52 protein-coding genes, 3 pseudogenes and 1 riboswitch (1 of these 56 running past the window's edge) are annotated in these 55,250 nt (G+C 67.9%); of the genes and pseudogenes, 33 read left to right on the top strand and 22 right to left on the bottom strand.

All coding sequences use genetic code 11. From position 1 onward, the window contains the following. A protein-coding gene (gene pstS / locus POR01S_RS16000; protein WP_027600129.1) for a phosphate ABC transporter substrate-binding protein PstS crosses the window boundary here: on the bottom strand, positions 1-564 show its 5' portion. Its footprint begins 450 nt before the window's first position; only the first 564 of its 1,014 coding nucleotides appear in the window; the start codon lies at positions 562-564; its stop codon lies off the left edge, out of view. Positions 565-958: 394 nt separating this feature from the next. Further along, a riboswitch (yybP-ykoY riboswitch) is annotated at positions 959-1,121 on the top strand. Between the two features lie 9 nt (positions 1,122-1,130). Here pstS and mntP point away from each other — a divergent pair. Together mntP and POR01S_RS15990 are read left to right on the top strand one after the other, a co-directional pair. Beyond that, positions 1,131-1,703 (top strand): manganese efflux pump MntP, encoded by a 573-nt coding sequence (gene mntP / locus POR01S_RS15995; protein WP_007160734.1) that lies wholly within the window; start codon positions 1,131-1,133, stop codon positions 1,701-1,703. Next, a complete protein-coding gene (locus POR01S_RS15990) occupies positions 1,703-2,539 on the top strand; it encodes an SMP-30/gluconolactonase/LRE family protein (RefSeq protein ID WP_042137022.1) in 837 nt (278 codons plus the stop codon). Before mntP ends, POR01S_RS15990 begins: the two co-directional genes overlap by 1 nt. Here the strand turns inward: POR01S_RS15990 and POR01S_RS15985 are convergent. Together POR01S_RS15985 and POR01S_RS15980 are read right to left on the bottom strand one after the other, a co-directional pair. Continuing rightward, entirely contained in the window at positions 2,536-3,078 is a 543-nt protein-coding gene (locus POR01S_RS15985) for a cytochrome b (protein ID WP_042137020.1), read from the bottom strand. The two genes, POR01S_RS15990 and POR01S_RS15985, sit on opposite strands and share 4 nt — an antisense overlap. A 79-nt stretch (positions 3,079-3,157) precedes the next feature. Beyond that, positions 3,158-4,831: a phosphoethanolamine transferase gene (locus POR01S_RS15980; protein ID WP_042137018.1), complete on the bottom strand. Its 1,674-nt coding sequence runs from the start codon at positions 4,829-4,831 to the stop codon at positions 3,158-3,160. Positions 4,832-5,075: 244 nt separating this feature from the next. Between POR01S_RS15980 and POR01S_RS15975 the strand changes: the two genes are divergently transcribed. Continuing rightward, a complete protein-coding gene (locus tag POR01S_RS15975; RefSeq protein WP_042137017.1) occupies positions 5,076-6,050 on the top strand; it encodes a cation diffusion facilitator family transporter in 975 nt (324 codons plus the stop codon). Here the strand turns inward: POR01S_RS15975 and POR01S_RS15970 are convergent. Together POR01S_RS15970 and POR01S_RS15965 are read right to left on the bottom strand one after the other, a co-directional pair. Then, positions 6,047-6,595, bottom strand: a complete 549-nt coding sequence (locus POR01S_RS15970) for a cytochrome b/b6 domain-containing protein (protein WP_027600897.1) — start codon at positions 6,593-6,595, stop codon at positions 6,047-6,049. The genes POR01S_RS15975 and POR01S_RS15970 overlap by 4 nt on opposite strands. Next, positions 6,595-6,861: a PepSY domain-containing protein gene (locus POR01S_RS15965; protein ID WP_042137015.1), complete on the bottom strand. Its 267-nt coding sequence runs from the start codon at positions 6,859-6,861 to the stop codon at positions 6,595-6,597. Before POR01S_RS15965 ends, POR01S_RS15970 begins: the two co-directional genes overlap by 1 nt. A 153-nt stretch (positions 6,862-7,014) precedes the next feature. Here POR01S_RS15965 and POR01S_RS15960 point away from each other — a divergent pair, with 153 nt between their 5' ends. Both POR01S_RS15960 and POR01S_RS15955 read left to right on the top strand, forming a co-directional pair. Beyond that, on the top strand, positions 7,015-7,680 hold the full coding sequence (locus POR01S_RS15960) for a response regulator (protein ID WP_042137013.1): 666 nt from the start codon (positions 7,015-7,017) through the stop codon (positions 7,678-7,680). Further along, a complete protein-coding gene (locus POR01S_RS15955; RefSeq protein ID WP_042137011.1) occupies positions 7,677-9,038 on the top strand; it encodes an ATP-binding protein in 1,362 nt (453 codons plus the stop codon). Before POR01S_RS15960 ends, POR01S_RS15955 begins: the two co-directional genes overlap by 4 nt. A 10-nt stretch (positions 9,039-9,048) precedes the next feature. Here the strand turns inward: POR01S_RS15955 and POR01S_RS15950 are convergent, their stop codons facing one another. Beyond that, positions 9,049-10,263 (bottom strand): MFS transporter, encoded by a 1,215-nt coding sequence (locus POR01S_RS15950; RefSeq protein WP_255211834.1) that lies wholly within the window; start codon positions 10,261-10,263, stop codon positions 9,049-9,051. A gap of 79 nt (positions 10,264-10,342) precedes the next feature. On the opposite strand from POR01S_RS15950, the gene POR01S_RS15945 reads away from it, so the two are divergent. Both POR01S_RS15945 and POR01S_RS15940 read left to right on the top strand, forming a co-directional pair. Further along, positions 10,343-10,837, top strand: coding sequence for a MarR family winged helix-turn-helix transcriptional regulator (locus tag POR01S_RS15945; protein WP_042137007.1), 495 nt, complete (start codon positions 10,343-10,345; stop codon positions 10,835-10,837). Between the two features lie 5 nt (positions 10,838-10,842). Continuing rightward, positions 10,843-11,649: an AraC family transcriptional regulator gene (locus POR01S_RS15940; protein WP_042137254.1), complete on the top strand. Its 807-nt coding sequence runs from the start codon at positions 10,843-10,845 to the stop codon at positions 11,647-11,649. Here POR01S_RS15940 and POR01S_RS15935 read toward each other — a convergent pair. Together POR01S_RS15935 and POR01S_RS15930 are read right to left on the bottom strand one after the other, a co-directional pair. Beyond that, on the bottom strand, positions 11,612-12,676 hold the full coding sequence (locus POR01S_RS15935) for a 2-isopropylmalate synthase (protein WP_042137006.1): 1,065 nt from the start codon (positions 12,674-12,676) through the stop codon (positions 11,612-11,614). The two genes, POR01S_RS15940 and POR01S_RS15935, sit on opposite strands and share 38 nt — an antisense overlap. A gap of 151 nt (positions 12,677-12,827) precedes the next feature. Next, positions 12,828-14,189: an MFS transporter gene (locus POR01S_RS15930; RefSeq protein ID WP_081875226.1), complete on the bottom strand. Its 1,362-nt coding sequence runs from the start codon at positions 14,187-14,189 to the stop codon at positions 12,828-12,830. Between the two features lie 318 nt (positions 14,190-14,507). Here POR01S_RS15930 and POR01S_RS15925 point away from each other — a divergent pair, with 318 nt between their 5' ends. From POR01S_RS15925 to POR01S_RS15920, 3 genes are all read left to right on the top strand, one after another. Then, positions 14,508-16,595, top strand: coding sequence for a PAS domain-containing protein (locus tag POR01S_RS15925; protein WP_042137004.1), 2,088 nt, complete (start codon positions 14,508-14,510; stop codon positions 16,593-16,595). Positions 16,596-16,621: 26 nt separating this feature from the next. After that, positions 16,622-16,756, top strand: a complete 135-nt coding sequence (locus POR01S_RS24025; RefSeq protein ID WP_255211833.1) for a hypothetical protein — start codon at positions 16,622-16,624, stop codon at positions 16,754-16,756. Positions 16,757-16,969: 213 nt separating this feature from the next. Then, on the top strand, positions 16,970-17,251 hold the full coding sequence (locus POR01S_RS15920) for a hypothetical protein (RefSeq protein ID WP_042137002.1): 282 nt from the start codon (positions 16,970-16,972) through the stop codon (positions 17,249-17,251). Positions 17,252-17,260: 9 nt separating this feature from the next. Here the strand turns inward: POR01S_RS15920 and POR01S_RS15915 are convergent, their stop codons facing one another. After that, positions 17,261-18,043 (bottom strand): aldolase, encoded by a 783-nt coding sequence (locus POR01S_RS15915; RefSeq protein ID WP_042137000.1) that lies wholly within the window; start codon positions 18,041-18,043, stop codon positions 17,261-17,263. 132 nt (positions 18,044-18,175) lie between these two features. Between POR01S_RS15915 and POR01S_RS15910 the strand changes: the two genes are divergently transcribed. Then, positions 18,176-19,993 (top strand): alkaline phosphatase family protein, encoded by a 1,818-nt coding sequence (locus POR01S_RS15910; protein ID WP_027600114.1) that lies wholly within the window; start codon positions 18,176-18,178, stop codon positions 19,991-19,993. Positions 19,994-20,000: 7 nt separating this feature from the next. On the opposite strand, the gene POR01S_RS15905 is transcribed toward POR01S_RS15910, so the two are convergent. Both POR01S_RS15905 and POR01S_RS15900 read right to left on the bottom strand, forming a co-directional pair. Then, entirely contained in the window at positions 20,001-20,831 is an 831-nt protein-coding gene (locus POR01S_RS15905; protein WP_042136997.1) for a PhzF family phenazine biosynthesis protein, read from the bottom strand. A gap of 674 nt (positions 20,832-21,505) precedes the next feature. Continuing rightward, entirely contained in the window at positions 21,506-22,270 is a 765-nt protein-coding gene (locus tag POR01S_RS15900; protein WP_042136995.1) for a FadR/GntR family transcriptional regulator, read from the bottom strand. A 152-nt stretch (positions 22,271-22,422) separates the two neighbouring features. Here POR01S_RS15900 and POR01S_RS15895 point away from each other — a divergent pair, with 152 nt between their 5' ends. The 5 genes from POR01S_RS15895 to POR01S_RS15875 all read left to right on the top strand — a co-directional run bounded on the left by POR01S_RS15895 (position 22,423) and on the right by POR01S_RS15875 (position 27,084). Then, positions 22,423-23,163 carry an SDR family oxidoreductase gene (locus tag POR01S_RS15895; RefSeq protein WP_007160714.1) on the top strand — a complete coding sequence of 247 codons (741 nt, stop codon included), beginning with the start codon at positions 22,423-22,425 and terminating at the stop codon, positions 23,161-23,163. 43 nt (positions 23,164-23,206) lie between these two features. Further along, complete coding sequence (locus tag POR01S_RS15890; RefSeq protein WP_042136993.1) at positions 23,207-24,055, top strand: ureidoglycolate lyase; 849 nt, start codon at positions 23,207-23,209, stop codon at positions 24,053-24,055. 106 nt (positions 24,056-24,161) lie between these two features. Then, entirely contained in the window at positions 24,162-25,454 is a 1,293-nt protein-coding gene (locus POR01S_RS15885) for an L-fuconate dehydratase (RefSeq protein ID WP_042136990.1), read from the top strand. Next, complete coding sequence (locus POR01S_RS15880) at positions 25,451-26,311, top strand: amidohydrolase family protein (protein ID WP_042136988.1); 861 nt, start codon at positions 25,451-25,453, stop codon at positions 26,309-26,311. The genes POR01S_RS15885 and POR01S_RS15880 overlap by 4 nt, the downstream gene beginning before the upstream one ends. Further along, positions 26,308-27,084 carry an L-fucose dehydrogenase gene (locus POR01S_RS15875; RefSeq protein WP_042136986.1) on the top strand — a complete coding sequence of 259 codons (777 nt, stop codon included), beginning with the start codon at positions 26,308-26,310 and terminating at the stop codon, positions 27,082-27,084. Before POR01S_RS15880 ends, POR01S_RS15875 begins: the two co-directional genes overlap by 4 nt. 220 nt (positions 27,085-27,304) lie before the next feature. Here POR01S_RS15875 and POR01S_RS23855 read toward each other — a convergent pair whose 3' ends face one another. After that, positions 27,305-27,442: a hypothetical protein gene (locus tag POR01S_RS23855; RefSeq protein WP_169742428.1), complete on the bottom strand. Its 138-nt coding sequence runs from the start codon at positions 27,440-27,442 to the stop codon at positions 27,305-27,307. A 60-nt stretch (positions 27,443-27,502) separates the two neighbouring features. Beyond that, positions 27,503-28,066, bottom strand: a complete 564-nt coding sequence (locus POR01S_RS15870) for a TetR/AcrR family transcriptional regulator (protein ID WP_027600910.1) — start codon at positions 28,064-28,066, stop codon at positions 27,503-27,505. A 73-nt stretch (positions 28,067-28,139) separates the two neighbouring features. Between POR01S_RS15870 and POR01S_RS15865 the strand changes: the two genes are divergently transcribed. The 5 genes and pseudogenes from POR01S_RS15865 to POR01S_RS15845 all read left to right on the top strand — a co-directional run bounded on the left by POR01S_RS15865 (position 28,140) and on the right by POR01S_RS15845 (position 32,291). Then, positions 28,140-29,012, top strand: a complete 873-nt coding sequence (locus POR01S_RS15865) for an alpha/beta hydrolase family protein (RefSeq protein ID WP_042136984.1) — start codon at positions 28,140-28,142, stop codon at positions 29,010-29,012. 63 nt (positions 29,013-29,075) lie between these two features. Then, a pseudogene (locus POR01S_RS23440) lies at positions 29,076-29,436 on the top strand (NAD(P)(+) transhydrogenase (Re/Si-specific) subunit beta); the annotation flags it as partial. A gap of 258 nt (positions 29,437-29,694) precedes the next feature. Beyond that, a complete protein-coding gene (locus tag POR01S_RS15855; RefSeq protein WP_042136979.1) occupies positions 29,695-30,816 on the top strand; it encodes a PPE repeat-containing protein in 1,122 nt (373 codons plus the stop codon). Positions 30,817-30,929: 113 nt separating this feature from the next. After that, positions 30,930-31,412, top strand: coding sequence for a hypothetical protein (locus POR01S_RS15850; RefSeq protein ID WP_042136978.1), 483 nt, complete (start codon positions 30,930-30,932; stop codon positions 31,410-31,412). Between the two features lie 69 nt (positions 31,413-31,481). Next, the gene (locus tag POR01S_RS15845) at positions 31,482-32,291 is read left to right on the top strand and encodes a glucose 1-dehydrogenase (RefSeq protein WP_042136975.1); all 810 of its coding nucleotides are present in this window, start codon (positions 31,482-31,484) and stop codon (positions 32,289-32,291) included. A 2-nt stretch (positions 32,292-32,293) separates the two neighbouring features. Here POR01S_RS15845 and POR01S_RS15840 read toward each other — a convergent pair whose 3' ends face one another. The 4 genes from POR01S_RS15840 to POR01S_RS15825 form a co-directional block, all read right to left on the bottom strand. Continuing rightward, positions 32,294-33,454: a sensor histidine kinase gene (locus POR01S_RS15840; RefSeq protein ID WP_042136973.1), complete on the bottom strand. Its 1,161-nt coding sequence runs from the start codon at positions 33,452-33,454 to the stop codon at positions 32,294-32,296. 78 nt (positions 33,455-33,532) lie between these two features. Continuing rightward, complete coding sequence (locus POR01S_RS15835) at positions 33,533-33,784, bottom strand: hypothetical protein (RefSeq protein ID WP_042136971.1); 252 nt, start codon at positions 33,782-33,784, stop codon at positions 33,533-33,535. A 102-nt stretch (positions 33,785-33,886) separates the two neighbouring features. After that, positions 33,887-34,387 carry a GNAT family N-acetyltransferase gene (locus tag POR01S_RS15830; protein ID WP_027600915.1) on the bottom strand — a complete coding sequence of 167 codons (501 nt, stop codon included), beginning with the start codon at positions 34,385-34,387 and terminating at the stop codon, positions 33,887-33,889. Between the two features lie 108 nt (positions 34,388-34,495). Then, positions 34,496-35,665 carry an MFS transporter gene (locus POR01S_RS15825; RefSeq protein WP_027600916.1) on the bottom strand — a complete coding sequence of 390 codons (1,170 nt, stop codon included), beginning with the start codon at positions 35,663-35,665 and terminating at the stop codon, positions 34,496-34,498. Between the two features lie 96 nt (positions 35,666-35,761). On the opposite strand from POR01S_RS15825, the gene POR01S_RS15820 reads away from it, so the two are divergent. Further along, entirely contained in the window at positions 35,762-36,655 is an 894-nt protein-coding gene (locus POR01S_RS15820; RefSeq protein WP_081875225.1) for a LysR family transcriptional regulator, read from the top strand. Between the two features lie 5 nt (positions 36,656-36,660). Here POR01S_RS15820 and pip read toward each other — a convergent pair whose 3' ends face one another. Further along, a complete protein-coding gene (pip, locus tag POR01S_RS15815; protein WP_042136967.1) occupies positions 36,661-37,641 on the bottom strand; it encodes a prolyl aminopeptidase in 981 nt (326 codons plus the stop codon). Between the two features lie 369 nt (positions 37,642-38,010). Between pip and POR01S_RS15805 the strand changes: the two genes are divergently transcribed. The 3 genes and pseudogenes from POR01S_RS15805 to POR01S_RS24330 all read left to right on the top strand — a co-directional run bounded on the left by POR01S_RS15805 (position 38,011) and on the right by POR01S_RS24330 (position 41,521). After that, positions 38,011-39,423, top strand: coding sequence for a sugar porter family MFS transporter (locus tag POR01S_RS15805; RefSeq protein ID WP_042136962.1), 1,413 nt, complete (start codon positions 38,011-38,013; stop codon positions 39,421-39,423). Between the two features lie 154 nt (positions 39,424-39,577). Further along, positions 39,578-40,666: pseudogene (locus tag POR01S_RS24335) on the top strand (cache domain-containing protein); the annotation flags it as partial. Positions 40,667-40,753: 87 nt separating this feature from the next. Beyond that, a complete protein-coding gene (locus POR01S_RS24330; RefSeq protein WP_371099676.1) occupies positions 40,754-41,521 on the top strand; it encodes a methyl-accepting chemotaxis protein in 768 nt (255 codons plus the stop codon). Positions 41,522-42,025: 504 nt separating this feature from the next. Here POR01S_RS24330 and POR01S_RS15795 read toward each other — a convergent pair. Next, positions 42,026-43,462, bottom strand: coding sequence for a dihydrolipoyl dehydrogenase (locus POR01S_RS15795; RefSeq protein ID WP_042136958.1), 1,437 nt, complete (start codon positions 43,460-43,462; stop codon positions 42,026-42,028). Between the two features lie 233 nt (positions 43,463-43,695). Here POR01S_RS15795 and POR01S_RS15790 point away from each other — a divergent pair, with 233 nt between their 5' ends. Both POR01S_RS15790 and POR01S_RS15785 read left to right on the top strand, forming a co-directional pair. Then, positions 43,696-44,217: a hypothetical protein gene (locus POR01S_RS15790; protein ID WP_042136956.1), complete on the top strand. Its 522-nt coding sequence runs from the start codon at positions 43,696-43,698 to the stop codon at positions 44,215-44,217. A gap of 351 nt (positions 44,218-44,568) precedes the next feature. Further along, a complete protein-coding gene (locus POR01S_RS15785; RefSeq protein WP_027600083.1) occupies positions 44,569-45,612 on the top strand; it encodes an acyltransferase family protein in 1,044 nt (347 codons plus the stop codon). Between the two features lie 19 nt (positions 45,613-45,631). On the opposite strand, the gene crcB is transcribed toward POR01S_RS15785, so the two are convergent. Together crcB and nhaA are read right to left on the bottom strand one after the other, a co-directional pair. Further along, positions 45,632-46,009 carry a fluoride efflux transporter CrcB gene (gene crcB, locus POR01S_RS15780; RefSeq protein WP_027600082.1) on the bottom strand — a complete coding sequence of 126 codons (378 nt, stop codon included), beginning with the start codon at positions 46,007-46,009 and terminating at the stop codon, positions 45,632-45,634. 12 nt (positions 46,010-46,021) lie between these two features. Beyond that, positions 46,022-47,191, bottom strand: coding sequence for a Na+/H+ antiporter NhaA (gene nhaA / locus POR01S_RS15775; RefSeq protein WP_042136954.1), 1,170 nt, complete (start codon positions 47,189-47,191; stop codon positions 46,022-46,024). 258 nt (positions 47,192-47,449) lie between these two features. On the opposite strand from nhaA, the gene POR01S_RS15770 reads away from it, so the two are divergent. The 5 genes and pseudogenes from POR01S_RS15770 to POR01S_RS15750 all read left to right on the top strand — a co-directional run bounded on the left by POR01S_RS15770 (position 47,450) and on the right by POR01S_RS15750 (position 51,160). After that, the gene (locus tag POR01S_RS15770) at positions 47,450-48,619 is read left to right on the top strand and encodes an HPP family protein (RefSeq protein ID WP_037006749.1); all 1,170 of its coding nucleotides are present in this window, start codon (positions 47,450-47,452) and stop codon (positions 48,617-48,619) included. Between the two features lie 106 nt (positions 48,620-48,725). Next, the gene (locus POR01S_RS15765; RefSeq protein ID WP_042136951.1) at positions 48,726-49,157 is read left to right on the top strand and encodes a DUF4398 domain-containing protein; all 432 of its coding nucleotides are present in this window, start codon (positions 48,726-48,728) and stop codon (positions 49,155-49,157) included. A gap of 29 nt (positions 49,158-49,186) precedes the next feature. Continuing rightward, positions 49,187-49,570: pseudogene (locus POR01S_RS15760) on the top strand (DUF4398 domain-containing protein); the annotation flags it as partial. 106 nt (positions 49,571-49,676) lie between these two features. Further along, positions 49,677-50,684: a zinc-dependent alcohol dehydrogenase family protein gene (locus POR01S_RS15755; RefSeq protein ID WP_042136949.1), complete on the top strand. Its 1,008-nt coding sequence runs from the start codon at positions 49,677-49,679 to the stop codon at positions 50,682-50,684. Positions 50,685-50,767: 83 nt separating this feature from the next. After that, entirely contained in the window at positions 50,768-51,160 is a 393-nt protein-coding gene (locus tag POR01S_RS15750; protein ID WP_042136947.1) for a response regulator, read from the top strand. Here the strand turns inward: POR01S_RS15750 and POR01S_RS15745 are convergent. Beyond that, complete coding sequence (locus tag POR01S_RS15745; protein WP_007160682.1) at positions 51,157-51,540, bottom strand: response regulator; 384 nt, start codon at positions 51,538-51,540, stop codon at positions 51,157-51,159. The two genes, POR01S_RS15750 and POR01S_RS15745, sit on opposite strands and share 4 nt — an antisense overlap. A 244-nt stretch (positions 51,541-51,784) precedes the next feature. On the opposite strand from POR01S_RS15745, the gene POR01S_RS24020 reads away from it, so the two are divergent. Then, a complete protein-coding gene (locus POR01S_RS24020; protein WP_042136945.1) occupies positions 51,785-55,126 on the top strand; it encodes a PAS domain S-box protein in 3,342 nt (1,113 codons plus the stop codon). Positions 55,127-55,250: the final 124 nt, after the last annotated feature.

Genomic DNA, 55,250 nt, shown 5'->3' with positions numbered 1-55,250 from the left:
GTTGACGGTGGTGCCGAAGTTGTACTTCTCCTTCCACTCCGGGCTGACCTTGGCCAGGTAGTTGGTGAAGTTGTAGGAGGTGCCCGAGCCGTCGGAACGACGCACCACGGTGATGGCGCCCTCGGGCAGCTTCATGCCGGGGTTCAGCGCGGCGATGGCCGGGTCGTTCCAGGTCTTGATCTCGCCCATGAAGATCTTGGCCATGGTCGGACCGTCGAGCTTCAGCTTGCCGGGCTCGATGCCATCCACGTTGATCACCGGCACGATGCCGCCGATGATGGTCGGGAACTGGCCCAGACCGCCCTTCTGCAGGTCGTCGGTGCTCATGGGGGCGTCGGTGGCGCCGAAGTCCACGGTGCCGGCCTTGATCTGGGCGATGCCGCCGCCGGAGCCGATGGACTGGTAGTTGATACGGTTGCCAGTCTTCTCGCTGAAGCCTTGCGACCACTTCGACAGAACGGGGAAGACGAAGCTCGAGCCGGCGCCCGTGACATCCACGGCGTGAGCGGCGGTGCTCAGGCAAAAGGCCGACAACAACAGAGAGAGGCTGAACGTGCGTTTCATGGTGGCTCCATTACCTAGTGAGGGCTGGCGCTAGGCTATTGCCGAAATGTGACAATTAAGTGTCAGCGGCATGACGAAACGGGGACGGCAGAGCGCCATCATGGGCGACGGGCTGGCGCTCGGCCTCGCGACCAGTGAGGGCACGCTTCCCGCCCTGCTCGGCGGGAGCAAGCGACCTCCGGGCATCCCTGGGCGACGTCCGCGCAGGGCACCGGTAGCCGACAGCCGTCTCCCACAGCATCCTGTGCCGAGCCCCCAATCCAGTAAGAGCGCGCCCTGCAGAGGATTCATCGGCGCTTTTGGAGGACTCGACGGCAGAAGATTTAGCCAAGGCTATATATATTAGAACTATCTACAAGATAGACTTTCTCTATCCGGATGGGTAAGGTGGCGGCCTCTTTGGGGAGTAGCCTGCTTCCACCGCGGTGGAAAGCGTCCTGATCAACATACTCGGCAACCGCCGTGGTCAGGACAGCCAGTCAGGGTTGGCGAGACCAGAGGCATCACCGCGCCAAGCCGGGCGTGCGGGGATGTCTTGTGGATCGAGCCCGGCCGGCGCTGTCACGATGAACCCCGCTTCCCTGATGTTTCTGGCCTTCGCCATGTCCACCGATGCCTTCGCCGCCGCGGTCGGCAAGGGCGCCAGCCTGCACAAGCCCTGCCTGCGCGAAGCCCTGCGCACCGGCGCCATCTTTGGCGTCATCGAAGCCATCACCCCGGTAATCGGCTGGGCCGTCGGCCTCACCGCCGCCCAGTACGTCCAGCCCTGGGATCACTGGATCGCCTTCACCCTGCTCACCGTGCTCGGCCTGCGCATGATCTGGGCCGGCTTCGGTGCGCCCGAGGCCGAGGAAGAAAAGCCCCGCCAGCATTCCTTCATGCTGCTGGCCCTGACCGCCGTGGCCACCAGCATCGATGCCCTCGCCGTGGGCGTGGGCCTGGCCTTCATCGACGTCAACATCATCACCGCCGCCCTGGCCATCGGCCTCGCCACCATGATCATGGTCACCACCGGGGTGATGCTGGGCCGGGTGATGGGCAATCTGGTCGGCAAGCGCGCGGAAATGCTCGGTGGCGTGGTGCTGATCGTGATCGGCGCGGCCATCCTGCATGAACACCTGGCCGCCGTTGCCAGCTGATGGCTCGCCTCTGGCGTAGCGCCCTCCTCGTCCTGGCCGCTCTGCTGCTGGCCGCCTTGGGCTTTCTCGCCTGGCAGCGCTTCTGGCCGGCCCAGGCCGCTCCCGGCTGGCGCTACGAAGTGGCCCATGCCGACATCGCCAAGGCCAGCGCCCTGGCCTGGCAGGGCGATGCCCTGCTCACCGCGGAAGAACTCAAGGATGGCAAGGGCCGGCTGCTGCGCATCGATGCCCAGGGCCGGCGCAGCGTGCTCAGCGAGGGGCTGTACAAGCCCGACGGCCTGGTGCCCTACCAGGACGGCTTCGTCTACAGCCAGGAAGGCGGCACCCATCCCATCCGCTGGTTCGACGCCGCCGGCAGTCGCGATCTCTTCACCGGTATCAACGCCCAGGGGCTCTGGGCCGAAGGCAAGCGGCTCTATGCCGTGGAAGACCGCAAGGGGGCCGGCCGCCTGCTGCGCTACGACGCCGCCGATGGCAGCCTGACCGTACTGCGCGACCACCTGGACGAGGCGGAGTCCTTTACCCGCTGCCCGGACGGCAGTGCCTTCTATACCGAGAAATCCCGCGGCCTGGTGCGCCAGCTGAGCGACGATGGCCGGGATCCGCCGGCGCTGCGCGATCTGCGCGAGCCGAGCTTTCTGCTCTGCGACCGCCGCGGCCTGTGGATCAGCGAAGACTCCACCCACCGCGCCCGTCTGCTGCTCTGGGATCGCCAGTCGGCCCCGCGCGCCATCCTGACCTTCCTGCGCGCGCCCCAGGCCTTGCTGCCGCGGGGCGACGGCTATCTGCTGGCCGAAGGCGGTCGCGACCGCATCATCGCCCTCTACCCGCGTTAAAGCATGCGCTTCAGGGTGTCGTCCTTGCGCACCAGGTGATGCCAGAGCGCGGCCAGCAGGTGCAGGCCGATCACCCAGTAGAAGGCCTTGCCGAGCCAGAGGTGCACGCCCTTGAGCGTCTTCGCCAGTGCCGGGTCCACCGGGAAGGGCGAAGGCAGCGCCCAGGTGCTGGACGGGATCTTGACCGCGCCGATGGTCAGCCAGACGGTGAACAGCCCGAGCAGCGGCTGGGCCAGCAGAAAGGCATAGAGCGCGTAGTGGGTCAGTCGGCCGACGGCCTCCAGACTTCGCGTCAGCGGCGGCGTGATCGGCGGTACCGGATGGCGGTGGCGCACCAGCAGCCGCGGCAAGACCAGCGCCAGGACCAGCAGGCCCACCCAGAAATGGCTGAGCGTCACCCACTGGCGCTCCAGCGAGCCCCGCTCGAACTGCCCGCGGTTGAGGATCAGCACATAGGCCAGCAATACCAGCAGGGCCATGAGCCAGTGCAGCAGCCGGGCGCTGTGCACATAGCGGGAAACAGAGGAAGCGGAAGGCATGACGGGATCCTGCGACTGAGATGAAGAGGCGCCGGCAGTGTAGCGGCGCCCCGAGGCCAAGGGTAAGACGGCCGCGGCCCTAACCGCAGGGCGCCACCGAGGTATCCAGCAGCAGGGTGCTCAGCTGCTGCGGCGGCTGGTGCACCAGGCCGGTGGGCGATTCGCAGACACGCTGCACGAAATTGTCGCTGAACAGCAGCTTGCCATGGACGAAGTACTCGTCGGGGCGGCGATTGGGATTGTCGATGCGGGTCCCCAGCCGCTCTGCCAGCCAGCTGCCGGCCTCGTAGTGGCTGATCCAGCGCTCGCCCTGCAGCTCGGCCAGGGGTTGGGGCGGTGCGTCCCGCGCCACCACGATCACCGGCACGTCGCTGACCTCGGGCACCAGGTCGTTGTGCCCCCAGTGACCGCCCTCCCCCAGTCGCTGGCCATGGTCGCCGGTGATGATCAGATAGCGCTCGCCGTCCAGGCGGTCGAAGTCGGCGAGGATCTCGGCGAGCAGGCCGTCGAGATAGTGCAGGGAATTGTCATAGGCATTGGCCTGGCCCTCGGCCCCGCTATCCGGCCAGGGCGGCGGGGTGTCCTCGTGGCGATAATTCTGCGCATAGGGCAGGTGCGCGGTGCGCAGGTTGAGCACCACGAAGTTGCGCGGCGCCCACCGCTGTTCGTCGAGGATTTCCAGCAGGGCACGGTCCTGGCGCTGCAGGAAGCGCAGCGGATGGTCCTCGCGGGTGATGGCGACGTCCAGATGGCGACTGCCCAGGTGCGCCAGCAACTTGGACTCCTGGGACGACAGCCAGTGGGTGCGAAAGCCGGCGGCCTGGGCGAAGCGAAACAGGTTGATCTCGCCGCTGCGCAGGCGCCCGTCCTGGCCCGGTTCGCGGATCGGATTGAGCAGGTAGGGCAGGCTCACATCGGTGGCCACCCCTGCCGCCACGCCGGGGCGGATCAGCGTCTGGGGATTGGCCGCCAGATAGGCCGACAGCTGTGGCGTGGTATCGCGCGCATAGCCAAAGGCGCCCAGGCGATCGCTGCGCAGGGAATCGGCCACCACCAGCCAGACGTGCCGCGCGCTGCTGGGCACCGGGGCCAGTCCATAGGGCGCATAGGCGGTGGGCGGCAGGACGACGTCGTCACGCCCGGCCAGGCGCACCGCCCAGGCGGAAAAGGCGTTGAGGCTGTTGTGCAGCCCGCTGCGCGCGGGGCTGGGCACGAAGGCATCGAGGTTGCGATAGGTGGCGCGATAGGGTTTGGACAGCAGCACCGCGGCGATCAGGATCAGCGCCCAGCGACTGGCCGGCAGCGGCACCCGGCCGGGCAGCTGGAGATGCAGGGCGATCAGCAGTCCATAGGGCAGCCCCACGCACAGCAGCACCGGCCAGTGTTCGGGCAGACTGAGCCACAGCGTCTGGCGCACCTCCGCGGTGTCGCCCAGCAGGGCCTGGATGTCGATGGCGCTGAGCGGCTCGCCGAAGAAACTCAGGTTGCCCAGCTGCAGCAGCTGCATCAGGGCGAACCCCAGCAGGATGAACGCCGCTAGGCGCGGCAGATTGCTCAGCCAGAGCGCCAGGCTGAACACCCAGAGCGCGGCCACATAGCCCGCTTCCAACTCGGCGCGGTTGTTTGGCGTGAAGCTTTGCTGCAGGAAGTCGTCGGCCAGCAACAGCAGGCAACTCAGACTGCTCAGTAGCAGCAGATTGCGCCAGGGTCGCCAGCCCGAAGCGCGGGGGCGGGAGAAGGCAGCGAGCAGCATCAGGGCGCCCGGCGCCTGCGCGAAGGGAGACTGGGGAAGGCGATCATGAGCGGGCTCCGGCGACAGGGAGCCGCTACCCTGAGGGGCGAACCTTAATGAAGTCTTAGCAACTCATGCCCGGTAACAGATGACCAAGGGGTCAGCTGACTGCCCGATCCGCTTGACCCTGAAGTCACTTCAGGCTTCAGGATCGTCAGCGAAGGGCCCGTGCCCACTGCCTCCTCAATGCTCCGGAGACCTGTAGATGAGTGGCTGCACCTCTCACCACGATCATGACCACGACCACGACCACGACCACGACCACGATCATCAGCATGGCCACGACCATGGCCATGGTCATTCCCACGCCCCGCGGGTGACCGCCGACAACGAGCGCAAGCTCAAGCTGGTCTTCGCCCTCACCTTTGGCTACGCCATCGTCCAGGCCGTGGGCGGCTGGTGGTCCGGCTCCCTGGCGCTGATCGCCGATTCCGGTCACATGGTCTCGGATGCCGCGGCCCTGCTGCTGGCGCTGGTGGCCTACCGGGTGGCGGCCAAGGCGGCCAATGCGCGCTTCACCTATGGCTTCCACCGGGTGCGCATCCTCGCCGCCCTGACCAATGGCGTCGCTCTGCTGCTCTTGGTCCTGTGGATCGGCTGGGAAGCCATCATGCGGCTGCGCGAGCCCACCGAGGTGCTGTCCGGCCCCATGCTGGCGGTGGCGGTGATCGGCCTGGTGGTCAATATCGTCGGCTTCGTGGTGCTCAACGGCGGGCACAAGGACGATAGCAACCTGCGCGGCGCCCTGCTCCATGTGGCCGGCGACCTGCTGGGTTCGGTGGGCGCCATCGTCGCCGCCCTGGGCATCCTCTGGACCGGCTGGACCTGGCTGGATCCGGCGCTGTCGATCCTGGTCGCCCTGCTGATCGTCAAATCGGCCTGGACCCTGGTGCGCGATGCCGGCGCGGTGCTCCTGCAGGCGGCGCCGCGGGAATTCGACACGGCCGGTGCCACGGCGGCAGTCCGCGCCCTGCCGGAGGTGGCCGAGGTGGGCCACCTGCACGTCTGGACGCTGACCGACGAAACCCGCATCGCCACCCTGCACATCACCCCGGCGCCGGGCAGCGATCCCCTGCGCCTGCCGACCCTGGTGGGCGAGCTGCTGCGCAGCCGCCATGGCCTGCAGCACGTGACGGTGCAGGTGGATCCGCCGGGTACCCTCGACGGGCACTGCGCCTAGTCGCGCGGGGACGACTCCTCCAGCGGGCGGCGGCGACCGGTCAGCATCGACAACGGCAGGTTGTCGCCTACCCTCAGGCTTTCCACCACGGCGGCCACGGCATGCAGGCAGACCAGCGCCAGCAGGCCGTTGGCGAAGCAGGCGTGCAGGTCCTCGGGCCAGTCGGCGCCCCAGAGGGCATCCACCTCGCGCATGAGGAAGCCGGTGACGCCCAGGCCGCCGATGGCGGCCATCATCAGCAGCATCACCAGGGCGCCCAGCGGCGAATGGCCGAGGCGGTGATGGGGCCGCCCCTGCCAGAGATCGCGCAGATGGGCACCCAGCCGCGCGCGGGTCGGCCAGCAGTCGCTCCAGCGCGCGCTGCGCGGGCCGACGAAGCCCCAGACCAGGCGCACCAGCAGCCAGGCACAGGCGTAATAGCCGATCCAGCGATGCCAGAAGGCGCCCTTCTCGTTGAAGAAGTAGTTGGCGAAGAAGGCGGCGGCGACCGACAGGTGGAACAGCCGCACCAGGGGATCCCAGAGCCGCACGGTCGCCGTCTTCATCAGCTGCCGATCTCGCTCTTGACCGCCTTGCCGCTCACCGGATCGTGATAGATCTCGACCTTGCGCCTGTCCTTGTCGAAGCCGTAGATCTCGTAGCAGTTGCCCTTGGTGATCTTGAATTTCTTGATCTCGTAGCCCTGGTCACGCAGCTGCGCCTGGAATTTCTCGGCGTCCTGCCAGGTGGACTTGTCCGCCTGGGTGCACTGGGGTTCGGCGGCGAGGGCCAGGGGACTTGCGAACAGCAACGGCAGCAACAGGCGGCGCATGGCGACACTCCTCGTGATGGGAGTGGCCAGACTCGACGGCGAAGCTTAATGCAGTCTTAGGATGCAACGCCCGGTAACAGTTGCCCCTGCCGCTGCGCCAGGACGCCAGCGATGATGGCGGGCTAGAGCCTTCAAAACGAGAGGAACGCGGTCGTGAGGGTACTGCTGGTGGAAGACGATGCGGCCCTGGCCCAGGGCATCCGCATGGCCCTGCGCGGCGAGGGCTATACCCTGGACTGGGTGGCCGACGGCCTGGCCGCCGAACACGCCCTGGCCGCCGAGCGCTTCGACCTGGTGCTGCTGGACCTGGGCCTGCCGCGCCTCGACGGCCTCGACCTGCTGCGCCGCCTGCGCAGCCAGCCCGACGGCCAGGTGCCGGTGCTGGTGCTCACCTCCCGCGACGCCAAGGCCGATCGTATCCAGGGCCTGGATGCCGGCGCCGACGACTACCTGGTCAAGCCCTGCGACCTGGACGAACTCAAGGCGCGCCTGCGCGCCCTGATCCGCCGCAGCTGTGGCCGCGCGCAACCACTGCTGGAGCACGCCGGCATCAGCCTCGACCCGGCCAGCCAGGTGGTGCACTACCGCGGCGCCGAGGTGGTGGTGACGCCCATGGAATACCAGCTGCTGCACCAGCTGCTGTTGCGGCCGGGCGCCGTCATCACCCGCGAGCGCCTGAGCAATACCCTCTATGGCTGGCAGGAAGCCGCCTCGGGCAACACCCTGGAAGTGCTCATCCACAACCTGCGCAAGAAGCTCGACAGCGGCCTGATCCGCACCGTGCGCGGGGTGGGCTATCTGCTGGAGCGTCAGCCATGATCGCCATCCGCACCCGCATCCTCGCCCCCACCCTGGCCCTGGTGCTGGCTGGCAGTCTGGCCCTGGCCCTGCTGGCGCTGCGCGATAGCCATCGCGAGATCGAGGGCATCTACGACGCCCAGCTGGTCCAGGGCGCGCGCCTGCTGGAAGGCCTGCTGCAGGTCGGCACGCCGGCGGCGGATCGTTGGCCGGAGCTGATCCGGGTGTTCGACCGGGCCATGCAACCCGTTCCCGGCAGCGTGCCGGCGCACCCCTACGAGAATCAGCTGACCTTCCAGGTCTGGACCGCCGATGGCCGGCTGCTGGCCCGCTCCGGCAATGCGCCGCAGCTGGCCGAGGTGCCGCCGGAGGGCCTGCACGAGGTGTTCGAGAACGGGCGCGAATGGTGCGGGATGCTGGTGCGTACCGCCGATGGCGGCCTGCGCATCTGGGTCGGCGAGCGCGAGGACCTGCGCCAGGACCTGATCCAGCGCATCGTCAGCCATACCCTCTGGCCGACCCTGGTGGGCCTGCCGCTGCTGGTCGGGGTGCTCTGGCTGCTGCTGGGTTGGGGCCTGCGACCGCTACAGGATTTCGCCCGCGGACTGCGCGAGCGCGATCCCCACAGCCTGGCGCCGCTGCCGACCGGCCCGCTGCCGCCGGAGCTGCAACCCATGCGCGGCGCCCTGGATCACCAGCTCGCCCAGTTGCGCGCCCTGCTCGATCGCGAGCGGCGCTTCATCGCCGACGCCGCCCATGAATTGCGCACGCCCCTGGCGATCCTCGACCTGCATGCGCAGAACGCCCAGCGCGCTGAGACGGCCGCGGAGCGCGACGAAGCCCTGGGCTATCTGCGCCAGGGCGTCAGCCGGGCCACCCGCCTGGCCAGCCAGTTGCTGACCCTGGCGCGACTGGAACCCGGTGCCACCCAGGTCCAGCCGCTGGCCCTGGAGCCCCTGGTGCGCGAAGAGCTGGCGGAATTGACGCCGCTGGCGCTCAGGCAGCAGGTGGAGCTGGTGCTGGCGGCCCAGGCCGGACCGCCGGTGCTCGGCGATCCGGACGCCATCGCCATCGCCCTGCAGAATCTGGTGACCAATGCCCTGGCCTTCGCCCCCGCCGGCAGCGCGGTGGAAGTCGGCATCGAGGCCAGCCAGGACCAAGGCGTCCTGCTGCGGGTGAAAGATCGCGGCCCCGGGGTGGACGAGGCCGAGCTGGCGCGGTTGTGCGATCGCTTCTACAGCGCCGGCAACCCCCAGGGTGCCGGGCTGGGGCTGGCCATCGTCGAGACCATCACCCGCCGCCTGGGCGGTGCCCTGACCTTCAGCAATCGCCCCCGGGGCGGCTTCTGCGTGGAGTTGCGCCTACCGCGCGCCGGCTAGGTTTTAACAGCTAGGCCCGCTGGTAGCCGCGCGCCACCACCGGGCGCTCCGGGCGGGTCAGGCGCAGGCCGAGGCCCATCAGCAATACCACGCCGACCGCCATCAGCAGCCAGGCGTTGGCCAGGCTGTCCAGATGGTCGCGCAGGATGCCGGCGGCCAGCGGCGCCAGGCTGGCGATCAGGTAGCCACCGCCCTGGACGAAACCGAGCAGCGCGCCGGCGTCGGCGGGATCGCGCACCTTGTCCATCGCCAGGATCAGCGACAGCGGAAACAGCGCGCCGATGCCCAGGCCGAGCAGGATGGCGGTGGGCACCGCCAGGGGCAGCGGCGCCAGCGCCAGGCACAGCAGCCCCACCAGCACCACGCCGAGCACCCCCAGCACCAGCGGCCGGCGATTGCGCAGGCGGGCGATGGTCGCCGACAGCAGGAGACCGGCGCTGACCTCGGCCAGACTCACCCCGCCCAGCAGCAGGCCGCTGTCGGCCGGTCGCCAGCCGAGGCCGGTGTAGTACGGCGGCAGCCAGGCCAGCACCAGGGTGTAGGCCGCGGTCCCGATGCCGAAGAAGGCCAGCAGCAGCCAGGCCTGGCGCTGCCGCCAGGGTTGCGCGCGGGTTGCCGCGTCCCGCGCCGGCGCATCCGGGCGGGCCAGGGCCAGCCAGGTGCCGAGCGCCAGCAGCACCGGCAGGGTCCAGAGCGCCAGGCCCTGGGCCCAGCCCCACTGCTCGGCCAGGGGCGCGGCGGTGGCCGCCGCCACGGCCGCGCCGCCCATGATGCCGGTGGTGTAGAGGCCCATGAGGGTACTGGTGCGCTGCGGATGGCAGCGGCGGATATAGGCGGGGATCAGCGCCTGGACCAGGGCGATGCCGACGCCACCCAGCCCGGCGGTCAGGATCAGCCCCAGGCCGCTTGGCTCTTCCCAGCGCAGGGCATTGGCCAGGGCCAGCAGCAGCAGGCCGAGGGCGATGCCACGGCGCTCGCCGAGCCAGGCCTGCAGACGGGCGCCACCCAGGGCGCAGAGGCCCATGGCGGCGATGGGCAGGGTGGTCAGCGCCCCGGCGCCACTGCCGTCCAGGCCGGTGGCCGCCTGGATGCCATCCAGCAGCGGACCGATGGCGGCCAGGATGGGTCTGAGGTTGACGCCGACCAGCAGCACCAGCAAGACGGCCAGGAAGGCATCCTGGCGCGGTGCCGGCGTGTTCGGGGATGAAGGCGACGCGGAAAGCATGGACAATCTCCAGAGTGACGCGATATTTCTCTTGATGAGAAGTATCTTAACATCAAGATATATTTCCGAGGTAAGCCGGATGGCCGATCGCGCCGAATTCGCCGTGGACCAGTGGCACCGCGAGCGCCCCGACCTGGATGCCCTGCCCATGCGCCTGGTCGGTCGCCTGGGCGAGATGGCCCAGGTGCTCAATCGCGACGTCCTGCAGCCCTTCTTCGACGAACACCGGCTGCACTATGGCGAATTCGACGTGCTGGCCACCCTGAGGCGCGCCGGCGAGCCCTATGCCCTGAGTCCGACGGTGCTCTATGAATCGGCCATGATCTCCTCGGGCGGCATGACCAATCGCCTCGACCGCCTGGAGCGCGCCGGGCTGATCGAGCGGCGCAAGAATCCCGAGGATCGTCGCAGCACCCTGGTGGCCCTCACCACGGACGGCTTCGCCCTGATCGATGGCCTGATGGCCGCCCATGTCGACAACGAGCGCCGCGCCCTGGCCACCCTCAGCGAGGCCGAGCAGCGGCAGCTGGATGCCCTGCTGGGCAAGTGGCTGGCCGGCCGCGCGCCGTCCTGACGGCCATGTACCTCGACTTCAGCTCGTGCAATGGCCTGCACGCCGTGGCCCAGGACTATGCCCATGGCGAGCGGGTGCCGCCCCATCGCCATCGCCAGGCGCAGCTGATCCATGCCCTCTGCGGCATCGTCATCGTCAACACCGCCCAGGGGCGCTGGGTGGTGCCGCCCGGGCGCGGCGTCTGGGTGCCCGCCGGCGAAGAGCACGATCTGCACCTGCTGGGCCGGGTCGAGGTGCGCACCCTGTTCGTCGATCCCCAGGCGCGCGCCGAGTTGCCGACGCGCTGCCAGCTGATCGCCGTCTCGCCGCTCCTGCGCGAACTCATCCTGGCCGCCCTGCCCCTGCCTGCCGATCGACCGGCCGAGGGGCGTGCCCGCTCTATCCTGCAGCTGATGCTCGACGAGTTGCAGGGCTCGCCCACCGCCGGCCTGCACCTGCCCTGGCCGGTGGATGCCACCCTCGCCGCACTCTGCCGCCACCTGCGCCAGCACCCGGACGAGCGCTGGACGCTGACCCGCGCCGCCGCGCGGCTGGCGGTCAGCGAGCGCACCCTGAGCCGGCTGTTCCTCAAGGAAACCGGCCTGACCTTCGGCCAGTGGCTGCAGCGGGCGCGGCTGGATTCCAGCCTGACCTCCCTGGCCGCCGGCCACGCCATCGTCGACGTCGCCCTGGACCACGGCTATGCCAGCCCCAGTGCCTTCGCCACCCGCTTCCGCCAGGTGCTGGGGGTGTCCCCTTCCGCCTATCGCGGCCAGACGGAGTTGCCCCCCGTCCCTAGCCCGCCACCCGGCCCAGATCGGCCGGATCTATGATCCCCAGCGGCGCGGCCTGCGCTGGGTAGGCGGCCAGGGCCAGGCGACCGCCATAGGGATGGCGCGGATGGATGGTCAGCTGGTTGCAGGCCTCCACCACGCTGGCCACCTCTTCCAGGCGGGAGAAGTCGATGCCCGGCGTGATGCCCTGGCTGTAGAGATTCAGCGCCAGGGTCACCAGATCGACGTTGCCGGTGCGTTCGCCGTTGCCGAACAGACAGCCCTCCACCCGCGTGGCCCCGGCCAGCTGGGCCAGTTCGGCGCAGGCGACGCCAGTGCCACGGTCGTTGTGCGGATGGACGCTGATGGTCACATGGGGCGCCGGACCCAGGCCGCGGATGAAGCCCTCGATCTGGTCGGCATAGACATTGGGCGTGGCCACTTCCACCGTCGCCGGCAGATTGAGGATCAGCGGGCGCTCCGCCGAGGGCTGCCAGGCCTCGCGCACCGCCTGGCAGATCTCCAGGGCGAAGTCCGCCTCGGTGAAGCAGAAGGTCTCGGGCGAATACTGATAGGTCCAGGCCGTCTCCGGCTGGGCGTCGCACAGGGCGCGCACGCGCTGGGTACCGGCCACCGCCATGGCCAGGGTGGCGGCGCGATCCTGGTCGAAGACCACCCGGCGAAACAGCGGCGCAGTGGCGTTGTAGAGGTGCACGATGGCGCGGGGGACGCCCTCCAGGGCCGCGAAGGTGCGCTCGATCAGCTCGCTGCGCGCGGGTGTCATCACCTGCAGCCAGAGATCGTCCGGCAGTCCGTCCGCGGTGACCAGTTCACGCACGAAATCGAAATCGGTCTGGGACGCCGCCGGAAAGGCCACCTCGATTTCCCGGTAGCCGATCGCCAGCAACAGAGCGAAGAAGCGCCGCTTGCGCTCCAGCCCCATGGGCTCGATCAGCGCCTGGTTGCCATCGCGCAGGTCGGTGGAGCACCAGCGCGGTGCCTGGGTCAGCTGGCGGCCCGGCCATTGGCGGTCGGGCAACGGGGGCGCGGCAAAGGCGCGGTACTTGGTCTGGGGTTGCTTGAGCATGGGGGACTCCAGGACTGGGTCCCCGAGTCTGAGCGCCCCGCCGGTCCGCTGCGCTCGCGAGCAGGACAGCCCCCTGCGCGATCCGGACAGCCAGCAGCATGCAAAAAGCCGCCGGGGATGACCCGGCGGCTTGCTTGTCAGCGACCCGCGGTCAGCCCACCGAGATGCGCTCCAGCGGTACCGGCTTGAGCCGCGGCGTGAGCACATGGATGACCACGATGGCCACCAGGTAGGCACTGCCGGCGACGATGAAGATCGGCTGGTAGGACTTGAAGATCTCCAGGATGTAGCCGTTGTAGGTGGTCATCAGCATGCCGCCGATGGCGCCGGCGGTACCGCCGATGCCGATCACCGAGGCCACGGCTTCCTTGGGGAAGAGGTCCGACGGCAGGGTCATCAGGTTGGCCGACCAGGCCTGGTGGGCCGCGGCGGCGAGACCGATGATGCCCACCACCAGCCACAGGCTGGAGACGAACTGGGCGGTGACGATGGGCACGACCGCCAGGGCGCAGAGCAGCATGGTGGTCTTGCGCGCCAGGTTGGCGCTGCGGCCGAGCTTCATCTGCTTGGAGGAGCCCCAGCCGCCCATCACCGAGCCGATGTCGGCCAGGATATAGATGGCGATCAGCGGCGGACCGAAGGATTTCAGATTCAGGCCGTAGGTCTTGCCGAGGAAGTCCGGCAGCCAGAACAGGTATAGCCACCAGATCGGATCGGTGAGGAACTTGCCGGCGGCATAGGCCCAGGTCTCGCGGAAGGTCAGCAGCTTGAACCAGGAGATCTTGACCGCGACGGCCGGCTTGGCCGATACCGGGGAGCCATCGTCGGCTTGGATGTAGGCCAGCTCTTCGCGACTCACCTTGGGGTGTTCGTGGGGGCGGCGATAGATCAGCAGCCAGGCGATCAGCCACAGGGCGGTGACCAGACCGATGGAGATGAAGGCCGCGCGCCAGCCCCAGGCCAGGGTGATGGCCGGTACCAGCAAAGGTGTGATGATTGGACCCATGGCGGTGCCGGCGTTGAACAGCCCGGTGGCCTGGGCGCGTTCCTTTTGCGGAAACCATTCCGAGACCGCCTTGAGGCTGGCCGGAAAGCTGCCGGACTCGCCGAAGCCGAGGGTGAAACGCACCAGCACGAAGTGAGTGACGGTATGGGCGATGCCGTGACCGATGCTGGCGATGGTCCAGATGGTGAAGGCCAGGGCGTAGCCGATGCGCACCCCGACCTTGTCGATGATGCGGCCAAAGGTCAGGAAGCCGATGGCGTAGGCGCACTGGAACCAGAACACGATCTTGGCGTAATCGGTCTCCGTCCAGCCCAGGTCCGCCTGCAGCGTGGGCTTGAGGATGCCGATCATCTGGCGGTCGATGTAGTTGATGCCGATGGCGATGAACAGCAGGGCGCAGATCAGCCAGCGGTAGCGGGTGAAGCGGGAGACTTGCGGGGTAGCGGCGACGGGCGTGTCCTGCGGCCGCAGGGCGGACTCCGTCTCGGGAGTGACCTGGATAGTCATCGAATAGGCTTCCTGACTTGTTGTTATTGACCGGTGTGAACCGGGGTCGTTGGAAAGCTGTTACCAGATATTCATACGACATCGTATGAGTGACTTTGACAGGTGTCAATCCACCTAAAGCAGAGTGGTCAGACATCTCTCAAGTAGCTAGTCCCTGGCCACCCAAGTCAGTCTTCGCGCTCACCTCAGCCTCTCTGACCGGCCCCTGAACCCTACCTTAAAGAATCTGTGACGCGCCCGGCACTTTTTCGCCCCAAGCCGTCTAATGCCGGTCTTTGAGGCGAAGCCGTCGTCTCATCTCTTCTCGCCGAGCCTGCCGTGCCTGTCGCCGACATCCCTTCCCTGCTGGCGCGCCTTGCCGAGCTGGAGCAACGCAATCAGCAGCTGCGCCAGCAGCTCGATGCCCGCGCCGTGCCTGCGGAAAACAGCGCGACCCTGACCAGCGAACGCTACCAGTTCCTGTTCAACGCCATGGACGAGGGCTTCTGCATCATCGAATTCCTCGACGGGCCCCACGGCCCCTTGAGCGACTACATCCACATCGAGGCCAATCCGGCCTATGCGGCCCATGCCGGTATACCCAATGTGGTGGGCCAGAAGCTGCGCGACATGGTCGGCGACGAGGCTCAGGCCTGGCTCGACCGCTATGGGCACGTGCTGCGCACCGGCGAAGCCATCCGCTTCGAGCAGGAACTGGTGGCCACCGGGCGCTACCTGGAGCTGGCCGCCTTTCGCATCGAGCCGGCCAGCCGCCGCCAGGTCGCGGTGCTGTTCCAGGACATCACCGCGCGCAAGCGCGCCGAAATCGCCCTGCGGCAACTCAACGAAACCCTCGAAGAACGGGTGCAGGCCGCCCTGGCCGCCAACCGCATCCTGGCCAAGGTGGTGGACGCCGCCAGTGCAATGATCCATGTACTGGACTTCGATTTCCGCTGGCTGGCGGTCAATGGCTCCGGCGCCGACCTCTTCGAACAGGTCTTTGGCGTCCGCCCGCAGTTGGGGGCGTCCTACCGCTCGGCCCTGGACAGTCGCCCGGAGATCAGCGAACGGCTGTCCGCGCAGTGGCAGCGCGCCTTTACCGGCGAAGCCTTCAACGAGATCGTCTCGGTCGGCGAGGCACCGCTGCAGCGCCACTACGAACTGCAATTCAGCCCGCTGCTCGATGCCGACGGCCAGCGCATCGGCGCCTATCAGTTCGCCTATGACGTTACCGAGCGCCTCAACGAGCAGGAGCGCATCCGGCTGATGGAAGAAGCCCTGCGCCAGTCGCAGAAGATGGAGGCCGTCGGCCAACTCACCGGCGGCATCGCCCATGACTTCAACAACCTGCTGACCGGCATCCTCGGCTCGCTGGAGATGCTCGACCTGCGCCTGCGCCAGGGCCGGCTGCAGGACCTCGAGCGCTACACCGGCACCGCCCGCAGCGCCGCCCAGCGCGCCGCCGCCCTGACCCACCGGCTGCTGGCCTTTTCCCGGCGCCAGACCCTGGATCCGCAACCGGTGGCGCTGGAGCAACTGGTCATCGGCCTGGAAGACCTGATCCAGCGCAGCATAGGTCCGCAGATCGCCCTGGAGCGCGAAGCCGATCCCCGGCTCTGGCTGACCCACATCGACGGCCTGCAGCTGGAAAACGCCCTGCTCAACCTCTGCCTAAACGCCCGCGACGCCATGCCCGACGGCGGGCGCATCCGTATCGTCCTGAGCAACGAGCGCCTGGACGCGACCCAGGCCGAGCGCCAGGCCCTGCCCGTGGGCGACTTCGTGCGCCTGAGCGTGGGCGATACCGGGAGCGGCATGAGCGACGAGGTCCTCGCCCGGGTATTCGATCCCTTCTTCACCACCAAGCCCATTGGCCAGGGCACCGGCCTGGGACTGTCCATGGTGCATGGCTTCGTACTGCAGTCGGGTGGCGAGATCCGCATCGACTCCGCGCCCGGCGCCGGTACCTGGGTACACCTCTATCTGCCGCGTCATCACCTGGCGCCGCTGGCCGACAGCGCCTTGCCGGCCGAACCGGAGCCTCACGCCCCAGGCCACGGCGAGACCATCCTGGTGGTCGACGACGAACCCACCATCCGTACGCTGCTGGTGGAAGTCATGCTCGCCCACGGCTACCGGGTACTGGAGGCGGCCGATGCCGCCACCGCTCTGGCCCTGCTCTCGCCCGATACCCCGCTGGACCTGCTGATCACCGATGTCGGCCTGCCCGGCGCCCTCAACGGCCGCCAGCTGGCCGACGCCCTGCGCGGACTGCGACCGGAGCTGCCGGTGCTGTTCATCACCGGTTATGCGGAAAGCCAGGTCATCGACGACGCCCATCTCGAAACCGGCATGCGGGTGCTGACCAAGCCCTTCACCCTGGATACGCTGGAGCGGCGGATCCAGGCGATGCTGCAAAGGGCCTGAGTCGCAAGCAGGTCAGGTGTGCTGTGATGTCTCTTTGCTATCATCGGCCCTCCGTGTCGCTACCCGTGCCCTCGCTCATGGACAAGCTCTCCCTGCTACACCTCCTGCTGATCTTTGCCGCCATCGCCTGCATGGCCCTGCTGGCCTCGCTGATTCGCTAGCGACGTTAAGCCAGCCATAAGCCGGGCGGTGGCAAGCTCTCTTCCATGCCGAAAGGCATCGTAGAAGCTGACATCTGCGCTTTTAGCCCGGGAGGATCCCGGGCTTTTTTTCGCGCCGACAAAATGCGCAACAGTCCACGGGTCCGCGTTTTGCCACTCCAGCGCTCTCCGCCGGGCCTGGCATGATGGGGCTCTGGTCCAGGAGGGACAGCCATGATCACCAGGATGCCGTCAGCCCACGCTCAGTCGCTTGCCTTCGATGTCTGCCCCCTGGGCGCCGAGGTCCCGTTCCTGTCCATCGAGATCCTCCAGCAGGGCTTTCTGGCCCTGGATCATCATGGCCAGCTCGACATGAGTCGCATCATCAAGCGCCAGTTGCGCGAGCGCCTGGTCGAGCAGCTGGATGCCCAGCTGCCCGTGGTCGCGGCCGCCGCACTGGAGCTGTCCGCTCCGCAGGTGCAGGCCGTGTCCCAGCGCCGCAGCCACGGCGGCTGACCGCCCCGCTCAGTCCCGGTAAGCCGGCTCCAGCCGCAGCAGCTGGCGCTTCACGCTTTCCAGGTGCAGCCGCGCGCTGTCGGCGTTGCCCTGCAGCATCTGCTGGCAGGCGGCATGCGCGATGGCCGGTGCCACCGGCTTCAGCGGCCGGCCGCTGGCCATGGCCTTGAGTTGCACCTCGGCGGCGCGCTCCAGGTAGTAGAGGTCGTCCCAGGCCTCGGCGATGCTCGGCCCCAGTACCAGGGGTCCGTGATTCTTCAGCATGACCACCGCCGCGTCCCCCGCCGCCCGGGCGATGCGTTCGCCTTCCGTGGCGTCCAGCGCCAGGCCGTTGTAGTCCTCGTCCACGCTCAGACGGTCATAGAATTTCAGCGCGGTCTGCCCGGCCCAGACGAAGGGCTCGCCCTCCAGCAGACAGAGCGCCGTGGCATTGGGCATATGGGTATGGAAGGCCGCCCGTGCCCCGGGATTGAGGCGGTGCAGCTGGGCATGGATATGGAAGGCGGTGGCCTCGGGGGCACCCTCGCCCATGACCACGCCACCGTCGAAGTCGCAGATCAGCAGCGAGGATGCGGTGACCTCGGCGAAGGCCAGGCCATAGGGATTGACCAGGAACAGCTCGTCGTGGCCGGGCACCACGAAGGAGAAGTGATTGCAGATCCCCTCGCCCAGGCCCAGGCGGGCAGCCATGCGGAAGCAGGCGGCGAGATCGATGCGGGCCTGGCGGATGGCCGGGGTGTCCAGATCGAGGTGACGGGCAGCGGCAGTGGTACTCGCGAAGGCGTGGGCCATAGGGGTGCTCCTTGGAAAGAGGCCGGAGTGCTGCACAAAGGATGCCGCCCCCTGTCATGGCGCTGTCATCATAAAATTGCAGCAATCTCTTGTTACATCTCTGCCATCTTTCCTCCCTCCAGAGAGTTTTCCATGGCCTTCCTTCCGACCCGTCTCGCCCGTGCCTGCAGCCTCGCCCTTCTCGCCAGTTCGGCCGTCATGGCCGCGGAGCCGGCGCGCAACGTCATTCTCTTCATCCCCGATGGCCTGCGCGCCAACATCGTCGATGCCCAGACCGCGCCGAATCTGGCCCAGTTGCGCCGGGAGGGCGTGAATTTCCAGAACAGCCATTCGCTGTTCCCGACCTTCACCACGCCCAATGCCTCGGCCCTGGCCACCGGGCACTACCTGGGCGACACCGGGGATTTCAGTAACACCATCTACACCGGCTTCCCGGTGCCGGGCGCCAACAACAGCGTCACGCCCTTCCTGGAAAACGACGAGGTGCTGGGCGACGTCGACGAGCATTTCGCCGGCAACTACCTGGACGAGGAAACCCTGCTGGCCGCCGCGCGCCAGGCGGGCCTGTCCACCGCCGCCGTCGGCAAGCTCGGCCCGGTGGCCATCCAGGACGTGACCGCCCGCGACGGCGAAAAGACGGTGATCGTCGACGACTCCACCGGTCACCCCACCGGCATTCCCCTGAGCGCGGCCATGCAGGACGCCCTGAAACAGGCCGGTCTGCCGCTGGAAGCCCCGAGCCGGGGCGCCAACGGCAAGGCCGGCAACGCCACCACGCCCGGCACCCTGAGCGCCAACGTCGAGCAGCAGCGCTACTTCCTCGACGTCACCAACCAGGTGCTGCTGCCGCGCTTCAAGGCGAGCGGCAAGCCCTTCGTGCTGGTGTTCTGGTCGCGCGACCCCGACGGCACCCAGCACAACCAGGGCGACAGCCTGGGCAAGGTCACCCCGGGCATCAACGGCCCCACCAGCCTGGCCGCCATCCGCAACGTCGACGCCAACCTCGGCGCCCTGCGCGCCCGGCTCAAGGAGCTGGGCCTGGACGGCAACACCGACATCTTCGTCAGCGCCGACCACGGCTTCTCCACCATCTCCAAGGAGAGCAAGACCAGTCCGGCGGCCAAGGCCAGCTACCCCGACGTGCCTAAGGGGCAGCTGCCGCCCGGCTTCCTCGCCCTGGATCTCGCCGCCGCGCTGAAATTGCCGCTGCTCGATCCGGACGCCAAGGGCGCCGCGGTGGCGATGGACCAGGGCCAGCACCCGAGCAAGGCCAATGGCCTGATCGGCCCGGACGCGGCCAAGCCGGAGGTGGTGGTGGCGGCCAACGGCGGCTCGGACCTGGTCTATCTGCCGCAGGGCGATGCCAAGACGCTGGCGCCCAAGGTGGTCGCGGCGCTGCTCAAGCAGGATTACGTCAGCGGCCTGTTCGTCGACGACGACCTGGGCAAGATCCCCGGCACCCTGCCGCTCTCGGCGATCAACCTCAAGGGCTCGGCGCTCACCCCCTACCCCGCCATCGTGGTCAACTTCCGCTCCTATGACAGCGGCTGCGGCAAGCCCGACGTCTGCGCCGTCGAGGTGGCCGACACCGGGCTGCAGCAGGGCCAGGGCATGCACGGAAGCTTCAGCCGCGGCGACACCCACAACTTCATGGCGGCCATCGGCCCGGACTTCCGCAAGGGCTTCGTCGACCTGAGTCCGGTCAGCAACGCCGACGTCGGCCAGACCCTGGCGCACCTGCTGCACCTGGAGATCCCGGCCAAGGGGCAACTGGTCGGCCGGGTGATCGGCGAGAGTCTGGAAGGCGGCAAGCCGGTCAAGGCCAGCCACCGGGTGCAGCGCTCGGCACCGGCGGCGGGCGGGCTGGTCACCGAACTCAAGACCCAGAACGTCGGCGACACCCGCTACTTCGATGCGGCCGGCTTCAAGGGTCGCTCGGTCGGGCTGTGATCCGCGCCTAGAGGCTGAGGGTGCCGCGGATGCAGTCCTGCACCGCGCCACCCACCCAGATGCGGTCGGCGATGCGGGCTACCCGCACCCGGCCGCGCCGGCCGAGAACCGTGCCCTGACTGGCCAGATAGCGCTCCGGCGCCAGGCCCGCCGGGATCAGCCACTGCGCCAGGCTGGCGTTGAGGCTGCCGGTGACGGGGTCTTCGGCGAATTCCTCGCCCATCAGGGCGCGCACTTCGAATTGCGCCTCGGCCGCGCTGCCCGTCCAGGGGGCGATCAGGCCGACGTTGAGGCCTTCCAGGGCGGCATAGTCCGGGCGGAGCTCCAGCAATTCCTCGCGACTCTCAAGCAGCACCGCCACCCAGCCGGGGCCGTTGTCGGCCCACTGGCTGGCCTGGATGCGCTCAGGCGCCAGGCCGGTGCCCCGGGCGATGCGCGCCAGTATCTCGGGCTCCACCGCGCCGCCTCGCACCAGCGGCGGCGCGGCAAAGGCCAGCTCCTCCCCGGCGGCGCGGATCGGCACCAGGCCGGCGCCGCATTCCTGGATCACTTCGCCGCCCTTGGGCCGCCCGCCTTCGCGCAACCAGACATGGCAACTGCCCAGGGTCGGATGGCCGGCGAAGGGCAACTCGCGCTGCGGGGTGAAGATACGTACCCGGTAGTCCGCCGTCGGATCGGTGGGCTGCAGCAGGAAGGTGGTTTCCGACAGATTGGTCCAGCGCGCCAGGGCGGCCATCTGCTCGGTGGACAGCGCATCGGCGCCACAGACCACCGCCAGGGCATTGCCCTCCAGGGGGCGCTGGGCAAAGACATCGACCTGATGGAAGACGAGGGACATGGCGGCGGACTCCTTGGGCAAAGCACTGATTGTCCGCGGCCGGGCGCCGGTGGGGCCAGCCACAGCCGGGTCGCTAAATGGCCGTACAGACGGGCGTTGCGCGGGGTTTGCGTGGAAAACGCTGCGCGGTTTTCCACCCTACGGCATCGTCGCGGGGTTTGCCCTCACCCCAGCCCTCTCCCAGAGGGAGAGGGGGCGGATCCGCGCGGGGTCAGCGCCCTGCGTAGCGTGGACAACGGCGCAGCCTTGTCCACGAATCATCGCTCACCCGTAGGTTGGCACTGAGCGCAGCGAAGGCCAATGGGCACTAGCCACCCTCACCCCAGCCCTCTCCCAGAGGGAGAGGGGCGGTTCCGCGTGGGGTCAGCGCCCTGCGTAGCGTGGACAACGGCGCAGCCTTGTCCACGAATCATCGCTCACCCGTAGGTTGGCACTGAGCGCAGCGAAGCCCAACGTCCCCCCTCACCCCAGCCCTCTCCCCAAGGGAGAGGGGGCGGTTCCGCGCGGAGGGGTAGCGCCGTGCCGTAGCGTGGACAACGGCACAGCCTTGTCCACGAATCATCGCTCACCCGTAGGTTGGCACTGAGCGCAGCGAAGCCCAATGGGCACTAGCCACCCTCACCCCAACCCTCTCCCAGAGGGAGAGGGGGAAAAGCCGAGGCACCTCCGCCTCCTCACTCCACCGCCGGCCGCGCGAAGATGCGGGTCACCGCGTCCAGATGCGTGGCCATGGCCTGGCGGGCGGCTTCGGGATCGTGGGCTTCCAGGGCTTCGAGGATGGCCAGGTGCTCCTGCTGGGAGCGGTCGGGCATGTCTTCGGGGGTGTAGCGGCGCTGCAGCAGCTGGAACATGCTGCCGTAGCGATGGCCGAGCAGATGGCGTAGCAGCAGCGCATAGGCCGGATTGCCGCTGGCCTGGGCGATGCGGATATGGAACAGCCGGTCGCCGGGATGGGTGGTCGAGCCCAGGCGATTGTCCTCGACGTTGCGCCCATAGGCCGCGCGGATGCCGGCCAGTTCGCTCGCGCTGGCATGCCTTGCGGCCAGGGCGGCGGCCTCCGGCTCCACCAGGCGGCGCGCCTGCAGCAGGGCGAAGGGCGGGATCTCGGCGTCCAGGTCCAGCGCCAGGCTCAGCTCTGGATCCATCTCCGCCCACTGGCCGCGCCCGGCCAGCTCCAGCACCGGGGTGTCCGGCGGCGGCGGGGCGCTGGGCGCGCAGACCCGCACGCCGTCGCCGACGCGCACGTCCACCAGGCCGATCACCTCCAGGGCGATCAACGCCTCGCGTACCGAGGCACGACTCACCCCCAGCTGCTTGGCCAATTCGCGCTCGGCGGGCAGGCAACTGCCCTGCGGATATTCGCCGCCGTAGATGAGGGCGCGCAGCTGGTCGGCGATCTGCCGGTAAAGCCGTGGTTTTTCAATCACCTGAAGGGGCATGGCGGTCTCGTCTCATGCAGGTCGCGCAGTCTGCCGCGAAAAAATCCTTGCCTGAGAGCCTAGCAGGGTCTAAACAATAGGACCAATGGCCTGACCATTGACCGCTGGCGGTCAGGCGACTCACAACAATAATCAGCCAAGAGGTCTCCCGCATGAGTCATGCAGGCAAACGCGTCCTGGTCACCGCCGCCGGCCAGGGGATCGGCCGGGCCACCGCCCTCGCCTTCCATCGCGCCGGTGCCGAGGTCATCGCCACCGACATCAATGCCGCCGCCCTGGACAGCCTCGAAGGGCTGCGTACCCGGGTGCTCGACGTCACCGATGCGGCGGCGGTTACCGCCCTGGTCGCCGACCTGGGCAGCCTGGATGTCCTGTTCAACTGCGCCGGCTACGTCCACGCCGGCAGCATTCTCGATTGCGACGAAGACGCCTGGCGCTTCTCCTTCGAACTCAACGCCACCGCCATGTACCGCATGATCCGCGCCGTGCTGCCCGGCATGCTGGCCCAGGGCGGCGGCTGCATCATCAACATGGCCTCGATCGCCTCCAGCCTCAAGGGCGTGGCCAATCGCTGCGCCTATGGCGCCAGCAAGGCGGCGGTGATCGGCCTGACCAAGTCGGTGGCCGCCGACTATGTCGGCCAGGGCATCCGCTGCAACGCCATCTGCCCCGGCACCGTGGATTCCCCCTCGCTGCACCAGCGCATCGCCGACCAGGCCGCCCGCGAAGGCCGCAGTGAAGCCGAGGTGCAGGCCGCCTTCGCCGCCCGCCAGCCGATGGGTCGCGTGGGTCGGCCGGAGGAGATCGCCGCCCTCGCCCTGTATCTTGCCTCCGACGCCGCCGCCTTCGTCACCGGGACCGCCCAGGTGATCGATGGTGGCTGGAGCGTCTGACGCCGTTTTTCGTCCGCACCCTTTTCCCCTCATAGGAGCTCCGATGAAACTCTTGCGCTACGGCCCCCAGGGCCAGGAAAAACCCGGTCTGCTGGATGCCCAGGGTCGGCTTCGCGATCTCTCCGGTCAGGTGGCCGATCTCGCTGGCGAGGCGCTCGGCGCCGAATCCCTGGCCCGGCTGCGTCAGCTGGACCCGGACAGCCTGCCACTGGTGGACGGCACCCCGCGCCTGGGCCCCTGCGTGGGCCGGGTCGGCAAGTTCATCTGCATCGGCCTCAACTACGCCGACCACGCCGCCGAATCCGGCCTGGACGTGCCCAAGGAGCCGGTGGTGTTCAACAAGTGGACCAGCGCCATCTGCGGGCCCAACGACGCCGTGCAGATCCCCCGCGACTCGACCAAGACCGACTGGGAAGTGGAGCTGGGCGTGGTGATCGGCAAGGCCGGGCGCTACATCGACGAAGCCAACGCCCTGGATCACGTGGCCGGCTATTGCGTGGTCAACGACGTCTCCGAGCGCGAGTGGCAACTCGAACGCGGCGGCACCTGGGACAAGGGCAAGGGCTTCGACACCTTCGGCCCGCTCGGCCCCTGGCTGGTGACCGCCGACGAGGTGGCCGATCCGCAGAACCTCGACCTCTGGCTGGAAGTGGACGGCCACCGCTACCAGAACGGCAACACCCGCACCATGATCTTCACGGTGGCCCAGATCATCGCCTACCTCAGCCGCTGCATGAGTCTGCAACCGGGTGACGTCATCTCCACCGGCACGCCGCCGGGCGTGGGCATGGGCGTCAAGCCGCAGTCGGTGTACCTCAAGCCCGGCCAGGAAATGCGCCTGGGCATCCAGGGCCTGGGCGAGCAGCACCAGCGCACCGTCGCCGCCGACTAGGGCAAGCCACCCCCACCCAAACCTAGCAAACCCCCGTGCCCGCTTTTCATCGAGCGGGCACGGGGCCGGGTTCGCTCAGCCCGTGAAAACCCTCGAGGACAGCGCCATGCCAACAACAATTACCGGCCTGCAGATCGAAGACATCCGCTTTCCCACCAGCCAGGCGCTGGATGGCTCCGATGCCATGAATCCGGATCCGGACTACTCCGCCGCCTACGTCATCCTGCAGACCGACCAGCCGGGGCTGGAGGGTCACGGCCTCACCTTCACCATCGGCCGCGGCAACGAGATCTGCTGCGCCGCCCTGCGCGCCCTGGAGCCGCGGGTGCAAGGCCTGACCCTGGAATGGATCCAGGAAGACCCGGGCCGCTTCTGGCGCCACATCACCGGCGACAGCCAGCTGCGCTGGATCGGCCCGGACAAGGGCGCCATCCACCTGGCCACCGGCGCGGTGGTCAACGCCGCCTGGGACCTCTGGGCGCGCGCCGTGGGCAAGCCGGTCTGGCGCCTGGTGGCGGAGATGAGTCCCGAAGAGCTGGTGCGCTGCATCGACTTCCGCTACCTCACCGACTGCATCACCCCCGAGGAAGCCCTGGCCCTGCTGCGCCAGCGCGCCGAGGGCAAGGCCGAGCGCCTGCAGCGCCTCGAAGCCGAGGGCTATCCCTGCTACACCACCTCGGCCGGCTGGCTCGGCTATCCCGACGACAAGCTGCGCCGCCTCTGCCAGGAGGCCATCGACGCCGGCTTCTCCCACATCAAGCTCAAGGTCGGTCGCGATCTCGCCGACGACATCCGCCGGGTGCGCATCGCCCGCGAGGTGATCGGCCCCGAGCGCCACCTGATGATCGACGCCAACCAGGTATGGGAAGTCGGCGAGGCCATCGATTGGGTGCGCGAGCTGGCCTTCGCCCAGCCCTGGTTCATCGAGGAACCCACCAGCCCCGACGACGTGGAGGGTCATCGCGCCATCCGCGAGGCGGTGGCACCGGTCAAGGTGGCCACCGGTGAGATGTGCCAGAACCGCATCCTCTTCAAGCAATTCATCATGCGCGGCGGCCTGGACGTGGTGCAGCTCGATGCCTGCCGCCTGGGCGGCCTCAACGAGGTGCTGGCGGTGCAGCTGATGGCCGCCAAGTACGACCTGCCGGTCTGCCCCCATGCCGGCGGCGTGGGCCTCTGCGAATATGTGCAGCACCTGGCGATGATCGACTACCTCTGCGTCGCCGGCACCCACGAGGGCCGGGTGGTGGAATACGTCGATCACCTCCACGAACACTTCGAGGACCCCTGCCGGGTGCGCGGCGCCGCCTATCTCGCGCCCCAGGCGCCAGGGTTCTCCATCGCCATCAAGGCCGCCTCCCGGGCGCGCTATCGCAATGCCGGAGGGCAGCCGTCATGAGCCCGCGCCTGGATGCCCACCAGCACTTCTGGCGCTATCGGCCGGCCGAATTCGCCTGGATCGACGGGCGCATGGCCGGGCTGCAACGCGATCACCTGCCCGCCGATCTGCAACCACACCTGCAGCGGGCCGGTTTCGACGGCTGCATCGCCGTCCAGGCGCGCACCCTGGAAGAGGAGACGGACTTTCTGCTCGACCTCGCCGCCCAGACGCCCTGGGTGCAGGCGGTGGTCGGCTGGACCGACCTGCGCGCCGCCGACCTGGTGGCGCGCCTGGAACGGCGCCAGGGCAGTCGTCACCTGCGCGGCTTCCGCCATCCGGTGCAGGACGAGGCCGATCCCGGCGCCTGGCTGGCCGATGCCGCCGCCAACCGGGGCGTCGCCACCCTGCAGCGGCACGGCTATCTCTATGAACTGCTGATCCACGCCGAGACCCTGCCCGCCGCCACCGCCTTCGCCGCGCGCCATGACCACGGCGTGCTGGTGCTGGACCACCTGGGCAAGCCACCGGGCCGGGTCGCGCCCGCCGACTACGCTCGGCTGCTGGCGCCCCTGGCGCGGCTGCCCCATGTGCATTGCAAGCTGTCCGGACTGGTCACCGAGGCCGACTGGCAGGGCTGGCAGGCGGAGCAATTGCTTCCCTATGCCCGTATCGCCCTGGAGGCCTTCGGGCCGGAGCGCCTGCTGTTCGGCTCGGACTGGCCGGTCTGCACCCTGGCCGCCAGCTACGCCGAGGTGGTCGACCTGGCCGAGCAGGCATTGCTGGAGCTCACGACGGGTGAACGCGCCGCGGTCTTTGGCGGCAACGCGGCCCGGCTCTATGGTCTGGGCACCCAGCCACGGGAGGCAGTGGCATGAATCTGCACCTGACCGACAAGGTGTTCCTGGTCAGCGGCGGCGGCTCCGGCATCGGCGCCGCCATCTCCCTGGCCCTGGCGGCCGAGGCCGCCATCCCGGTGATCCTCGCCCGCGAGCCGCTGGCAGCCGACTTCGCCGCGCAACTGGCCGAACGGCAGCCCAGGGCTCGGGCCTTCACCGTGGAGCTGTGCGACGAAGCCGCCTGCGAGCGGACCGTGGCCGCCGTGCAGGATGCCTATGGGCGCATCGATGGACTGGTCAACAACGCCGGAGTCAACGATGGCGTCAGTCTCAGCGCCGGTCGCGCCGCCTTCGTCGCCTCCCTGGAACGCAACCTGGTGCACTACTACCACCTGGCGCATCTCTGCCTGCCGGCATTGCGCGCCAGCACCGGCGCTATCGTCAACATCGCTTCCAAGACCGCCCTCTCCGGCCAGGGCGACACCAGCGGCTACACCGCGGCCAAGGGCGGCGTGCTGGCCCTGACCCGCGAGTGGGCCGCCTCGCTGCTGGACGACGGCATCCGCGTCAACGCGGTGATCCCCGCCGAGGTCATGACCCCGCTCTACGAACGCTGGCTGCAGGGCTTTCCCGACCCCGCCGCCAAACTCGCCGCTATCACCGCGCGCATCCCCCTCGGCCGCCGCATGACCACCCCGGAGGAGATCGCCGACACCGTGGCCTTCCTGCTCTCGCCACGCTCCAGCCATACCACCGGCCAATGGCTGAGCGTGGATGGCGGCTATCTGCATCTGGATCGGGCGTTGACGTGAGGGAATGAGGCGGAGGAGCAGGAAGGCGCCCTCACCCCAGCCCTCTCCCGGACGGAGAGGGGGTGGTATTGTGATGGCGGCAGGGTTTAGCGTTAGCCGAGATCATCGATACGTGGAAAACGCTGCGCGGTTTTCCACCCTACCCATCCACCGTAGGTTGGCGAGAGCAAGCTCCCCTAGGGTGGACAACGGCGCAGCCTTGTCCACGCGGCAGGCACCGCTAGCGCTTCGGACTCAACGGGCTGTCGTCCAGGTCCTCGCGCTCTTCGGTGGTGGTAGTATTCGCCGAATCCGGCACGTCGCCGTATTCGTCGTAGTCGTGGGGGGTCTGCTTATCATCCGCAGGTTCGGGATTCATGGGGTACTCCGCTCGTAGAGGCACCCTTGGTGGAGTCCGCCGGCCCCGGCGGCGTTCCCGCTAGACTAGCGCCACCAGACGTTCGGCGACCCGGTCGAAGGGTTCGATGCTGCGCTGGGCGCGGCACAGCGGGATCACCCCCTGCACCGCCGCCACCAGCAGCGTGGCCAATCCCGCTGCCGCCTCCGGCGCATGACCATGCTCGACCAGCGCCACCTGCAGCCGAGCCTCCCAGCGGCGATAGATGCCCGCCGCCGCGTCCAACTCGCGCTGGGCGATCTCGTCCACCGGTTCTTCCACCGCCACCGCCATCACCGGGCAGCCGACGCGAAAGTCCGAGTCCAGCAGGATGTCGCGCCAGAGTCGCAAGAAGCCCTGGATTCCCGCCAGGGCCCCGGCCTGCAGCTGGCGCTCCAGATCGCGACTGACCTGGGCGCCGGCCAGCTCCACCGCCTCCACCACCAGCTGGTGCTTGCCACCGGGGAAGTGATGATAGGTGGACCCCAGCGGCGCCTCGGCGCGCTTGATGGTCTCGCGGATGCTGGTGGCATTGAGGCCGTGCTGCGCCAGCATGGCCGAAGCCGCCACCACCACCCGTTCCCGCACCGTCGACTGCTCGGTCATCCATTCTCCTTGCTATGACAGCTGTCATAATCTACCGTCCAGGCATTATAACAACTGTCATAGGGACCACCCCATGCCCAGCGACGCCCTCGTTGAGGAGCTGATCACCGCGGACGGTTATCGCCTCAGCACCAGTCGCTATCCCGCCCAGGGACCGCTGCAGGGACGGCTGATCGTCGCCGGCGCCACCGCCGTGCCCCAGGGCTTCTATCGACGTTTCGCCCAGCACGCCGCGGCCCGTGGCTTCGAGACCCTGACCTTCGATTACCGTGGCATCGGCCGTTCGGCGCCGGCCTCGCTCAAGGGCTTTCGCATGGACCTGCTGGACTGGGCGCGCCAGGACCTCGCCGCCGCCGTGGACAGCATGGCCCGGGGCGACGTCCCCCTCTACCTGGTCGGCCACTCCTATGGCGGCCATGCCTTCGGCCTGCTGCCCAACCACGCCAAGGTGGCCGGCTTCTATGTCTTCGGCACCAGCGCCGGCTGGTACGGCTACATGCCGCCGCTGGAAAGACTCAAGGTGCTGACCATGTGGAAACTGGTTCTGCCGGTGCTGACCTGGTGGAAGGGCTACTGCCCCTGGAGCGCCCTGGGCCTGGGCGAAGACCTGCCGCGCGATGTCTATCGCCAGTGGCGCCACTGGTGCAGCTATCCCCACTACTTCTTCGACGACCCGGCCATGCGGGGCATCGAAGCCGGCTACGCCGCGGTGCGCACCCCCATCGTCGCGGTCAACGCCCTGGACGATCTCTGGGCCACCCCGCAATCGCGCGATGCCTTCATGCAGGCCTATCGCAACGTCGACCTCCAGCGCGAAGACCTCGACCCCCGCCAGCACGGCGGCGCCATTGGCCACATGGGTTATTTCCGCGCCAGCGCCCAGCCGCTGTGGGATAGGGCGTTGGATTGGTTCGCTGCCCTGCCTCGGATGCCCGCGCCGAACTAGATTCCAAGCGAGCCGCCGGCTCGATCACCTGTCACTTTGCCAAAAGCTTGCCATCGTTTCGAACACCCGGTGGTCGGCCGCATGCCCGGCCATATAAACGTGTTGCTGGCCGAAGCCGAGATGCCCTACGGCCAGGTGTTCGAGATGGACGACATCACCTCCGAGTTTGGCCAGGCCGACGGGGTGCTGGTGCTCCGCGCCAAGGATGTGGTCAACCCGGCTGCCAACAACGACCCCAAGTCGCCCATCGCCGGCATGCCTATCTTCGATAGCCTTCAAGGCCAAGACGAACATCGTCAACAAGAGATCCGTGGCCAGCGGCTATGTGGGTCTCGGCAACGAACTCTTCTACCTGGACAATACCCTGATGGTCTTTGGCGACGCCAAGAAGGTCATCGAGGAGACGGTCAAGGCGGTGGATTAAGTCGGAGCCCCTCGCGACCGCTTGAGTGGTCGCGAGGGATTTTCCTTGGCGCTCCATAAGACATACGTTTCTCTTTCGAAGCCTCCAGGCTTACGCACTCAACGCAAGGTTGTTCACGCAAGGATCAGCATCGCTCCTTCGACCGATTGCGCCTTCAGCCTTATCAGTCAGATTATTTCTCAGCGCCTCACCTATCCCCTACCCCCCAATCGAACGCTCACGCTCCGGGCTCTCCCGCCCCTCACAAGGACCGTCCCCATGCAAACCTCCCGCTCCCTCATGGTCGCGTTACTGCTAGCCAACACCGGTGCCGCCTGGGCCGCGTCCAATACGGCCAACGTCCAGCAGAACGGCGGCTTCAATGTAGTGAACCTGAACCAGGGCAGCGATTTGTCGGCGCGCAACCAGGCGGATATCCAGCAGAGCGGCAGCTTTCTCAATGCCCAGGTCACCCAGCAGAACGATGCCGACGACCACGTGCGGGTGGTGCAGACCAATGCCAGGAGCGCGATCGAGGTCAATCAGGTCTGGGGATCGCAGCGCCTGGTGGATATCGAGCAGCGCGATGGCGGCTATGACCGGGTGCAGGTCGATCAGGGACCGGGTAGCGGCAACGCGACGGTGGTGCGGCAGAGCGGCTTGCGGCAGGACACCTATGTCCATCAGGACGGCGGCTATCACCGGATCGACATCGAGCAGGACAGCTACGCCGCGGGCCAGAACACCCTGACGGTCCGCCAGGATGGACTCAACGGCAAGCTGGACCTGGCTCAGCACGGTGACCGCCAGGACCTGCAGGTGACCAGCTTCGGCCTGCGCAACGAGGCCTGGGTGAGTCAGAACGGCGAGGACTCGACCACCATCGTCGAACAGCGCGGCAATGACAACTATGTCGGCCTCAAGCAAGGCGGCGAGCGGGTGGATTCCAAGGTGGTGCAGGAGGGCAACGGCAACGATGCCCGGGTCCGGCACTCCAGCAGCTACTCGCGACCCAGTACCGTCGATATCGCCCAGCGCGGCGATCTGAACCGCGCGGACGTGAATGTCTATGGCGTGGGCAGCAAGCTGACCCTGGCGCAGACAGGTAACGGCAATGGCGCCTCTGCCACCGTCTCCGGCGAGGGTAATCAGCTGGATCTGGCGTCCAACGGCGACGCCAATGGCATCACTGCCTATTACCTGGGCAACGACGGCCAGCTGAAGGTCGATCAGCAGGGCGACAATCTTGGGGTGACGGCCTACGTGACCGGTAATGCCTCCAGCATCACCGTCGCCCAGAGCGGCAGCCAGCACACCGCCGACCTCACCCAGAGCACCGCGGGCAATGCCATCAACCTGACCCAGAGCGGCTTTTCCAACCACGCCGTCATCAGCCAGTAGCCAGGCATCAGCGGGGCCCCTCCGGCAGCCGCCGAGGGCCCCGCCGCCACTCTCGCTCAATCTTTGCCCCACGCGGCCGTTATCCTTGAGATGTACCTTTCAAGGAGTCCGCGATGTTCAGCACGCTGTCGGTGAATGGCATCGGCCACGGTATCTTGCGCGCGCCCACGCTCCGGCTGGGTGGCACGACGGCCAAGCCCACCGCCGAGGAAGAGGCAGCCAAGGTCGAGCAATCCAAGAAGCCCAAGGGGATCGGCAAGCCCAATCCGCTGAACCAGATCAAGGACCAGGCCGAAGCCGACGCTGCCCCTGCCAGCGAGAAGGGCAGCACCGGCAACAAGACCCTGGATACCCTGCAGAAGGCCATCGACATGGCCAAGCGGCAACTGGAGCTGGCGCAGAAGCAATTGCGCGCGGTGGAAGCCCGGAGCAAGGGCGGCAGCCAGGCCGAGCAGGAAGCCAGCCAGGCTGCGCGCGAAGCCGCCCAGGCCAATGTCGCCGCCGCCAGCCAAGCCCTGACGACGGCCTATGCCGCCTATACCGAAGCCCTGAAGAAAGCCGGCGAAAGCACTGGCGGAGTGAGCGCCAAGGCGTGATGCTGGCCCCCTGACCCGACCGGCTGGACTACCCTCGGATGCCTGTCACGATCTGGAGGGCGTATTCGCATGGCAACCAAACTCAAGGGCAAGACCGCCCTGGTCACCGGCGCGGCCCAGGGCATAGGCGCCGCTATCGCTCGGGCTTTCGTGGCGGAAGGCGCCTTCGTCTATGTCACCGACCTGAACGACGAGCTGGGCCACGCCGTCGCGGCCGAGCTGGGCGACCGGGCGCGCTATCTACATCTGGATGTGCGTGACGAAAGTCAATGGCAGCGGGTGACCGGGCAGATCCTCGGGGAGCGCGGTCGGCTCGACGTGCTGGTGAACAACGCCGGGATCACCGGCTTCGAGCAGGGCGTGGTGGCCCAGGATCCGGAACACGCTCGGCTCGAAGACTGGCAGGCGGTGCATCGCACCAATCTCGATGGAGTCTTTCTCGGCTGCAAGCATGGCATCCGCGCCATGCGTCCGGCGGGGGCTGGCTCCATCATCAATATTTCGTCGCGTTCCGGGCTGGTGGGTATCCCCGGCGCGGCGGCCTATGCCTCGTCCAAGGCGGCGGTGCGCAATCACAGCAAGACGGTGGCGCTCTATTGCGCGGAACAGGGCCTCGCCATCCGCTGCAATTCGATCCACCCCGCCGCCATCCTCACGCCGATGTGGGAGCCCATGCTGGGCGACGGCCCGGATCGCGCGGCGCGCATGGCGGCGCTGGTGCGGGACACGCCGCTGCGGCGCTTTGGTCGCTCCGAGGAGGTGGCGGCCGTGGCGCTGCTGCTGGCGTCCGATGAAGCCGCCTACATGACCGGCAGCGAGCTGAATCTGGATGGCGGCCTGCTGGCCGGTTCGGCGGTGACGCCCGCGGTGATCGAATAGCCCTACCCCTTCACCCTGAAGCTCAGCCGCAACTCGGTTCCGCGCTCGCCGGCGCGGGACCATTGGGCGTGGGCGCCGATCTGGCCGGCGAGGCCCTCGATCAGCTTCATGCCGGTGCCCGAGCCGGGCTTGCGGGCGGAGGTCTGCAATGGCAGGCCCTTGCCGTCGTCCTGGATGCGCACGCGCCAGGTGTCGTCCTCGGCGAGGTCGATGTCCACCGCCAGCAGGCCGCCCTCGCCCTCGAAGGCATACTTGAGGCTGTTGGAGGCGAATTCGGTGAGGATCATGCCCAGGGGCACGGCGGTGTCCGGGTCCAGGTCGACGTCGGCGATGTTGATCTGCAGCCGCACCTGGCCGGAGTGCTCCTGGTGCAGGTGGCAGAGATTCTCCAGCAGCTGCATGACGAAGGGCCGCAGCCGCAGTTGCTGGGCGGTGTTGGCCGCATAGAGCTGCTCGTGGACCAGGCGCAGGGCGTCGATGCGCGCGCCGATGCCCTGCAGCTCCTGGCGGGCCTCGTCGGACTGAGCCGCGCGGGATCTCAGCCAGACCAAGCCGGCGATGATGGCGATGTGGTTCTTGATGCGGTGCTGCATCTCCTGCATCAGCCGGGTGTTGGCCTGCAGGGCGTCGTTGAGGTCGCTGCTCTTGAGCAGGCGGTCGATGACCGGGCCGAGGATGGTGGCGTAGGTGCGCAGGAATTCCACGTCTTCTTCGCCGAAGTCCCGCGGCTCGCGCGCATCGACCTGCAACAGGCCATAGGGCCGGCCGCCGGGCAGGAAGATCGGCACGTTCACCAGCGCCTGGACGCCGTGCTCGCGCAGGAAGTCGGCCAGGTCGAAGCGCTCTTCCTGGTGGATGTTCGGGGTGATGACCGGGCGGCTGACCTTGATCGAATAGGCTTCGGAGGAGCGCTCGCCGAGGGACACCTTGGCCTGGCCCACCACCCCGGGTTTCCAGCCGACCCCGGCGCGGACCAGCGCCTGGTGCTCGCCGCGCTCGATCTCCAGCACCTTGGACAGCTCGGTGCCGAGGGCATCGCCCACCAGGTGGCAGGCGCGCATGAGGATCTCGTCCAGGTCCTCGCAGCGCAGCGCGAAGTCGCCAAAGTCCGCCAGCAGCTTTTGCCGCTGGGTAAGGGCCTGGACCCGCTGTTCATCGTTCATCGAAGGCTTTCCTTCTAGCATGAGCAAGGCACCGGGATAACGGCGTCAGCGAGCGCTGACCCGGGCCATCCGCCGTCGCTAGTCGTCCGGATATATCTCGTCCGCGGTGATGGCCGGCAGGCTGCCGATGGCGCGTAATTCGTTGATGGCGTCGCGGATCACCTCGTAGAGCAGCGCGGTGTTGCGCACCAGGGTCTGGTTGAGCACGCGCGACACCCGCGCCGGCCGGGCGGGATCGATGAGGGTGATCAGGAGGTTGTCACCCTGGGACTGGATCTCGTGCTTGATGGGCGGGTCCAGCGCCGCCAACTGGCTTTTCAGTGCTTGCATGCCGTCTATCCACAGAAGGTCGTTTCTGAATAGTCGGACTGGAAACAACGATCGGGCGTTCAGTGCGTCGAGGGTGACGCACCGAACGGCTGGCGCAGCGCCTCAGAGGGGCGCGTCTTCCTCGCGATAGATCCGCATTCCACGCGCCTGGTAGTTGGCCAGCGCGGCGGGATGATCCAGGGTGCAGGTATGCACCCAGACGCGCTCGGTGCCGGGCCACTCCCAGGCGGAACGGAGTGCATGGCTCAGCAACGGACCGCCGAAGCCCAGGCCCATGAAGGCGCCGGCCAGGCCGAAGTAGCGGATCTCGACGTTGCGGCCGTCCGGGCGGTACAGCTCGTAGTAACCGGCGATAGCGCCGCGGTGATAGGCGACCCAGGTGCGGTGCCCGTCCTGCTCCACCAGCGCGCGCCACTGGGCGTCGCTCCAGCCGTTCAGATCGCTCCAGTCCCAGGCCTGGCCGACCAGGGCATAGAGAAAGCGATTGAATTCGGGTTGCGGCACCTCGCACTCGACGATCTGCAGGTCGGGCCGTGGCGGCTTCTCGCGCAACTCGGTCGAAGCCGTCATTTCGAGGTAGAAGGTGGTGCAGGTCCGGTCCATCGCCAAGACTCCCTGGAAAAGGTCAGACCCGATTGTGACCAGAGCGACAGGGGTGGTGCCAGTCTGATTGCGACGCTCGCGGAAAGCGGATCGCCGCAGGTGTCGTGGCTACCCGGCTACCGCGGCCCCGGCGGCCCGACCGCGCCAGGCCAGCGCCAGGGTCATCAGCAGGCCCAGGGCGGCCATGCCGGCGCCGGCCAGGGAGATCGCCGGATAGCCGAGACCGGCGTCGATCACCGCGCCGCCCAGGGCCGCACCGAGGGCATTGCCCAGGTTGAAGGCGCCGATGTTGACCGCCGAAGCCAGGTTGGGGGCGTCCTTGGCGGCTTCCATCACGCGCATCTGCAGCGGCGGCACCAGGGCGAAGCTGGCGATGCCCCAGACGAGGATGGCCACGGCAGCCGCCAACGGCCAGCGCATCAGCACGCTGAAGGCCAGCAGCACCACGATGAGCACGCCCAGGGAGGCGATCAGGGTGCGGTCGATGGATTTGTCCGCCGCCTTGCCGCCCCAGAGATTGCCCAGGGTCAGGCCAACGCCGAACAGCACCAGCATGGCGGTAATGAAGGCCGTGGAGCCATGGGTCTCGCGGGCGAGGATCGGCGCGATATAGGTGAAGACGGTGAACATGGCACCGGAGCCGACCACGGTCAGACCCAGGGCGGCCAGCACCGGCGGGCGACCCAGCACGCGGATCTCGGCCAGTACCCCGTCGCTCGGCGGCAGGGCCACGTTGGGCAGGGCGAACCAGAGCGCGGCCATGGTCAGCAGGCCGAGTCCGGCGATGCCCCAGAAGGCCTGGCGCCAGCCGAGCAATTCGCCGAACCAGGTGGCCAGGGGCACCCCGCCGATGGTCGCCAGGGTCAGGCCCATGAACATGGCGGCGACCGCCCCGGCGCGCTTGTCCGGGGCGACCACGCTGGCCGCCACCAGGGCGCCGACGCCAAAGAAGGCGCCATGGTTGAGCGAGGTCACCACCCGGGCGATCAGCAGGCTGGTGTAGTCGGTCGCCAGCGCCGACATCAGGTTACCGAGGGTGAAGATGGCCATCAGGCCGATCAGCAGATGACGGCGCGGAATGCGGCCGGTGGTCAGGGTCATCAGGGGCGCGCCGATCAGTACGCCCAGGGCATAGGCGCTGATCAAGAGACCCGCCGCCGGAATGGACACGCCAAGATCGGCGGCGATGCCCGGCAGCATGCCCATGGGCGCGAATTCGGTGACGCCGATGCCGAAGGCACCGGTGGCCAGGGCCAGCAGGGGTGGATTGATACGCATGGGAAAGGCTCCTTATCTATGCTGCGAATGCTAAGCTCCCCGCTCAAGCGCCGGTAGACGGCGGTTTTGGCATGCACCTTTGCCCTGGAGTCACAAGTGGATCTGAATGGTCGCTCGGGAGAGATGGCGGTATTCGCCCAGGTGGTGGAGGCCGGCAGCCTGTCCGCCGCCGCCAGAGCCCTGCGCCTGACGCCTTCGGCGGTGAGTCGCTCCATCGCCCGTACCGAGCAGCGCCTCGGCACGCGACTGCTGTTGCGCACCACCCGGGCCATCACCCTCACGGTCGAGGGCGAGGCCTATCTGCGCGCGGCGCGACGGATCCTGGCGGACCTCGCCGAGGTGGAAGACGCCATCGCCGACCAGGGCGTACCGCGTGGGCGCCTGCGCGTCAGCGCCGCCCTCGGCCATGGCCGCATGACCATGGTGCCGCTGGTGGCGGCCTTCAGCGCCCGCTATCCGGACATCGTCGTGGACCTTGCGCTGGGCGACGAGGTGGTGGACATCCTCGCCGGCCAGGCCGACGTGGCGATCCGCTTCGGCCAGCTGGCCGACAGCCCCCTGAGCGCCCGCCCCATCGGCGTCACCGGGCAGGTGGTGGTGGCCTCGCCGGCCTATCTCGCCCGCCACGGCACACCCCAGGTGCCGGAAGACCTGCTCGAGCACAATTGCCTGAGATTCAACTTTCGCCGCGCCCTGCCCGACTGGCCCTTCGTCCGTGATGGCCAGGCCTTCGCCTTGAAGATCAGCGGCAACATCGAGTGCAACAGCGGCGAGGCCCTGGCGCTGCTGGCCCGCGAAGGCGCCGGGATCGCCCGCATCGGGAAATTCAGCGTGGCCGAGGACCTGCGCAGCGGCGCCCTGGTGCCTTTGCTGGAGGCCTGGAATCCGGGCGATCTGGAGCCCATCCACGCGGTCTTCGTCGGCGGCTCGACCATGCCGGCGCGGGTACGGGTGTTCGTGGATTTCCTGGTGGAGCGGCTGGGCCACTGAGGCCCTCAGGCAAAGCGCCCGTCACTCTTGAAACGCTCCGTGGCTTCGATCAGGGCACTGGTGGTGCCGGGCTCCGTGGGCGCATGGCCGGCGTCGTTGACGATCTTGAGCACCGAGCCGGGCCAGGCCTTGTGCAGCCGGTAGGCAGAATTGGGTGTGGCGATCATGTCGTGACCGCCCTGGACCAGGTAGCAGGGCAGTTGGCGGATGGGCGCCAGGCCCTGGATCAACTGGTCTTCTTCGAGAAACAGCTGATGCTTGAAGTACCAGGCGTCGAGCACGGCCATGCCCAGGGTGGTCTGCTCATCGGCGGCCTGAGCCTCCACGCCTTCCGGATCGTGGCGCAGCAGGGAACAGCTGGCTGAATAACGTACCCAGGCCCGGGCGGCCTCCAGGCGCGCCTGCGGGTCTGCGCCGAGCAGACGTTCGAGGTAGGCGTCCAAGGCGGCATCGCGCCGCTCTTCCGGAATCCAGCTGACGAAATCTTCGTAGGCACGGGGGAAGAAGCGCCGCATGCCGTGCAGGTACCAGTGCACCTCGTCGGCGGTGCCGAGAAAGATGCCGCGCAGCAGGAAACCCAGGCAGCGCTCGGGGTGGGCCTCGCCATAGGCCAGCGCCAGGGTGGTGCCCCAGGAGCCGGCGGTGAGCAGCCAGCGCTCGATACCCAGGTGCTCGCGCAACCGTTCGAGGTCATCGATGAGGTGCTGGGTGGTGTTGTCGCGGGTTTCGGCCAGGGGGGTGGATCTCAGGGCGCCGCGCTGATCGAACAGCACGATGCGGTAGTGGTCCGGATCCCAGAAGCGCCTCTTGCTGGGCTCGGCCCCTTCGCCGGGTCCACCGTGCAGGTAGACCACCGGCACGCCCCGGGGATTGCCGCATTCCTCCCAGTAGAGTTCGTGCAACGCGCTCACCCGCAGCCGACCGCTGCGGTTGGGCTGCTCGATTTCCGGAAAGAGCTGGTAGGTGACGGCGCAGGGTGCATCCATGGTCGTTTCTCAGGTGGGCTTCGAGGTAGCTGAGCCAGCGCCGGCCGCCCGAGTTCCAGTCGAAGCGGCGCCGCAAAACGGCTGCCCGCCGCACCCGTGCCGGGCTGCACGCCAAGCGCCGGTGGGCTTGCGGGGCTCAAGGCGGGCCCTTCGATAAAACCCCTCGCGCCGCGCCTGCGGCGCGGCCCGTTGGTCGGAACGGGACTGCCGCGCGCCCTAGGGAACTCCAGCCGGCATCCCCGCCCTAATCCCCCACGCCTGCACTCGTGGCGCCCCTTCGCTGACTCGAAACGTTGCATTCGTTCGCTTCGCTGGCCTTGGGCGCCCGCTGCCGGCCCCCTTCGTGTCTTGCCAGGATCCCGCTCTGCCATGTCCGCTTCCGCTTCCCCCGCCGTCGACCCCGACCAGAAGGCTTCGGCCCGCCGGCTGATCTTCATCACCGTGCTGGTCGCCACCATGGGCGCCCTGGCCTTCGGCTACGACACCGGCATCATCGCCGGCGCCCTGCCCTTCATGACCCTGCCACCCGACCAGGGTGGGCTTGGCCTCAATGCCTACACCGAGGGGCTGGTCACCGCCGCCCTGATCGTCGGCGCGGCCTTCGGCTCGCTGGCGGCGGGTTATCTCGCCGATCGCTATGGCCGCCGCACCACCCTGCGCCTGCTGTCGATCCTCTTCGTCGTCGGCGCCCTGGGCACCGCGGTGGCGCCCTCGGTGGAACTGATGGTGGTCGCACGCTTCGTGCTCGGCCTGGCGGTGGGCGGCGGGTCGGCCACGGTGCCGGTGTTCATCGCCGAGATCGCCGGCCCCAAGCGCCGCGGTCGCCTGGTGAGTCGCAACGAACTGATGATCGTCAGCGGCCAGCTGCTGGCCTATGTGCTCAGCGCCCTGCTCGCCTGGCTGGTGCACGACAACGGCATCTGGCGCTACATGCTGGCCATCGCCATGGTGCCGGGCATCCTGCTGTTCGCCGGTACCTTTCTCTTGCCCACCTCGCCGCGCTGGCTGGCGGCCAAGGGTCGGATCGAAGAAGCCGAGGCCGTGCTGGAACGCCTGCGCGATACCCCCGAGGAGGTGCAGCGCGAGGTCGAGGAAATGCGCGAGAGCGAGGAGCAGGCCAGGCATCGCCCGCCATTGCGCGAATTGCTGAGCCAGGGCTGGGTGGTCAAGTTGCTCCTGCTGGGCATCGGCCTGGGCTTCGTCGCCCAGTTCACCGGGGTCAACGCCTTCATGTACTACACGCCGATCATCCTCAAGAGCACCGGCATGGGCACCAGCGCGGCCCTGACCGCCACCATCGGCAACGGCGTGGTCTCGGTGATCGCCACCCTGCTCGGCATCTGGGCCATCGGCCGCGCCGGACGCCGTACCCTGCTGCTGATCGGCCTGGTGATCGTGGTCGTGGCGCAGCTGGCGCTGGGCAGCGTGCTGCTGTGGCTGCCGCAGGACCTCACCCAGAGCTACCTGGCGCTGGCCTGCATCCTGGTGTTCCTGCTGTTCATGCAGATGTGCATCGCGCCGGTCTACTGGCTGCTGATGTCCGAGCTGTTTCCCAACCAGGTCCGTGGCCTGCTGACCGGGGTGGCGGTGGCCGTGCAGTGGCTGTGCAACGCCACCGTGGCTTTCAGCTTTCCGGTGGCCCTGGAAGCCATCGGCAACTACACCTTCTATGTCTTCGCCGCCATCAACCTGGGCTCGTTGTTGTTCGTCTATTTCTGCCTGCCGGAGACCCGCGGCAAGTCCCTGGAAGAAATCGAACGTCATCTGAAGAAAGAGTTATAGCGGGTCGTTAGCCGACCGATCGGCGATTTTCCGGCTTGCTACGGACCAGATGGAATAATTTCTCATCCCGTATCAAGTCGGACTTATCCGGGCCGATGCAGAGTGAAGGCATGTCGCCGTCATTCTTCGCGCCAGGGCGCGACCGGGGCTTTCGATGAACATCAAGCAGAAACTCACCTCGCTTTTCGCGGTAACCGCCTGCCTCCCGGTGATCCTGGTGGCGGGCGTGGTCATCATGAACGTGCGCAGTCAGGCCACCGGCGACTTCCTCGACGGCAGCGGGCGCGAAATCCGCCAGATCGACCGCAACATCCAGCAGTTCTTCTCCGGCATCCAGCAGAACGTCGACTTCCTCGCCAAGGAGCCGAACATCGTCGCGCTGCAAGGCCTGAAGAACTACAGCGGCGCCGACGCCGCCCAGTTGCCGCAGCCGGAAGCCGGCCAGCAGGCGCTGGCCTATTTCACCCGCTTCGCCAAGACCCACCCCACCACCGCCTACCTGTCGGTCGGCCTGGCCGATGGCGGTTACGTCAGCTGGCCGGACGACGCCAAGCTGGCCAACTACGATCCGCGCGTGCGCCCCTGGTACCAGGCGGCCATGAACAATCCGGGCAAGGTGGTGCGCACCCCGGCCTACTACTGGGCCACCGACGACGTCTCCCTGATGGGCGTGGTGCGGACCATGGAAGACGCCAGCGGCAAGGTCCGCGGCGTGGTGGGCCTGGACATCTCGCTCAAGCAGCTCACCGATCTGGTCAAGAGCATCACCCTGGGTCAGAGCGGCTACCTGCTGCTGGTAGAAGACAGCGGCAACGTGCTGGTCGACCCGCGCGACCCCAAGCACAACTTCAAGCAGCTCAAGGAGCTGGGCGACGCCTACCAGACCCTCAGCGGCATCCAGAGCGGCCTGGGTGAGGTCAATCTCAACGGCACCGACTACATGGTCAACGTCTATCCGGCCAAGGACCTGGGCTGGAAATTCATCGGCCTGATCGAGCGCAGCGAAGTCATGGGCAAGGCCACCGCCCTGACCTGGCAGATCGCCGGCATCACCGCGGTGCTGGCGCTGCTGTTCGCCGTGCTCGGCGCCGCCTTTGCCGGCATGATCGTGCGGCCGATCCGCGGTGTCTCCGCCGGCCTCGAATCCATCGCCCAGGGCGAAGGCGACCTGACCAAGAGCCTGACCGTGCAGGGCAAGGACGAAACCGCCACCCTGGCCGGCTGGTTCAACCAGTTCCTCGCCAGCATCCGCCAGCTGGTGCAGCGCATCGGCCAGGCCTCCAACGACCTGCAACAGGCCTCGCAGACCACCACCCAGGCGGCGGTCAGCATGAACGAGGTCGCCGGGCGCCAGCGCGAAGCCGTGGAGCTGGTCTCCACCGCCTTCAACGAGATGGTCGCCACCTCCAACGAGGTCGCGCGCTCCTGCAGCCAGGCCGCGGCCTCCGCCGACGCCGGTCATCACAAGGTGCAGGAAGGCTACGGCCAGATCGAGAAGGCCACCGGCAACGTCAACCAGCTCAGCGGCAGCCTGGCCCAGTCGGCCCAGGCCATGGCGGTGCTGGAACAGGACAGCCACAACATCAACACCATCCTCGACACCATCCGCGGCATCGCCGAACAGACCAACCTGCTGGCGCTCAACGCCGCCATCGAAGCGGCGCGGGCCGGTGAGCAGGGGCGTGGCTTCGCCGTGGTGGCCGACGAGGTGCGGGCCCTGGCCAAGCGCACCGCCGACTCCACCGGCGAGATCGACGGCCTGCTTGGCAGCCTGGCGCGGCGCACCCAGGAGGTCACCCGCCAGATCGAGACCAGCCTGGAGCTGTCGCAGACCAGCGTGGCCTCCATCAGCGAGGCGCGTGGCAGTTTCGAAGGCATCCGCCAGTCGGTGGACGAGATCCGCGACCAGGCCCTGCAGATCGCTGCGGCGGCCGAGGAACAGCACCAGGTGGCCGAGGACATCAACCGCCACATCGCCCAGATCCACGACGACGCCCAGCAGGTGGAAGGCCTGGCCCAGTCCACCACCCGCGATTCCTCGCGCCTGTCGCAGCTGTCGGGCGAACTGGACGGCCTGGTGCGGCGCTTCAAGGCCTGATGACTGTTTGGCGGTAGCAGAAGCCCCGCGGGTGATCCCCCCGGGGCTTTTTGTTGGCCGGGATTCCGGGACGCGTGGATAAGGCTGCGCCGTTATCCACCCTACGGACGTTGAACCTCCCTGCTACGCCGGACAGCCCCCTCTCCCCCTGGGAGAGGGTTGGGGTGAGGGTGCCTTCAGCCAAACCGTAGCGTGGAAAACGGCGCAGCCTTTTCCACTGGCGGATCGAACACCCCGTTGGGCTTCGCTGCGCTCAACCCAACCTACGAGACTGGTGGTAGCAGACGCCGCTCGGGTTACTCCAGCGGGACTCTTTGTAGACCGGGCGTTCGGGAACGCGTGGATAAGGCTGCGCCGTTATCCACCCTACGGACGTTGAACCTCCCCTCTGCGCCGGACAGCCCCCTCTCCCCCTGGGAGAGGGTTGGGGTGAGGATGCCCTCAGCCAAACCGTAGCGTGGAAAACGGCGCAGCCTTTTCCACTGGCGGATCGAATACCCCTCCTCAAGCCCCGGACGGCAAACCCTGGTCGCGATCGCCGCGCAGGTTGCTGTGGGCGGCCTTGCAGATCTCGCGCAGGCCGCTCTTGAGGCCCTCTTCGAGAGTGGGGTGGTAGAAGGGCATGTCCAGCAGCGAGCTGGCGGTCTCGCCGTGGATCAGCGCCAGCACCAGCAGATGGCCGATATGGTCCATGCACGGTCCGACCATGGCCGCGCCGGTCAGCTTGCCGGTGCCCGGTTCGGCATAGAAGCGGGCGATGCCCTGGTTGCGCGCCTCGACCCGGGCGCGGCCCTGGTCGTGGTAGGAAGAGGTGCCGATCAGACTGCCCCGGTCGGGCGGACTGCCCAGCACCGCCACCGGCGGATCGGTGAAGATCAGCGAAAACAGCGGCGATCTCGGGGTCGGTCGGACCTCGGGATAGCAGGCGGCATTGTGCCCGGCGATGGCCCCCTCGTCGGAGGCCTCGTGGAGGATCGGCCGGTCATGGTCGGCATCGCCGGCGATAAAGATCGACGAGGAGCCACACTGCATCGTCTCGGGGTCGTAGACCGGGGTGCCATGGTCGTCCAGCTCGATGCCGGTGGTCTCCAGCCCCAGGCCCTTCAGCCGCGGCGGTCGTCCGGCGGCCACCAGCACGTAGTCGAAGTCGCCCTCGCCGCTCGCCGCGCCGGACCAGGACAGTCGCACGCCCTCGCCCTCCCGCCGGGCATCCACCTCGACGTTCAGGTACAGGGTCAGGTCCTGTTCCAGGATCTTGCGCAACTCGGCCTTGACCTCCAGGTCCTCCAGCGCGCCCAGGCCATCGTCCTGGCCGAACAGGGTGACGGCCACGCCAAGGCGGGCCATGGCCTGGGCCAGTTCCAGGCCCACCGGACCGGTGCCGATCACCGCCAGCGAACGCGGCAGATCGGGGAGTTCGAAGATCGTCTCGTTGGTCAGCGCCCGCTCGCCGAGGGCGTCGAAGGGTTCCGGCACCAGAGGGTAGGAGCCGGTGGCGATGATCACGCTGCGGGCGCTTATCGTCTTACCATCGCTGAGCTGCAGGCGATCCGGCGCCACGAAGCGCGCCGTCGCGCGCTGGGCCACGCCCTCGGGCAACTTGGCGAAACCCTCCTTGGTGGCGGCGACGAAATGATCGCGCTCGCGCCGCACCCGCGCCATGACCGCCGCGCCATCGACGCTGACGCTGCCCACCTCGATGCCGAAGGTGCCGGCGCGGCGGACGGCATGATGAGCCTCCCCGGCGACGATCAGCAGCTTGGAGGGCATGCAGCCCACGGAGGCACAGGTGGTGCCGGCCCAGCGGTCGTCGATCAGCAGGGTGCGCGCGCCCTGGCGGCGGGCGGCGCGTTCGGCGGCGAGGCCGGCGGTTCCGGCCCCGATCACGGCGACATCACATTCGAGATCGGCGGGGGTCGTAGCGGCTGCAGGGTCACTCATCTCATCACCTGACGTTGTGAAGGGTTACCCGACTCGCGCCAGGTCTCCAGCAAGGGACCCCAAGCGCAACGTTGAGGTTGCATCCCCAAGGCGTGACCCACTTCGACAAAAAACCGACAATTCTTGTCAGGAGCGTCAAATTCCATGCCACTCGTCACCTTATACTGGCCATCTGGAACCATTGAGGGTGTCCTATCCTCAATTAGCCAACTTAAATGGACGCAGGCACTCACATGGAACGTGACATCAGCAAGATTCCGCTCATCAACGATTGGTCCTATCTGATCGCCCTGGAAACCGGCCTGTTCACCCGGGGTGAACTCAGCGGCACGGTGCTCAAGGCCCTCAATGACCAGGCCCGCCTGCTCTCCCGTCGCTACCTGGTGCAGAAGTCCAAGCTGGACGTACGCAAGCTGACGCCCGCCGAGAGCGAGATCCTCGATACCCTCAGCGACACCGCCGCCAGCCTACGTCGCCGCCAGCGGCTGCCGCACAACATCGTCAAGAGCCTCAGGGCCGGCGGCCTGATCGCCGCGGTCGAGCGCAGCGTCTGCGCCTCGGGCATCCTGCAGTGCCACAACGGCTTCTATGAAGACGGCCTGGAGCCGGGCGCCTTCGAGCGGATCGTCATGCGCCATCCCCATGAATTCGGCGATCACGCCCGCCAGAGCGCCGCCCTCTACTTCGCCCAGGAACCCTTCGCCCTGGAACCGTCGCAAGACGTGCACGACCAGCCGCTGCAGGCCAGCGCCTGATGAGCGAGGCGCACGCAATGACCGGGGCGGCCGGGAGGCCCCAGACCCCGTTCGCCTGCGCGCGTCTCGCCGCCCCCGTTCCCGCGTGCGGTACCGCTTTTCCGGAGTCCTGGCGCATGACGCCCGCTTTCGCGCCGCTCAGCCCCCCATAGCACCCCTGCCCTCGCCGGCCGGCCGATCTCGCTGATCGTGTCGGCTGTCGTCCTTTCGTTGCCGGCCCAGCCGGCAGCGGCCTTTGCCTGCGCGCGTCTTATGACGGGCGTCTCTGCCGATGCCGTTCGCGTCGCCGTCCAGCCGGAGTCCGCTCCCGGAGGGTGGCCGCGGCATGGGCCACGGCTGCGAGGAGCAGACATGACTACCGCCCACGTCCCCCAGGGACGCAACAACTTCGATTTCCTGAGATTCGCCGCGGCCTCCACCGTGGTGATCGGCCACGGCTTCTGGCTCTCGGGGCATATCGGCGCCGAGCCGATCCTCAACTTCACCGGCTTCACCGACGCGGCCAACATCGCCGTCTATGTGTTCTTCGTGATCAGCGGCTTCCTGATCACGGCGTCCTTCCAGCGCAGTCGCAATCCCCTGGACTTTCTGCTCAAGCGCGCCCTGCGGATCTTTCCGGCGCTGATCGTCTCGGTGCTGTTCTCGGTGCTGGTGGTGGGCTGGCTGGCCACCAGCCGGGAAACGAGCGCCTACTTCAGCGATCGTCAGACCCTGGGCTTCTTCAAGAACATCCTCTTGATGACGCGCTTCGAACTGCCCGGCGTCTTCACCGGCAATCCCTTTCCGGACACGGTGAACGGCAGCTACTGGACCCTGCCCTACGAGGTGTTCATGTACCTGTCGCTGCTGATCATCGGGGTGCTGGGGCTGCTGACCCGCTCGGTGGTCATGGCCACCCTGGTGGTGCTGGTGCTGGGCAACTTCCTGCTGCTGCCGCAGATGGGCATCGCCAGCTTCGTGCTGCACAAGGTGTTCAGCCTGGGCATGTTCTTTTTCGCCGGCGCCCTGCTGCAACTCGCGGGACCGCGCATCCCCTGGCGCCTGGAGATCGCCCTGGCGCTCTGCCTGCTGTCGCTGGCGGCCATCGTCTGGCATGTCCTGCCGGTGATCCACCTGGTGTCGCTGGCCTATGTGATCATCTACCTGGCCCAGGTGCAGGTACCGGTGCTGCATGGCTTCGGCCGCTTCGGCGACTATTCCTACGGCCTCTACCTGTTCAACTTCCCGGTCCAGCAACTGCTCATGCACTGGTTTCCCGACAGCTTCTCGCTGCCTGGTTTCCTGCTGGTGAGCTATGTCCTGACCCTGGGGTTCGCGGTGCTCTCCTGGCACCTGATCGAGGCGCCGGCGCTGAGATTCAAGCCGCGGCGCCAGGCCCCGGTGGCGCCGGCCTGAGGCCAGCTGGCCGGGCGTCTCAGCCGAGGCGACCGGCCAGGGCGAAACCGGCCAGGGTCAGCAGCAGCGAGCCCAGCACATGGATGGTCACGGTGAGCGCCGCCCAGCCCAGGCGGCCGCTCTGCAGCAATCCCACCACCTCGGCGGAAAAGGTCGAGAAGGTGGTGAAGCCGCCACAGAAGCCGGTCACCAGCAGCAGGCGCCACTGGGCTTCCAGCCCCGGATAACGGGAGAACAGCCCCAGCGCCAGGCCGATCACGAAGCCACCGACCAGATTGACCAGCAGCGTGCCCAGGGGCAGCAGCGGAAACAGCGCATTCAGCCGCAGACCGACCCACCAGCGACAGGCGCTGCCGAGGGCACCGCCAAACATCACCGCGAACAGCGCATAGGGCATCTCAGACTCCTCTCAACGGCGAGGGGCGGCGAAGAGCAGGACGGCAACGCCCGCCAGGGCCGACAGCAGCGACCCCAGCAGCACGCCGATCTTGACCTCGTCGACCAGGAAGGGCGCCCCCGGAAAGGCCAGGGCGCCGATGAACAGGCTCATGGTAAAGCCAATGCCGCAGAGCAGCGCCACGCCATAGAGCTGCAGCCAGCTGGCACCCTCGGGCAGCCGCGCCAGACCGCTGCGGATGGCCAGCACCGCCATCAGGGAAATCCCGATCTGCTTGCCAAGGAACAGCCCCAGGGTCACGCCCAGGGGCACCGGATCCAGCAGATTGGCCGGTGACATCCCGGCCAGGGAGACCCCGGCATTGGCGAAGCCGAACAGCGGCACGATCAGGAAGGCCACCCAGGGATGCAGCGCGGACTCCAGCCTGAGCAGCGGAGAAGCGTCGTCGGCCTCGGTGTCGCCCAGGGGAATGAACAGCGCCAGGATCACCCCGGCCAGGGTCGCATGGATGCCCGAACGCAGCATGCAGAACCATAGCAGCGCCCCCACCAGCAGATAGGGCAACAGGGCGGTGACCTTGAGGCGATTGAGCACGAACAGCACCGCCACCAGACCGGCCGCGGCCAGCAGCATGCTGCTGGAGAGGTCGCTGGTGTAGAACAGCGCGATGATCAGCACGGCGCCGAGGTCATCGAGGATCGCCAGGGCGGAGAGAAACACCTTGAGCGACACCGGCACCCGCGAACCCAGCAGCGACAGCACGCCCAGGGCGAAGGCGATGTCGGTGGCGGCGGGAATCGCCCAACCCGAGAGGGTCTGGGGATCGTGGCGATTGACCAGGGCATAGAGCAGTGCCGGCACCAGCATGCCGCCCAGGGCGGCGAGCCCCGGCAGGGCGCGATCGCCCCAGCTGGCGAGTTGGCCGACCGCCATCTCGCGCTTGATCTCCAGCCCCACCAGCAGGAAGAAGATGGCCATCAGGCCGTCGTTGATCCAGTGACCGAGCGAAAGGCCACCGACGTACCAGTGCAGACTGGCGAAATAGCCCTCGGCCAGCGGCGAGTTGGCGACGATCAGGGCGATGGCGGCGGCTACCATCAGCACGACACCACCGGCCGCTTCGGCCGCGACGAAGCGATTGAGATAGGCCAGGGCCCTGGCCGGAGAAAGGGGAGAGTTCATGGGCAGCCGTACTCCGCGCGGCGGCCCGACCTGCGCTCGATTCAACCTGTCCTACCGCGTGGCTGCGGCGACACCCAGCCGATGATCCTACTACGGCAGCCCCGGCGGTCGCAGCAGAAAATCGCCTGGAGACGGCAGCCGCTCTGGGTCGCCGCCTGGCCGTCGACCCGGGCGCCGAGCGCGCCGCGCCGGTCTTGCCAGGGCTGCGTCCAGGAGGGACCATCAGCGCCCTCGTTCTGCCCAGCAGCTGCCTTTCCCATGTCCCAGGAACCCCTTACGCCCTCGCCTTCGCCGTCTCTCTTCGCCCGCCTGGTCCAGGGCCTGCGCGCCTTCTGGCCGGCGCCGCTGCCTATCGACGGACGCGAGCGGCTGCGCGCCAGCCTCGGCGCCGGCCTCGGCATCCTGCTCGCGGCCCTGCTCGCCGCCTGGTGGCTGGAAGGCCAGCCGGTGCATCAGCATGGCGCCCTGGCATTGGCGCTGGTAGCTCCGCTGGGCGCCAGCGCCGTACTGGTGTTCGCCCTGCCCTCCAGTCCGCTGGCGCAGCCCTGGTCGGTGGTGGGCGGCAACACCCTGTCGGCGCTGATCGGCATCGCCTGCGCGCTGTGGATTCCCGAGGCCAACCTGGCCGCCGCCGTGGCGGTCGCCCTCGCCATCGCCGCTATGTTCACCCTGCGCTGCCTGCACCCGCCGGGTGGCGCCTCGGCGCTGCTGATGGTGCTGATCGGCGCCCAGGACTTCAGCTACGCCTGGAGTCCGGTGGCGCTGGATTCGCTGCTGCTGGTGAGCGCCGGCCTGCTCTACAACAACCTGACCCGCCGCCCCTGGCCCCATGTGCCGCGCCCGGCCGAGCCGAGTGGCGAGACGCGCCTGCAGCGCGCCGACCTCGACGCCGTGCTGGCACGCTACAACCAGGTGCTGGACATCAGCCGCGACGACCTCGCCGAATTGCTCGAACAGGTGGAGGCGCGCGCCTACCAGCGCAAGATGGGCGAGTTGCGCTGCGCCGACGTCATGAGCCACGAACCGGTGACGGCCCGCGCCGAGATGCCGCTGCAGCAAGCCTGGGCGCTGATGCGCGCCCGGCGCATCAAGGCGCTGCCGGTGGTGGATCGCCAGGGTCATCTGCTGGGCATCGTCACCGTCGCCGACTTCATGCGGCAGATCGATCTGGACGTCCACGAAGGCCTCGGCTGGCGCCTGAGATCGCTGGTCCGCCCGCGCACGCGCCAGGAGGAAAACAGTGTCGGTCACATCATGACCCGTACCGTGCGGGTGGCCAGCGCCGACCGCCTGCTGATCGATCTGGTGCCGGTGTTTTCCGAGAACGGCCACCGCCACATCCCCATCATCGACGGCTCGCGCCGCCTGGTGGGCATCATCACCCAGTCGGATCTGATCCGCGCGCTGTACCAGGCGGTACGGGCCTGACCGCAGCGAGCCGCCCTCGGCTGGGGTTCTGCAGCGAACCTCGCCGCGTTTTCGTCGTCTCAAAGGCACTGTCGCCCATTCCGGGCGACCTGCCAGGAATGTTCGGATGAAAACCGGTCCCGCTCGTGCCTCTTCGTTCTCCGCGCCTCGTGCGCTGCTCGCCAGCCTGGTCCTGGGCGGCGGTCTGCTGCTCGCGGGCTGCGCCGGCAACCCGCCGACCGCGCAGATGGCCGTGACCCAGTCCGCCGTCAACGAAGCCGTGAGCGGCGGCGGCAACCAGTTCGCCCCCATCGAGACCAAGTCGGCCCAGGACAAGTGGACCCAGGCCCAGGCCGCCCTGTCCAACGAGAAATACGACGAGGCCAAGCGCCTGGCCGAGCAGGCCGAGTGGGATGCCCGTCTGGCGACCCGCAAGACCCAGGCCGCCAAGGCCCAGGCGGCGCTGCAGGATGCCCAGAACAGCATCCAGCAGATCCGTGAGGAAGGTCAGATCAACCTCCAGCTGCAACAGAGTCTACAGAAAAAGGTGCAGCAGTAAGGCTGCCCGCTCTCTTGAAGGACGAAACCATGCGTAAACGTTTTCTGCTCCCGCTGATGTCGGCGCTGACCCTCACCCTGGCCGCCTGCGCCACCCCGCCCAACCCCAATCTGGAAAAGGCGCGCAACGACTACGCCGCTCTCGAATCCCAGCCCCAGGCCACCCAGCTGGCAGCGCTGGAAACCAAGGACGCCGGCACCTGGCTGGCCAAGGCCGACAAGGCCTACAAGGACGGTGAGAACGAGCGCACCGTCGACCAGCTGGCCTACCTGACCCAGCAACGCATCCAGACCGCCATGCAGACCATCAAGCTGCGCATGGCCGAAGCCGAGCTGAAAAAGGTCGACGCCGAACGCGGCGAAGCCCGCCTCAACACCCGCACCCAGCAGCTGCAGCAACTGCAGAAGGCGATCAAGTAAGGTCCAGGGCGCAGGTCCCCTGGCGGGAATCCTGCGCCCCCTGCCGTGGTCCTCTACTGACCCGCGAGCGTCCTGCTCGCCACAGTCCGGAGGATTTCTCATGCACGCCATACGCCTACGCAAACCCGGCGGTCTGGATCAGCTAAAGCCCTGCGAACTGCCCGATCCCGGGCAGCCGGGGGCTGGCGAGATCCGGGTGCGGATCAAGGCCAGCTCGCTGAATTTCCATGACCTGGGCGTGGTGCTGGGCAAGATGCCGACCGCCGATGGGCGCATTCCCATGTCCGATGGCGCCGGGGTGGTCGAGGCGGTGGGCGCGGGGGTCAGCGAATTCGCCGTGGGCGATCACGTGGTCTCGACCTTCTTTCCCCACTGGCTGGACGGCGAGCCGCCCATCGATGACTTTTCCACCACGCCCGGCGATGGCGTCGACGGCTTCGCCTGCGAGGTGGTGGTACGTCCAGCCACCGCCTTCACCCGCGCGCCCAAGGGCTACAGCCATGCCGAGGCGGCGACCCTGACCACCGCCGGGCTGACCGCCTGGCGCGCCCTGGTGGTGGACGGTGGCCTCAAGGCCGGTGACAGCGTGCTGGTCATGGGGACCGGCGGCGTCTCCATCTTCGCCCTGCAGATGGCCAAGGCCATGGGCGCCACGGTGATCGCCACCTCGTCCTCGGACGAAAAGCTGCAGCGCGCCTATGCCCTGGGCGCCGATCACCTGATCAATTACCGTGAAGAGCCGGAATGGGGCGCCAAGGTGCAGGCCATCACCGGCGGGCGTGGCGTCGACATCGTGGTGGAGGTGGGCGGTCCGGCGACCCTGGCGCAGTCCATCCAGGCCGCGCGCATCCATGGGCACCTGGCGCTGATCGGGGTGCTCACCGGCGTCGAGGGCCAGGTCCCCACCGCCAACCTGATGCGCCGCCACCAGCGACTGCAGGGTTTGATCGTCGGCAGTCGTCGCCATCAGCAGGAGATGATTCGCGCCCTGGAAAGCACCGGGATTAAGCCGGTCATCGATCGCAGCTACCCGCTGAACGAGATCGCCGCGGCCTTCGCCTTCCAGAAGGACGGCAGCCATTTCGGCAAGATCGTCCTGGAGTTCTGATAATGGTCAGACGAAAGCCAGACTGAGCCCAGCAGGCCTCTGCTAGACTTCCGGAATCGTCTCATCGCGTTCCGGAAGTCCCGATGACCTCGCCTGATCCCCTCCCCTATCTCGTCGTCATCGAAGACAACGGGCTGCTCGCCGAACTGCTGAGCAATCACCTCGAAGAGCGACTGGGCTGGACCTGTGTTCGCTTCGACAACGCCGACGACGCCCTGGTGCATCTGCTCCAGCAGCAGCAAAGCCCCGGGCTGGTGATCACCGACCACCTGATGCCCGGCCAGCTGCGCGGCGGCGAACTGGCGGAGATGCTGCTGCAGCGCTGGCCCGCGCTGCCCATGGTGATCACCTCGGGCTACGGCTACGAGATCACCACGGCGCTGCCCGAGCAGGTGATCTTCCTGCAGAAGCCCTGGACGCTGGACGAGGTGGATTCGGCGGTACGCCTGGCACGGGCACGCCAGGCGACGGGCTAGACACCCAGCTGGCCGCAGGCCTTGAGCAACTGGTCGATGGTCCAGGGCTTGGGCAGGAACAGCGCCCGCTCCTCGCGCTCGGCGTACTGCTGGCCGGTATAGCCGGAGGACACCAGGATCGGCAATTGTGGAAAGCGCTGACGCACCTGCTTGGCCAGGGCGAGTCCGTCCAGCCGACCCGGCATGCGCACGTCGGTGAACAGGAGATCGGGCGGTAGGGGATCGGACTCGAGCCAACCCCAGGCGGCGTCGGCGGTATCGAAGGACTGGACGGCATAACCTTCCATCTCGAACACCTCCGTCGCCAGCGATCTCAATACCGGATCGTCTTCGACGACCAGCACGGTGGTAACAGCAGCGGAAGAAACTACATCGGTCATGGCAACGCTACTTCATTAGTACGACTAAATAGACCGAAATTTCTCGAATTGGATCACAAGGCTCGGATGGGCGGCTGGCAGCCGGGTGCCGGCACTTGTCTGATGCCGTAACGGCTACTTAATTCCCTGTCTGTCGGAAAAAGGTGCTGGCAGATCGCTAGCCATCGCCCGACTCTCTTACTCTAAGGCTTTCGCCGGACGTCACCGCCGTCCGCTTCCGCTGCTCACGCGTTCGAACGACCCCATGGCTGAATCCGCTCTCTCCCACGCTGAACTCCAGGCCGAAGTCCGTCGCCTCCGCGCCGCGCTCGACCAGTGCACCGCGCTGCCGCCCCAGGACGCCCAGCGGCGTCTGGCGATCTTTGATGGTGCCATCGATTTCGCCATGATCGTGCTCGATCCGGCCGGGGTGATCACCGACTGGAACAGCGGCGCCGAACGCCTGCTGGGCTGGACCGCCGCAGAGATTCGCGGCGCGCCGGTCGAGCGCTTCTTCACCCCCGAAGACAACCAGATCGGCCGGGCCGCGCTGGAAATGCGGCTGGCGCTGCAGGACGGTCGCGCCGAAGACGAACGCTGGCACCTGCGACGCGACGGCACCCGCTTCTGGGCCAGCGGCGAGATGCATCCGCTGCACGACGACGCCGGCCGCCATACCGGCTTCGTCAAGATCCTGCGCGACCGTACGCCCCAGCATCTGGCCGGCCAGGCCCTGCGTGACAGCCAGCGCCACGTGGGCGAGGTGCAGCAGAAACTGGCGGAAAGCGAGCGCTATTGGCGCGGTCTGTTCGAGCAACTGGACGAGGGCTTCATCCTCGGCACCATTCTGCGCGATGAGCAAGGTCGCGGCTGCGACTGGCGCTATGACCAGGTCAACCGAGCCTGGTGCACGCACTTCGGCCTGAGCGCGGAGCAGGCGATCGGCCAGACCGCCCGCACCCTGTTTCCCGAACTCGAAGACCTCTGGGTGGAGGATTTCACCCGGGTGGTGGATACCGGCCAGTCGTTCAGCTACGTGCGGCAATTCCAGGCCAACGGGCGCTGGTACGAAGGTCATGCGCACAAGGCCGGCGCGGAGAGCTTCCTGGTGCTGTTCCTGGATGTCACCGAACGCGAGCAGGCCGCCCAGGCGACCCGCGACGAAGAGCGCTATCGCCGCGCCCTGGCAGAACTGGGCGAAGGCTTCAGCCACCTCAACGACATCGAGGCGGTCACCGAGCTGGCCTGCACAGTGCTGGGCACCCTGCTGGACGCCCAGCGGGTGGGCTACGGCCTGGTGGACGCCGACGCCGAGACCATCAGCGTGGAACGCGACTGGACGATCCCGGCCGCCGGCAGCCTGATGGGCACCCTGAATTTCCGCGACTATGGCAGCTGCATCGAGGACTTCAAGCGCGGCGAGACCGTGGCCATCGAAGATGTGCGCGAGGATGCCCGCACCTGCCACAACCTCGCCGCCCTGCAACGGCTGGACACCCGCGCCTTCGTCAGCACACCGCTGTTCGAGCACGGCCATTTCGTCGCCCTGCTCTATGTCAGCGCCAGCCAACCGCGGTGCTGGACGCCGGCCGAAGTGCAATTCATCCGCGAGATCGCCAATCGCACCCGCTCGGCGACGGCGCGGCTGACCGCTGAGCGCGCACTGCGCGACAGCGAACTCAATCTGCGGCTGGTGGCCGACACCCTGCCCTGCCTGATCGCCTTCGTCGATCGCGAGCTGATCTATCGCTTCGCCAACATCGAGGCGCCCAAGTGGTTCAAGGACGCTCCGGAAAGCATCCTGGGTCGCAGCATGGCCGAGGTCTTCGCCCCGGAGCTGTTCGCGGCCCGGCGTCCGGCCATCCAGGCCGCCCTGGACGGCACCCCGGCGCGGCTGGACCTGCCCTGGGCCTGGCCCGACGGCCGCCGACGCATCGCCGACATCCACTATCGTCCGCGGCGCGATGCGCGCGGGGCGGTGGATGGCTTCTATGTCTTCGCCCAGGACGTCACCGCCCAGCGCGACGCCCAGACGCTGATCCAGGCGCAGAATCTCAGCCTCAGCCAGGAGGTCCAGGCGCGCACCGCCGAGCGCGACCGGCTCTGGGCGCTCAGCGAGGATCTGCTGCTGACCGCCGATTTCAACGGGCAGCTCCTGCGGGTGAGTCCCTCCTGGTCGCGCGGCCTGGGCTATTCCGAAGCCGAGTTGCTCAGCCGCCCCTACCGGGAACTCATCCATCCCGACGATCTGCCAGGGGTGCTGGTGGCACTGGACGAACTGCGCCGCAGCGGCCTGCCGGCGCGGGTGGAAAATCGCGTGCTGGCGGCGGACGGCAGCTGGCGCTGGCTGTCCTGGACGCTGTCGATGGACACCGAACAGGATCGCCTCACCGGCGCCGGGCGCGACATCACCCGGGAAAGGGACGCCGCGGAGACCCAGGCGCTGCTGGAAGAGCAGTTGCGCCAGTCGCAAAAGATGGAAGCGGTCGGCCAGCTCACCGGCGGCCTGGCCCACGATTTCAACAACCTGCTCGCCGGCATCGTCGGCAGTCTGGACCTGCTCACGGTACGCATCGGCCAGGGCCGGCTGAACAATCTCGAGCGCTACACCACCGCCGCCCAGGGCGCCGCCATCCGCGCCGCCGCCCTGACCCACCGGCTGCTGGCCTTTTCCCGCCGGCAGACGCTGGATCCCAAGCCCACCGACGTCAATCGCCTGGTGGCCGGCATGGAAGACCTGATCCGTCGCACGGTGGGTCCGGCGATCCAGATCGAAGTGGTGGCCAGCAGCGAGCTGTGGTCGACCCTGGTCGATCCGCCGCAATTGGAAAACGCCCTGCTCAACCTCTGCATCAATGCCCGCGACGCCATGCCCGAGGGCGGTCGCATCTTCATCGAGACCGCCAATCGGGCGCTGGATGCGCGCATGGCCCGGGTCCGCGACCTGGAAGCGGGCGAATACATCGCCCTCTCGGTGACCGACAACGGCTGCGGCATGCCGCCCGAGGTGATCGCCAAGGCCTTCGATCCCTTCTTCACCACCAAGCCGATCGGGGTGGGCACGGGACTTGGCCTGTCGATGATCTATGGTTTCGTGCGCCAGTCCGGCGGCCAGGCGCGCATCCATTCCCAGGTCGATCAGGGCACCAGCGTCACCCTCTTCCTGCCGCGTCATCGCGAAGCGGCCACCGGCGTCGACCTCGCCGCCAGCCAGCCGACCCTGCCGCGCCAGGGCCACGGTGAGACGGTGCTGGTGGTGGATGACGAACCCACGGTACGGATGCTGGTGGTGGAGGTGCTGGAGGAACTGGGCTATGCCGCCCTGGAAGCGGCGGATGCCAGCTCCGGCTTGCGCCTGCTGGAATCCGACGTGCGCATCGACCTGCTGATCAGCGACGTCGGCCTGCCCGGCGGCATGAACGGTCGCCAGATGGCCGACGCCGCCCGCCAGCGCCGCCCAGGCCTCAAGGTGCTGTTCATCACCGGCTACGCCGAGAACGCCGTGGTCGGCAACGGCCACCTGGAGCCCGGCATGCACGTGATGACCAAGCCCTTCGCCATGGACGCCCTGGCGGTGCGCATCCGCGATCTGATCGAAGGGACCTGAGGTCAGCGTCGGAGTGGATCATCCCTCACCCCAGCCCTCTCCCGGAGGGAGAGGGGGCGGTTGGGAGGCGTAGGGTGGATAGCGGCGCAGCCTTATCTACGAATGGCGGGAAGGTTCGCCCAGT

The sequence above is a fragment of the Pseudomonas oryzihabitans NBRC 102199 genome (genome assembly GCF_000730625.1).
Taxonomy (GTDB): domain Bacteria; phylum Pseudomonadota; class Gammaproteobacteria; order Pseudomonadales; family Pseudomonadaceae; genus Chryseomonas; species Chryseomonas oryzihabitans.
This window is presented reverse-complemented; position numbering and strand designations above follow the sequence as displayed.

Coding starts and splice junctions, on each gene's coding strand:
- crcB (WP_027600082.1), bottom strand. CDS start 46,009: ATGCCCTATGCGCTGTTCGCGGTGATGTTTGGCGGTGCCCTCGGCAGC.
- POR01S_RS15985 (WP_042137020.1), bottom strand. CDS start 3,078: ATGCCTTCCGCTTCCTCTGTTTCCCGCTATGTGCACAGCGCCCGGCTG.
- POR01S_RS15840 (WP_042136973.1), bottom strand. CDS start 33,454: ATGAACGATGAACAGCGGGTCCAGGCCCTTACCCAGCGGCAAAAGCTG.
- POR01S_RS15935 (WP_042137006.1), bottom strand. CDS start 12,676: ATGCTCAAGCAACCCCAGACCAAGTACCGCGCCTTTGCCGCGCCCCCG.
- POR01S_RS15750 (WP_042136947.1), top strand. CDS start 50,768: ATGACCTCGCCTGATCCCCTCCCCTATCTCGTCGTCATCGAAGACAAC.
- POR01S_RS15875 (WP_042136986.1), top strand. CDS start 26,308: ATGAATCTGCACCTGACCGACAAGGTGTTCCTGGTCAGCGGCGGCGGC.
- mntP (WP_007160734.1), top strand. CDS start 1,131: ATGAACCCCGCTTCCCTGATGTTTCTGGCCTTCGCCATGTCCACCGAT.
- POR01S_RS15805 (WP_042136962.1), top strand. CDS start 38,011: ATGTCCGCTTCCGCTTCCCCCGCCGTCGACCCCGACCAGAAGGCTTCG.
- POR01S_RS23855 (WP_169742428.1), bottom strand. CDS start 27,442: ATGAATCCCGAACCTGCGGATGATAAGCAGACCCCCCACGACTACGAC.
- POR01S_RS15915 (WP_042137000.1), bottom strand. CDS start 18,043: ATGGCCCACGCCTTCGCGAGTACCACTGCCGCTGCCCGTCACCTCGAT.
- POR01S_RS15880 (WP_042136988.1), top strand. CDS start 25,451: ATGAGCCCGCGCCTGGATGCCCACCAGCACTTCTGGCGCTATCGGCCG.
- POR01S_RS15795 (WP_042136958.1), bottom strand. CDS start 43,462: ATGAGTGACCCTGCAGCCGCTACGACCCCCGCCGATCTCGAATGTGAT.
- POR01S_RS15980 (WP_042137018.1), bottom strand. CDS start 4,831: ATGCTGCTCGCTGCCTTCTCCCGCCCCCGCGCTTCGGGCTGGCGACCC.
- POR01S_RS15970 (WP_027600897.1), bottom strand. CDS start 6,595: ATGAAGACGGCGACCGTGCGGCTCTGGGATCCCCTGGTGCGGCTGTTC.
- POR01S_RS24330 (WP_371099676.1), top strand. CDS start 40,754: ATGAACGAGGTCGCCGGGCGCCAGCGCGAAGCCGTGGAGCTGGTCTCC.
- POR01S_RS15855 (WP_042136979.1), top strand. CDS start 29,695: ATGCAAACCTCCCGCTCCCTCATGGTCGCGTTACTGCTAGCCAACACC.
- POR01S_RS15955 (WP_042137011.1), top strand. CDS start 7,677: ATGATCGCCATCCGCACCCGCATCCTCGCCCCCACCCTGGCCCTGGTG.
- POR01S_RS15755 (WP_042136949.1), top strand. CDS start 49,677: ATGCACGCCATACGCCTACGCAAACCCGGCGGTCTGGATCAGCTAAAG.
- POR01S_RS15885 (WP_042136990.1), top strand. CDS start 24,162: ATGCCAACAACAATTACCGGCCTGCAGATCGAAGACATCCGCTTTCCC.
- POR01S_RS15900 (WP_042136995.1), bottom strand. CDS start 22,270: ATGCCCCTTCAGGTGATTGAAAAACCACGGCTTTACCGGCAGATCGCC.
- POR01S_RS15870 (WP_027600910.1), bottom strand. CDS start 28,066: ATGACCGAGCAGTCGACGGTGCGGGAACGGGTGGTGGTGGCGGCTTCG.
- POR01S_RS24025 (WP_255211833.1), top strand. CDS start 16,622: ATGTCTCTTTGCTATCATCGGCCCTCCGTGTCGCTACCCGTGCCCTCG.
- POR01S_RS15825 (WP_027600916.1), bottom strand. CDS start 35,665: ATGCGTATCAATCCACCCCTGCTGGCCCTGGCCACCGGTGCCTTCGGC.
- POR01S_RS15770 (WP_037006749.1), top strand. CDS start 47,450: ATGTCCCAGGAACCCCTTACGCCCTCGCCTTCGCCGTCTCTCTTCGCC.
- POR01S_RS15890 (WP_042136993.1), top strand. CDS start 23,207: ATGAAACTCTTGCGCTACGGCCCCCAGGGCCAGGAAAAACCCGGTCTG.
- POR01S_RS15945 (WP_042137007.1), top strand. CDS start 10,343: ATGGCCGATCGCGCCGAATTCGCCGTGGACCAGTGGCACCGCGAGCGC.
- POR01S_RS15845 (WP_042136975.1), top strand. CDS start 31,482: ATGGCAACCAAACTCAAGGGCAAGACCGCCCTGGTCACCGGCGCGGCC.
- POR01S_RS15940 (WP_042137254.1), top strand. CDS start 10,843: ATGTACCTCGACTTCAGCTCGTGCAATGGCCTGCACGCCGTGGCCCAG.
- POR01S_RS15835 (WP_042136971.1), bottom strand. CDS start 33,784: ATGCAAGCACTGAAAAGCCAGTTGGCGGCGCTGGACCCGCCCATCAAG.
- POR01S_RS15765 (WP_042136951.1), top strand. CDS start 48,726: ATGAAAACCGGTCCCGCTCGTGCCTCTTCGTTCTCCGCGCCTCGTGCG.
- POR01S_RS15850 (WP_042136978.1), top strand. CDS start 30,930: ATGTTCAGCACGCTGTCGGTGAATGGCATCGGCCACGGTATCTTGCGC.
- POR01S_RS24020 (WP_042136945.1), top strand. CDS start 51,785: ATGGCTGAATCCGCTCTCTCCCACGCTGAACTCCAGGCCGAAGTCCGT.
- POR01S_RS15965 (WP_042137015.1), bottom strand. CDS start 6,861: ATGCGCCGCCTGTTGCTGCCGTTGCTGTTCGCAAGTCCCCTGGCCCTC.
- POR01S_RS15950 (WP_255211834.1), bottom strand. CDS start 10,263: ATGCTTTCCGCGTCGCCTTCATCCCCGAACACGCCGGCACCGCGCCAG.
- POR01S_RS15895 (WP_007160714.1), top strand. CDS start 22,423: ATGAGTCATGCAGGCAAACGCGTCCTGGTCACCGCCGCCGGCCAGGGG.
- POR01S_RS15920 (WP_042137002.1), top strand. CDS start 16,970: ATGATCACCAGGATGCCGTCAGCCCACGCTCAGTCGCTTGCCTTCGAT.
- POR01S_RS15975 (WP_042137017.1), top strand. CDS start 5,076: ATGAGTGGCTGCACCTCTCACCACGATCATGACCACGACCACGACCAC.
- POR01S_RS15745 (WP_007160682.1), bottom strand. CDS start 51,540: ATGACCGATGTAGTTTCTTCCGCTGCTGTTACCACCGTGCTGGTCGTC.
- POR01S_RS15865 (WP_042136984.1), top strand. CDS start 28,140: ATGCCCAGCGACGCCCTCGTTGAGGAGCTGATCACCGCGGACGGTTAT.
- POR01S_RS15790 (WP_042136956.1), top strand. CDS start 43,696: ATGGAACGTGACATCAGCAAGATTCCGCTCATCAACGATTGGTCCTAT.
- POR01S_RS15910 (WP_027600114.1), top strand. CDS start 18,176: ATGGCCTTCCTTCCGACCCGTCTCGCCCGTGCCTGCAGCCTCGCCCTT.
- POR01S_RS15830 (WP_027600915.1), bottom strand. CDS start 34,387: ATGGACCGGACCTGCACCACCTTCTACCTCGAAATGACGGCTTCGACC.
- nhaA (WP_042136954.1), bottom strand. CDS start 47,191: ATGAACTCTCCCCTTTCTCCGGCCAGGGCCCTGGCCTATCTCAATCGC.
- POR01S_RS15785 (WP_027600083.1), top strand. CDS start 44,569: ATGACTACCGCCCACGTCCCCCAGGGACGCAACAACTTCGATTTCCTG.
- POR01S_RS15905 (WP_042136997.1), bottom strand. CDS start 20,831: ATGTCCCTCGTCTTCCATCAGGTCGATGTCTTTGCCCAGCGCCCCCTG.
- POR01S_RS15990 (WP_042137022.1), top strand. CDS start 1,703: ATGGCTCGCCTCTGGCGTAGCGCCCTCCTCGTCCTGGCCGCTCTGCTG.
- POR01S_RS15930 (WP_081875226.1), bottom strand. CDS start 14,189: ATGACTATCCAGGTCACTCCCGAGACGGAGTCCGCCCTGCGGCCGCAG.
- pip (WP_042136967.1), bottom strand. CDS start 37,641: ATGGATGCACCCTGCGCCGTCACCTACCAGCTCTTTCCGGAAATCGAG.